Annotated in this window: 50 protein-coding genes and 14 pseudogenes (1 of these 64 only partly in view); 35 read left to right on the forward strand and 29 right to left on the reverse strand. The window is 69.0% G+C overall.

What is annotated here, in order from left to right; translation table 11 throughout:
• Positions 1-147 precede the first annotated feature (147 nt).
• Positions 148-357, reverse strand: a complete 210-nt coding sequence (locus ACH4U7_RS46090) for a hypothetical protein (protein ID WP_398533757.1) — start codon at positions 355-357, stop codon at positions 148-150.
• Between the two features lie 404 nt (positions 358-761).
• Here ACH4U7_RS46090 and ACH4U7_RS46095 point away from each other — a divergent pair, with 404 nt between their 5' ends.
• The gene (locus ACH4U7_RS46095) at positions 762-1,331 is read left to right on the forward strand and encodes a MarR family winged helix-turn-helix transcriptional regulator (RefSeq protein ID WP_398533758.1); all 570 of its coding nucleotides are present in this window, start codon (positions 762-764) and stop codon (positions 1,329-1,331) included.
• A 74-nt stretch (positions 1,332-1,405) separates the two neighbouring features.
• On the opposite strand, the pseudogene ACH4U7_RS46100 reads toward ACH4U7_RS46095, so the two are convergent.
• Positions 1,406-1,621, reverse strand: a pseudogene (locus ACH4U7_RS46100) (ATP-binding protein); the annotation flags it as partial.
• Positions 1,622-2,316: 695 nt separating this feature from the next.
• On the opposite strand from ACH4U7_RS46100, the gene ACH4U7_RS46105 reads away from it, so the two are divergent.
• Genes ACH4U7_RS46105 through ACH4U7_RS46115 form a run of 3 tightly spaced genes read left to right on the forward strand, consistent with a single transcriptional unit; the run spans position 2,317 to position 5,177 of the window.
• Positions 2,317-3,438, forward strand: a complete 1,122-nt coding sequence (locus tag ACH4U7_RS46105) for an aminomethyltransferase family protein (RefSeq protein WP_398533759.1) — start codon at positions 2,317-2,319, stop codon at positions 3,436-3,438.
• Between the two features lie 18 nt (positions 3,439-3,456).
• Entirely contained in the window at positions 3,457-4,302 is an 846-nt protein-coding gene (gene purU / locus ACH4U7_RS46110; protein ID WP_398533760.1) for a formyltetrahydrofolate deformylase, read from the forward strand.
• Between the two features lie 26 nt (positions 4,303-4,328).
• Complete coding sequence (locus ACH4U7_RS46115) at positions 4,329-5,177, forward strand: bifunctional methylenetetrahydrofolate dehydrogenase/methenyltetrahydrofolate cyclohydrolase (RefSeq protein WP_398533761.1); 849 nt, start codon at positions 4,329-4,331, stop codon at positions 5,175-5,177.
• Positions 5,178-5,219: 42 nt separating this feature from the next.
• On the opposite strand, the gene ACH4U7_RS46120 is transcribed toward ACH4U7_RS46115, so the two are convergent.
• The 14 genes and pseudogenes from ACH4U7_RS46120 to ACH4U7_RS46185 form a co-directional block, all read right to left on the reverse strand.
• Positions 5,220-6,125 (reverse strand): hypothetical protein, encoded by a 906-nt coding sequence (locus tag ACH4U7_RS46120; RefSeq protein WP_398533762.1) that lies wholly within the window; start codon positions 6,123-6,125, stop codon positions 5,220-5,222.
• Positions 6,126-6,132: 7 nt separating this feature from the next.
• A complete protein-coding gene (locus ACH4U7_RS46125; RefSeq protein WP_398533763.1) occupies positions 6,133-6,855 on the reverse strand; it encodes a gamma-glutamyl-gamma-aminobutyrate hydrolase family protein in 723 nt (240 codons plus the stop codon).
• Complete coding sequence (locus ACH4U7_RS46130) at positions 6,852-8,342, reverse strand: aldehyde dehydrogenase (protein ID WP_398533764.1); 1,491 nt, start codon at positions 8,340-8,342, stop codon at positions 6,852-6,854. The genes ACH4U7_RS46125 and ACH4U7_RS46130 overlap by 4 nt, the downstream gene beginning before the upstream one ends.
• A gap of 118 nt (positions 8,343-8,460) precedes the next feature.
• Positions 8,461-9,918 carry an APC family permease gene (locus ACH4U7_RS46135; RefSeq protein ID WP_398533765.1) on the reverse strand — a complete coding sequence of 486 codons (1,458 nt, stop codon included), beginning with the start codon at positions 9,916-9,918 and terminating at the stop codon, positions 8,461-8,463.
• Between the two features lie 61 nt (positions 9,919-9,979).
• A pseudogene (locus ACH4U7_RS46140) lies at positions 9,980-12,251 on the reverse strand (FdhF/YdeP family oxidoreductase).
• Positions 12,252-12,273: 22 nt separating this feature from the next.
• Positions 12,274-12,486, reverse strand: coding sequence for a ferredoxin (locus ACH4U7_RS46145; RefSeq protein ID WP_398533766.1), 213 nt, complete (start codon positions 12,484-12,486; stop codon positions 12,274-12,276).
• A gap of 32 nt (positions 12,487-12,518) precedes the next feature.
• The gene (locus ACH4U7_RS46150) at positions 12,519-13,715 is read right to left on the reverse strand and encodes a cytochrome P450 (RefSeq protein ID WP_398533767.1); all 1,197 of its coding nucleotides are present in this window, start codon (positions 13,713-13,715) and stop codon (positions 12,519-12,521) included.
• A gap of 226 nt (positions 13,716-13,941) precedes the next feature.
• Positions 13,942-14,544, reverse strand: coding sequence for a TetR/AcrR family transcriptional regulator (locus ACH4U7_RS46155; RefSeq protein ID WP_398533768.1), 603 nt, complete (start codon positions 14,542-14,544; stop codon positions 13,942-13,944).
• 47 nt (positions 14,545-14,591) lie between these two features.
• Complete coding sequence (locus tag ACH4U7_RS46160; RefSeq protein WP_398533769.1) at positions 14,592-15,437, reverse strand: fumarylacetoacetate hydrolase family protein; 846 nt, start codon at positions 15,435-15,437, stop codon at positions 14,592-14,594.
• Between the two features lie 10 nt (positions 15,438-15,447).
• A complete protein-coding gene (locus ACH4U7_RS46165; RefSeq protein WP_398533770.1) occupies positions 15,448-16,383 on the reverse strand; it encodes a 3,4-dihydroxyphenylacetate 2,3-dioxygenase in 936 nt (311 codons plus the stop codon).
• Positions 16,376-17,839, reverse strand: a complete 1,464-nt coding sequence (locus ACH4U7_RS46170; protein WP_398533771.1) for an aldehyde dehydrogenase — start codon at positions 17,837-17,839, stop codon at positions 16,376-16,378. Before ACH4U7_RS46170 ends, ACH4U7_RS46165 begins: the two co-directional genes overlap by 8 nt.
• A 34-nt stretch (positions 17,840-17,873) precedes the next feature.
• Positions 17,874-18,680 carry an acetoacetate decarboxylase family protein gene (locus ACH4U7_RS46175; RefSeq protein ID WP_398533772.1) on the reverse strand — a complete coding sequence of 269 codons (807 nt, stop codon included), beginning with the start codon at positions 18,678-18,680 and terminating at the stop codon, positions 17,874-17,876.
• Between the two features lie 14 nt (positions 18,681-18,694).
• Positions 18,695-19,903 (reverse strand): NAD(P)/FAD-dependent oxidoreductase, encoded by a 1,209-nt coding sequence (locus ACH4U7_RS46180; RefSeq protein ID WP_398533773.1) that lies wholly within the window; start codon positions 19,901-19,903, stop codon positions 18,695-18,697.
• A 2-nt stretch (positions 19,904-19,905) separates the two neighbouring features.
• Positions 19,906-20,094 (reverse strand): ferredoxin, encoded by a 189-nt coding sequence (locus ACH4U7_RS46185; RefSeq protein WP_398533774.1) that lies wholly within the window; start codon positions 20,092-20,094, stop codon positions 19,906-19,908.
• Positions 20,095-20,456: 362 nt separating this feature from the next.
• Here ACH4U7_RS46185 and ACH4U7_RS46190 point away from each other — a divergent pair, with 362 nt between their 5' ends.
• The 4 genes and pseudogenes from ACH4U7_RS46190 to ACH4U7_RS46205 form a co-directional block, all read left to right on the forward strand.
• Positions 20,457-21,776: a glutamine synthetase family protein gene (locus ACH4U7_RS46190; RefSeq protein WP_398533863.1), complete on the forward strand. Its 1,320-nt coding sequence runs from the start codon at positions 20,457-20,459 to the stop codon at positions 21,774-21,776.
• 17 nt (positions 21,777-21,793) lie between these two features.
• Entirely contained in the window at positions 21,794-23,080 is a 1,287-nt protein-coding gene (locus tag ACH4U7_RS46195) for a cytochrome P450 (RefSeq protein ID WP_398533775.1), read from the forward strand.
• A gap of 107 nt (positions 23,081-23,187) precedes the next feature.
• Positions 23,188-24,126, forward strand: a complete 939-nt coding sequence (locus ACH4U7_RS46200; RefSeq protein ID WP_398533776.1) for a TIGR03619 family F420-dependent LLM class oxidoreductase — start codon at positions 23,188-23,190, stop codon at positions 24,124-24,126.
• Positions 24,127-24,225: 99 nt separating this feature from the next.
• A pseudogene (locus tag ACH4U7_RS46205) lies at positions 24,226-24,672 on the forward strand (NAD(P)-binding domain-containing protein); the annotation flags it as partial.
• Between the two features lie 8 nt (positions 24,673-24,680).
• Here the strand turns inward: ACH4U7_RS46205 and ACH4U7_RS46210 are convergent.
• Entirely contained in the window at positions 24,681-25,253 is a 573-nt protein-coding gene (locus tag ACH4U7_RS46210) for an integrase core domain-containing protein (RefSeq protein WP_398533777.1), read from the reverse strand.
• A gap of 13 nt (positions 25,254-25,266) precedes the next feature.
• Here ACH4U7_RS46210 and ACH4U7_RS46215 point away from each other — a divergent pair.
• The 3 genes and pseudogenes from ACH4U7_RS46215 to ACH4U7_RS46225 form a co-directional block, all read left to right on the forward strand.
• Positions 25,267-25,518, forward strand: a pseudogene (locus ACH4U7_RS46215) (IS701 family transposase); the annotation flags it as partial.
• A gap of 2 nt (positions 25,519-25,520) precedes the next feature.
• Positions 25,521-25,816, forward strand: a pseudogene (locus ACH4U7_RS46220) (transposase); the annotation flags it as partial.
• 491 nt (positions 25,817-26,307) lie between these two features.
• Entirely contained in the window at positions 26,308-27,264 is a 957-nt protein-coding gene (locus ACH4U7_RS46225) for an alpha/beta hydrolase (RefSeq protein ID WP_398533778.1), read from the forward strand.
• Positions 27,265-27,949: 685 nt separating this feature from the next.
• Here ACH4U7_RS46225 and ACH4U7_RS46230 read toward each other — a convergent pair.
• The 4 genes and pseudogenes from ACH4U7_RS46230 to ACH4U7_RS46245 all read right to left on the reverse strand — a co-directional run.
• A pseudogene (locus tag ACH4U7_RS46230) lies at positions 27,950-28,277 on the reverse strand (integrase core domain-containing protein); the annotation flags it as partial.
• A 7-nt stretch (positions 28,278-28,284) separates the two neighbouring features.
• Positions 28,285-28,392, reverse strand: a pseudogene (locus ACH4U7_RS46235) (transposase); the annotation flags it as partial.
• Positions 28,393-28,555: 163 nt separating this feature from the next.
• Positions 28,556-28,765 (reverse strand): annotated as a pseudogene (locus ACH4U7_RS46240) (ISL3 family transposase); the annotation flags it as partial.
• Between the two features lie 167 nt (positions 28,766-28,932).
• Positions 28,933-29,238: a transposase gene (locus ACH4U7_RS46245; protein WP_398533864.1), complete on the reverse strand. Its 306-nt coding sequence runs from the start codon at positions 29,236-29,238 to the stop codon at positions 28,933-28,935.
• Positions 29,239-29,530: 292 nt separating this feature from the next.
• Between ACH4U7_RS46245 and ACH4U7_RS46250 the strand changes: the two genes are divergently transcribed.
• A complete protein-coding gene (locus tag ACH4U7_RS46250; protein WP_398533779.1) occupies positions 29,531-31,141 on the forward strand; it encodes a flavin monoamine oxidase family protein in 1,611 nt (536 codons plus the stop codon).
• On the forward strand, positions 31,138-31,779 hold the full coding sequence (locus tag ACH4U7_RS46255) for a Rid family hydrolase (protein ID WP_398533780.1): 642 nt from the start codon (positions 31,138-31,140) through the stop codon (positions 31,777-31,779). Before ACH4U7_RS46250 ends, ACH4U7_RS46255 begins: the two co-directional genes overlap by 4 nt.
• A gap of 384 nt (positions 31,780-32,163) precedes the next feature.
• Here the strand turns inward: ACH4U7_RS46255 and ACH4U7_RS46260 are convergent, their stop codons facing one another.
• Positions 32,164-33,042 (reverse strand): LysR family transcriptional regulator, encoded by an 879-nt coding sequence (locus ACH4U7_RS46260; RefSeq protein ID WP_398533781.1) that lies wholly within the window; start codon positions 33,040-33,042, stop codon positions 32,164-32,166.
• Positions 33,043-33,099: 57 nt separating this feature from the next.
• Here ACH4U7_RS46260 and ACH4U7_RS46265 point away from each other — a divergent pair, with 57 nt between their 5' ends.
• The 3 genes from ACH4U7_RS46265 (at position 33,100) to ACH4U7_RS46275 (ending at position 35,326) form a co-directional block, all read left to right on the forward strand.
• The gene (locus tag ACH4U7_RS46265; protein WP_398533782.1) at positions 33,100-33,453 is read left to right on the forward strand and encodes a hypothetical protein; all 354 of its coding nucleotides are present in this window, start codon (positions 33,100-33,102) and stop codon (positions 33,451-33,453) included.
• Entirely contained in the window at positions 33,450-34,208 is a 759-nt protein-coding gene (locus tag ACH4U7_RS46270) for an SDR family NAD(P)-dependent oxidoreductase (protein WP_398533783.1), read from the forward strand. Before ACH4U7_RS46265 ends, ACH4U7_RS46270 begins: the two co-directional genes overlap by 4 nt.
• Before the next feature lie 98 nt (positions 34,209-34,306).
• Positions 34,307-35,326 (forward strand): amidohydrolase family protein, encoded by a 1,020-nt coding sequence (locus tag ACH4U7_RS46275; protein ID WP_398533784.1) that lies wholly within the window; start codon positions 34,307-34,309, stop codon positions 35,324-35,326.
• A 135-nt stretch (positions 35,327-35,461) separates the two neighbouring features.
• On the opposite strand, the gene ACH4U7_RS46280 is transcribed toward ACH4U7_RS46275, so the two are convergent.
• Positions 35,462-35,731 (reverse strand): hypothetical protein, encoded by a 270-nt coding sequence (locus ACH4U7_RS46280; RefSeq protein ID WP_398533785.1) that lies wholly within the window; start codon positions 35,729-35,731, stop codon positions 35,462-35,464.
• A gap of 713 nt (positions 35,732-36,444) precedes the next feature.
• Here ACH4U7_RS46280 and ACH4U7_RS46285 point away from each other — a divergent pair.
• The 5 genes and pseudogenes from ACH4U7_RS46285 to ACH4U7_RS46305 all read left to right on the forward strand — a co-directional run.
• Positions 36,445-37,059: pseudogene (locus tag ACH4U7_RS46285) on the forward strand (Tn3 family transposase); the annotation flags it as partial.
• A 37-nt stretch (positions 37,060-37,096) separates the two neighbouring features.
• Positions 37,097-37,630 (forward strand): Tn3 family transposase, encoded by a 534-nt coding sequence (locus ACH4U7_RS46290; RefSeq protein ID WP_398533786.1) that lies wholly within the window; start codon positions 37,097-37,099, stop codon positions 37,628-37,630.
• Between the two features lie 337 nt (positions 37,631-37,967).
• Positions 37,968-38,537: a TetR/AcrR family transcriptional regulator gene (locus tag ACH4U7_RS46295; protein ID WP_398533787.1), complete on the forward strand. Its 570-nt coding sequence runs from the start codon at positions 37,968-37,970 to the stop codon at positions 38,535-38,537.
• Positions 38,534-39,427: an aldo/keto reductase gene (locus ACH4U7_RS46300; RefSeq protein WP_398533788.1), complete on the forward strand. Its 894-nt coding sequence runs from the start codon at positions 38,534-38,536 to the stop codon at positions 39,425-39,427. Before ACH4U7_RS46295 ends, ACH4U7_RS46300 begins: the two co-directional genes overlap by 4 nt.
• Before the next feature lie 107 nt (positions 39,428-39,534).
• The gene (locus tag ACH4U7_RS46305; RefSeq protein ID WP_398533789.1) at positions 39,535-40,554 is read left to right on the forward strand and encodes an NADPH:quinone reductase; all 1,020 of its coding nucleotides are present in this window, start codon (positions 39,535-39,537) and stop codon (positions 40,552-40,554) included.
• Between the two features lie 275 nt (positions 40,555-40,829).
• Here ACH4U7_RS46305 and ACH4U7_RS46310 read toward each other — a convergent pair whose 3' ends face one another.
• The gene (locus tag ACH4U7_RS46310) at positions 40,830-41,471 is read right to left on the reverse strand and encodes a bifunctional 4-hydroxy-2-oxoglutarate aldolase/2-dehydro-3-deoxy-phosphogluconate aldolase (protein ID WP_398533865.1); all 642 of its coding nucleotides are present in this window, start codon (positions 41,469-41,471) and stop codon (positions 40,830-40,832) included.
• 28 nt (positions 41,472-41,499) lie between these two features.
• Here ACH4U7_RS46310 and ACH4U7_RS46315 point away from each other — a divergent pair.
• From ACH4U7_RS46315 to ACH4U7_RS46335, 5 genes and pseudogenes are all read left to right on the forward strand, one after another.
• A pseudogene (locus ACH4U7_RS46315) lies at positions 41,500-42,041 on the forward strand (hypothetical protein).
• Between the two features lie 315 nt (positions 42,042-42,356).
• Positions 42,357-43,163, forward strand: a complete 807-nt coding sequence (locus ACH4U7_RS46320; RefSeq protein WP_398533790.1) for an SDR family oxidoreductase — start codon at positions 42,357-42,359, stop codon at positions 43,161-43,163.
• Between the two features lie 27 nt (positions 43,164-43,190).
• Entirely contained in the window at positions 43,191-44,084 is an 894-nt protein-coding gene (locus ACH4U7_RS46325) for a helix-turn-helix transcriptional regulator (RefSeq protein ID WP_398533791.1), read from the forward strand.
• A 108-nt stretch (positions 44,085-44,192) separates the two neighbouring features.
• Positions 44,193-44,369 (forward strand): annotated as a pseudogene (locus ACH4U7_RS46330) (IS3 family transposase); the annotation flags it as partial.
• Positions 44,370-44,498: 129 nt separating this feature from the next.
• Positions 44,499-45,596 (forward strand): integrase core domain-containing protein, encoded by a 1,098-nt coding sequence (locus ACH4U7_RS46335; RefSeq protein ID WP_398533792.1) that lies wholly within the window; start codon positions 44,499-44,501, stop codon positions 45,594-45,596.
• Between the two features lie 334 nt (positions 45,597-45,930).
• Here the strand turns inward: ACH4U7_RS46335 and ACH4U7_RS46340 are convergent, their stop codons facing one another.
• On the reverse strand, positions 45,931-46,383 hold the full coding sequence (locus tag ACH4U7_RS46340; RefSeq protein ID WP_398533793.1) for a tyrosine-type recombinase/integrase: 453 nt from the start codon (positions 46,381-46,383) through the stop codon (positions 45,931-45,933).
• Between ACH4U7_RS46340 and ACH4U7_RS46345 the strand changes: the two genes are divergently transcribed.
• The 3 genes from ACH4U7_RS46345 (at position 46,294) to ACH4U7_RS46355 (ending at position 47,733) form a co-directional block, all read left to right on the forward strand.
• Entirely contained in the window at positions 46,294-46,818 is a 525-nt protein-coding gene (locus tag ACH4U7_RS46345) for an NUDIX hydrolase (RefSeq protein WP_398533794.1), read from the forward strand. The genes ACH4U7_RS46340 and ACH4U7_RS46345 overlap by 90 nt on opposite strands.
• A gap of 151 nt (positions 46,819-46,969) precedes the next feature.
• Positions 46,970-47,359 carry an ISAs1 family transposase gene (locus ACH4U7_RS46350; protein ID WP_398533795.1) on the forward strand — a complete coding sequence of 130 codons (390 nt, stop codon included), beginning with the start codon at positions 46,970-46,972 and terminating at the stop codon, positions 47,357-47,359.
• Positions 47,356-47,733: a hypothetical protein gene (locus ACH4U7_RS46355; protein WP_398533872.1), complete on the forward strand. Its 378-nt coding sequence runs from the start codon at positions 47,356-47,358 to the stop codon at positions 47,731-47,733. The genes ACH4U7_RS46350 and ACH4U7_RS46355 overlap by 4 nt, the downstream gene beginning before the upstream one ends.
• Before the next feature lie 226 nt (positions 47,734-47,959).
• Here the strand turns inward: ACH4U7_RS46355 and ACH4U7_RS46360 are convergent, their stop codons facing one another.
• Complete coding sequence (locus tag ACH4U7_RS46360; protein ID WP_398533796.1) at positions 47,960-48,802, reverse strand: helix-turn-helix transcriptional regulator; 843 nt, start codon at positions 48,800-48,802, stop codon at positions 47,960-47,962.
• Between the two features lie 102 nt (positions 48,803-48,904).
• On the opposite strand from ACH4U7_RS46360, the gene ACH4U7_RS46365 reads away from it, so the two are divergent.
• The gene (locus ACH4U7_RS46365; protein WP_398533797.1) at positions 48,905-49,789 is read left to right on the forward strand and encodes an oxidoreductase; all 885 of its coding nucleotides are present in this window, start codon (positions 48,905-48,907) and stop codon (positions 49,787-49,789) included.
• A gap of 326 nt (positions 49,790-50,115) precedes the next feature.
• Complete coding sequence (locus ACH4U7_RS46370) at positions 50,116-50,328, forward strand: hypothetical protein (RefSeq protein WP_398533798.1); 213 nt, start codon at positions 50,116-50,118, stop codon at positions 50,326-50,328.
• An 84-nt stretch (positions 50,329-50,412) separates the two neighbouring features.
• Here ACH4U7_RS46370 and ACH4U7_RS46375 read toward each other — a convergent pair whose 3' ends face one another.
• Positions 50,413-50,892 carry an integrase core domain-containing protein gene (locus ACH4U7_RS46375; protein ID WP_398533799.1) on the reverse strand — a complete coding sequence of 160 codons (480 nt, stop codon included), beginning with the start codon at positions 50,890-50,892 and terminating at the stop codon, positions 50,413-50,415.
• Between the two features lie 21 nt (positions 50,893-50,913).
• On the opposite strand from ACH4U7_RS46375, the gene ACH4U7_RS46380 reads away from it, so the two are divergent.
• The 4 genes and pseudogenes from ACH4U7_RS46380 to ACH4U7_RS46395 all read left to right on the forward strand — a co-directional run.
• The gene (locus ACH4U7_RS46380) at positions 50,914-51,315 is read left to right on the forward strand and encodes a helix-turn-helix domain-containing protein (protein WP_398533800.1); all 402 of its coding nucleotides are present in this window, start codon (positions 50,914-50,916) and stop codon (positions 51,313-51,315) included.
• Between the two features lie 59 nt (positions 51,316-51,374).
• A complete protein-coding gene (locus ACH4U7_RS46385) occupies positions 51,375-51,932 on the forward strand; it encodes a GNAT family N-acetyltransferase (RefSeq protein WP_398533866.1) in 558 nt (185 codons plus the stop codon).
• 78 nt (positions 51,933-52,010) lie between these two features.
• A pseudogene (locus tag ACH4U7_RS46390) lies at positions 52,011-53,032 on the forward strand (integrase).
• Between the two features lie 31 nt (positions 53,033-53,063).
• Positions 53,064-53,399, forward strand: a pseudogene (locus tag ACH4U7_RS46395) (formate dehydrogenase accessory sulfurtransferase FdhD); the annotation flags it as partial.
• Here ACH4U7_RS46395 and ACH4U7_RS46400 read toward each other — a convergent pair.
• On the reverse strand, positions 53,396-53,875 hold the full coding sequence (locus tag ACH4U7_RS46400) for a MarR family winged helix-turn-helix transcriptional regulator (protein WP_398533801.1): 480 nt from the start codon (positions 53,873-53,875) through the stop codon (positions 53,396-53,398). The pseudogene ACH4U7_RS46395 and the gene ACH4U7_RS46400 sit on opposite strands and share 4 nt — an antisense overlap.
• 68 nt (positions 53,876-53,943) lie before the next feature.
• Positions 53,944-56,130: pseudogene (locus ACH4U7_RS46405) on the reverse strand (SpoIIE family protein phosphatase) (it continues 294 nt past the right edge of the window).

The raw sequence follows: 56,130 nt of genomic DNA on the forward strand, positions 1-56,130 counted from the left end.
CAGCCGATCGGTGTGCGTGACGCGCACACCGATCGGCTGGAGGTGGGGGTGGCCGACCTGGTCCAGTGATACGGGAGGGCACCACCCGATCGCCGGCCCGGGAAGGCAGCGGCGCCGCGCAGGCCCACCGCCCGCGGCGCCTGTGGCTCAGCGCTCCGCGTCACGCCCCTCGTAGGCGAACCAGTCCACGTCGACGGTTCCCCCCTGCGCGCAGCACTCCCCAAGGGCCTGACCCTGGACGGCCTGCGCCAGGACCGAATCCTCAACGAGGCGTTCGAGAGCGTCGACCCCCTCAAGCTGATGCGGCTGTTCGGCATCACCGAGCAGACGGCCATGCGCTACATCGGCGCCGCCCACCCCGAACGCACCGCCAAGCTTCCCAAGTGAAGCCCCCGGCCCGCCGCGCCAGTCGCGCCCTCGGGGGCGGTGCCAAGAAAGCCCAGCAAGATCGCCTCCCGGTCTTTTAGGCTGCTCGCCGACAGATCGTTGAGGACAGCGTTGACGGTAGCCCAACAAAGGTCGGCGGTACCGATGTCCGCACTGTGTTTGACTCGCTTCTCGGCAAGGGGTGGGCCAGGTTGCGGTAGGTCCGCAGCAGGTCCGAGGCCAGAGGAAGCTGTGCGCGTGGGCTGCGAGCATGCAGCGCCCCGAGCCCGGAGGGGTCGACCCTCATGAGGCCGAGGGCAACGAGGCACCGTATAATTTGGACCCGAACATTCTAATGTCTCATGGCTTCTCAGTCGGCCCGAAGGAGCGTGCTCGTGCCCGGCCAACGATCCATCACCGAAGCCGAGAAGCTGGCAGAGGCCAAGCTCGGCGGCAGCGGCGTCCGGCATGACCAGATGGCCGTCGTCGCCAACATCTACCGCGCCGCCTCTGCGGTGCGGCAGCACCTGGAGAACTCCGTGCTGCGCGGCGTCGACCTGACCTGGACCGCCTTCGTGGTGCTCTGGGTCGTCTGGATCTGGGGCGAGTCGGAGACGCGGCACGTGGCCGAAGAGGCCGGGATTTCCAAGGGCACGCTCACGGGGGTCGCCCGGACGTTGGAAAGACGAGGGCTTGTGCGGCGAGCAGACCATCCCACCGACGGCAGGCTGGTGCTCCTGAGCCTGACCGACGAAGGGGAGGAGCTGATGCAGCGCGTCTTTCCGGCGTTCAACGAGGAGGAAGCCTTCGTCACCGGGCAGCTCAGCGACGCGGACTGCCGGACCGTCGCCGCCGGACTGCGCCGGGTGGTGCTGCAGGTGGAGGAGAAGGGCGAGGAGCGCCGCCGGGATCTGTTGGGCGGTGCCGCCCCCGCTCCACGCCGCAGCGGCCGCCGTAAGGCCTGAGCCGCGGCGGCCCCCGGACGAGGGCGCCCGAATCGCTACAGCTCGAATTGCTCGGCTGCGAAGGCACCAGGCAGCTAGGCCGGCGCCGACGACACCTCGGTCCAGATGGTCTTGCCTGTTGACGTGTACCGGGTCCCCCACCGCTGTGTGAGTTGCGCGACCAGGTACAGGCCACGGCCGCCCTCGTCCTCCATCGCGGCCCGCCGAAGGTGAGGCGAGGCATGGCCGCCGTTGGAGACCTCGACGATGAGGCCACGTTCCCGAATGAGCCGTAGACACACCGGAGCGCCGCCGACTGACCAACTGGACGGGCGCTTCCCGGTCGAGTCCGGCAAGCATGGCCCGGCCGATGGCCTCCCGGTGCACCAGCTCGGATTCCATGGCCGTCAGCAGCCACCCGGTCGCGCCCGCCCCCAGGGCGAGCGGGGTGAGGGAATAGGACACGGACAGCGGGCGGCCGTCACCACGGCGGACCGGCCGAGGCCCGAGCCACCACGCCGTACCACGGTCACCAGCGGCCGAGACGCCGGCGTCCGTCTCGGCATCGGCCAGGACGGCGTCGGGCCAGGACGGCTTCGGCGGAGCGGCCGGGGGCGTCTTCGGACGCCAGACCGAACAGCTCCTCGGCTTGCCGGCTCCATCCCGGTGAACCGCAGGTGCTGGTCCAGCACCGCCGTCGCGCCGACGGGTGCCGGCATGTCCGAGGAGGACGTACCGTGCGGCCGGACTCCCTGGTCATGTCCCTCGAAAGGGTTCGTCATCGCCGCTCCTGAGGTTGGTGCAGGAGAGCTTCGGCTCGTTCAATCTACCGCGCCGGTCGCCCGTGGTGACGCCTGCGCGCGATGGACCGCCGTCCGTCTCCACCTCGGCAGTCACTCGCCCTCTCTCCACCCGTCCCCCGAAGCCCAATCTATCCTATTGACAAGTTATCCATATGGATAGATTCTCGCTGCAGCGCACATCCCCTCTATCCGCTGGAGTCCTCATGGCCATCCCCGAAGGACTGAGCCCCGCCCCGTTCGCTCCCCGTTACGCGGACCGAGTCGAGGAGTGGATCGACATCTACGGCAACGCCGTACCGCTGGCCATCGGTGATCCGGCCGAGGAGTACGCGGCCATCCGCACCGCCGTCGGCGCCTCCGAGTACTCGATGCTCTACAAGTGGCATGTCGAGGGTGAGGACGCCGTCGCCACCGCCGACGCGGTCTTCTCGCGCAGTGTGAAGGGGCTGGGCGCTGGACGCATCGCCTACGGGGTCGTGGTCGACGCCGACGGGATGATGCTGGACGACGTGACCGTGGCCGTCCTCGCGCCCGACCACGTCGTCGTCACCGGCGGCAACCCGGCCACCCAGCAGTCGCTGACCGCCCACGCCCCCGCCGGCACCACGGTCACCGAGCGCCGCGACGAGTCCGCCGTCCTCACCCTGCAGGGCCCGCGCAGCCGCGACGTCCTCCAGCGCCTCACCCACGTCGACGTCTCCAACACCGCGTTCCCCTACTACACCTTCCTGCGCGACACCCTCGTCGCGGGCATACCCGCACAGGTCAGCCGGCTCGGGTTCACCGCCGAGCTCGGCTACGAGATCCAGGTCCCGCGGGAGCGCGCGCTGGAGCTGTGGGACGCGGCCTTCGAGGCCGGCACCGGCCTGGGGATCAAGGCCTTCGGGGCGATCGCCCTGCTGACCTGCCGCACCGAGGCCGGGATGATCATGGGTGAGCTGGAGTACGACCGGACGGTCACACCGTTCGAGTGCCGGATGGGCTGGGCGCTGGACTTCGACAAGGGCCCCTTCCAGGGCCGGGACTCGCTGCTGGCCAAGAAGGACAGCGCGACCGGCCGCGTCGTCAGCGTCGTCGTGGACGCCGCGCCGGAGGCCGCCGAGGGCGCCCGGCTGGAGCTGGACGGACGTGACATCGGCTACGTGACGATGGCGCTGCCCTCCCCCGTCCTCGACGGCGCCACCCTCGGTCTGGCCCGGGTCCACCGCGACGCCGTGAAGTCCGGCACCGCGCTCACCGCCGTCACCTCCGACGGCTCCAAGGCCGACGCCACGGTCCGGCCCACACCCGTGTACGACCCCGAGCGCGCCCGCGTGCGGGCCTGACCCGACGGAGATCCTGACGTGCAACGCTACATTCTCACGCTCCGCTGCCCGGACCAGCCGGGCATCGTCCACGCACTCACCGCGGGCGTCGCGCAGGCCAAGGGCAACATCCTGGAGAGCGCCCAGTTCTCCGATCCCGGCACCGGCATCTTCACCATCCGTATGTGCCTGGAGACACCCGAGGCCGACACCGAGAACCTGCGGGACGAACTCACGCTGCGGCTGGCCCGCTTCGACCCGGTTCTGACCGTCCGGCCCGAGGAGCAGCGCCGCCGGGTGCTGCTGATGGTGTCGAAGTTCGACCACTGCCTGGTCGACCTGCTCTACCGCTGGGACCTGGGCGAACTGCCCGTGGACATCCCGCTGATCGTCTCCAACCACCCCGACCTGGCGCCTCTGGCCGAGCGGTACGGCATTCCCTTCGTCCACCTCCCCGTCACCCGCGACACCAAGCCCGAGGCGGAGGCCGAGCTGTTGCGGCTGGTGGCCGAGCACCAGGTCGACTTCGTGGTGCTCGCCCGCTACATGCAGGTCCTGTCCGACGACCTGTGCGGCAAGCTGTCCGGCCGGATCATCAACATCCACCACTCGTTCCTGCCGGGCTTCAAGGGCGCCAAGCCCTACCACCAGGCCCACGACCGGGGCGTCAAACTCATCGGCGCCACCGCGCACTTCGTCACCGCCGACCTGGACGAGGGCCCGATCATCGAGCAGGACGTCGTCCGCGTCGGTCATCGCCACACCGCGCCAGAACTGGTCGCGATCGGCCGGGACGTCGAGCGGGTCGTGCTGGCCCGGGCGGTCCGGCTGCACGCGGAGGACCGCGTCGTTCTCACCGGCTCCCGCACCGTCGTCTTCTCCTGACGACCGCACCGAGAGGCTCGTACGACATGACCACCGCGACACTGCTCGACGGGAAGGCCGCGGCAGCCGGGATCAAGCGTGAACTCGCCGAGCGGGTGAAGCTGCTCAGAAGCCGGGGCATCGCTCCCGGGCTAGGCACCATCCTCGTCGGCGACGACCCCGCCAGCCACTCCTACGTCGGCGGCAAGCACCGCGACTGCGCCCAGGTCGGCATCGCGTCAATCCGGGTGGAGCTGCCCGGCACGTCGACCCAGGACGATGTCGAGGCCGCCGTGCTCAAGCTCAACGCCGACCCGGCCTGCACCGGTTTCATCGTCCAGCTGCCGCTGCCGCCCCACGTCGACACCCACGCCGTGCTGGAGCTCATCGAACCGGCCAAGGACGCCGACGGGCTCCACCCCGCCAACCTGGGCCGACTCGTGCTGGGCATGCCAGGGCCGCTGCCCTGCACCCCGCGCGGCATCATCGACCTGCTGCGGCGCAACCACGTGGCCATCACCGGACAGCAGTTCTGCGTCATCGGCTGCGGGATCACCGTGGGCCGCCCGCTCGGCCTGATGCTGACCCGCAGCACCGAGCACGCCACCGTGACCCTGTGCCACGAGGCCACCCAGGACACCGCAGCCCACGCTCGCGTCGCCGACGTGGTCGTGGCCGCGGCCGGCGTGGCCCATCTGGTCAAGCCCGACTGGATCAAGCCGGGCGCCACCGTCCTGTCCGTGGGCATCACCCGGACCGTCGAGGGCATCCTCGGAGACGTCCACCCGGACGTCGACCGGGTCGCGGGCTCCCTCGCACCGCCGGTCGGCGGAGTGGGGCCGATGACCCGCGCCATGCTGCTGACCAACATCGTCGAGGCGGCGGAGCGCGGCTGACGGCGACGCACGCGGCGTGGGGCCAAAGAGTCGCACGCACGCCTACCCGCGACCGGAGTAGTCGGTGTAGCACTCCTCCGGGTCGCCCTCGTAGTTCCACGGCCAAGGCGTCACCAGTCCGCCCACCAGGGAGAAGACCGGGCCTGCATCGCCGCTGCGGCCCGCCCGGACCAGAGCGTAGGCGAGCGTTCCCAGGTCCGCGACGGCGGCCGCGTGACGCGGGTGACCGGGTTGCAGCCAGTCGGCCGTGCCCTGGTCCAGCAGCCGTGCGGTGTGCGGCTGCGACCAGTACCGGCTCACCCCCAGCGCCTGGATTCCCCCGCTGCTCCTTTCGCGGTGGTACTGCCGCACAGCCGCCGTCAGTGGCAGGCATGCCGTCGGCGCGTCCCACGGCATGACCGCGACGGCATCGTCGAGGAAGTCCCGCAGCGCGGCCTGGCTGCCCTGCTCCTCCGGGGAGAGGTAGCCCAGGATCTGCAGGTGCGCCTCGCGGTGCCATGGATCACGTGCGCGTATCTCCTGCCAGACGAGAGCAAGCTCAGAGCTCGGCCGCCCCAGAAGCCGCAGCGCCGCCAGCGCACCCACCCACGGGGTCGGATCAGCCGGGCGGGCATCGGCGGCGGCGCGGCAGATCGCCAGGGCACCCCGCGGATCGCTCGCCAGCTCGGACCAGGTGGCCAGCGCCAGGGCATCCGGGTCGCGGGGCCGGCGCCCGTGCCAGCCCCGGGCCAGCGCGGGCGCGGCCTGCGCGAGGACGCTGACCCGGTGACAGCGGCGGTCCCAGTCGTCACCGGTCTCCCGCAGCAGCCGCTCCACCTGGGCGATGGCCAGGTCCTGCGGCCCCGGTCCCCGGGCGGCGGCGATGCTCCTCAGCACCCGGCCCAGCGGAACGTCGTCGAGTTCGGGAGCCAGGCGGGGCGCATATCGCTTGTGGCCGAAGAAGACCATGTCCTTTTCAGTGTCCGTTGTGGGCGGCGCGCACCAGTGCGTCGAACAGGGCCTGCTGGGCCGGGTCCTGGTCCGCGGTGTCTTCGGGGTGCCACTGCACCGCCGTGAACCACCCGGGGTGTCCGGGCAGTTCGAGCCCCTCCACCGTGCCGTCGGCGGCCCGCGCGGTGGGCTCGAGCCCGACACCGACGCGGTCGACTCGCTGATGGTGGTAGCAGGAGGCCTCCGTCTTCTCGGCGCCGGTGGCCTGTTCGAGCAGGGTGCCGCGCTGGATCGCGACCGGGTGCACGATGTGCCGGTGTTCGCGTTCCGTGCCGCCCATGTCCTGTTCCAGGCTGCCGCCGAGGGCGACGTTCACCACCTGCAGCCCCCGGCAGATCGCCAGCAGGGGCAGGCCCGAGTCCAGGGCCCGCCGGGCGACCTCGAGGTCGAACACGTCCTGGAGGTCGTCGACGTCATAGACGCTGTCATGGGTGTCGGTGGCTCCGTAGCGGTGCGGGGCCAGGTCTCCGCCGCCCGGGAGCAGTACGCCGTCGAAGCGGGCGAGCCGCTCGGCCACGTCGGCTCCGGCCGGTTCTGCGGGGTGGATGCTCACCGGCTCGCCGCCGGCCCGCCACACGGCCTCGACCAGCGCGCGGGCGTTCACCTCGGCGGTGTAGCGGAGCGCGGACGTGGTGGCGGCGAACCGGGCCGGAATCGCGATCAGGGGTCGCGGGTGCGTACGGGTCACAGCTGGATCCAGGTGGTCTTCAGTTCGGTGTACTTCTCGATGGCGTGGACGGACTTGTCGCGGCCGTTGCCCGACTGCTTCATGCCGCCGAAGGGGACGGTCAGGTCGCCCTCCTCGTAGCAGTTGACCCAGACCGTCCCGGCCTTGAGCGCGCGGGAGACCTTGTGGGCGGTGGACAGGTCGGACGTCCACAGGCCGGCGGCGAGGCCGTACTCGGTGGCGTTGGCGAGACGTACCGCCTCGTCGAGGTCGTCGAAGGCAAGGACGGACAGGACGGGTCCGAAGATCTCCTCGCGGGCCAGCCGCATGCCGGGGTCGACCCGGTCGAACACGGTGGGCCGCAGGTAGCTGCCGCCGGTCTCGGCCAGGGCCCGGCCCCCGCCCACGCGCAGCCGGGCGCCCTCGTCCAGGCCGGAGGCGACATGCTCCAGGACCCTGCCGAGGTGGCTGTCGCCGACCAGCGCGCCCATCTCGGTGGCCGGATCGAGTGGGTCACCCATCCGCAGTTCGCGCGCCCGTGCCACGACGGCCTCCGTGACCTGTTCGGCGATGGAGGAGTGGACCAGCAGCCGGGAGGGCGCCGTGCACATCTCACCCTGGTTGAAGAAGATGCCCCAGGCCGCGGTCGCCGCGGCCTTCTCCAGATCGGGGGCGTCGGGCAGCACGATGTTCGGTGACTTGCCGCCGAGCTCCAGCCAGACGCGCTTGAGGTTGGAGTCCGCGGCGTAGCGCAGGAAGTGACGACCGATGGCGGTGGATCCGGTGAAGGCCAGGACATCGACGCCGGGGTGGAGGCCGAGCGCCCGGCCGGCCACCGGTCCGTCACCGGTCACGACGTTGAGGACGCCCGGCGGCAGTCCGGCGTCGGTGGCGACGCGACCGAGCAGGAGGGCGGACAGCGGAGAGGACTCCGACGGCTTCAGGACGACCGTGCAGCCTGCGGCGAGGGCGGGAGCGACTTTCCAGCTCGCCAACGTGAGCGGGAAGTTCCAGGGCACGACGGCGCCGACGACGCCTGTCGGCTCCCGGGTGATCAGGGCGAGGGAATCCGGTGCGGTGTGGGGCGACTCGTCCGTGAGTTTGTCGGCGAGCTGCCCGTACCAGCGGAAGGTGTTGATCGCGGCGCGCAGCTCGATGGCGTACGCGTCCGTGATCGGTTTGCCCATTTCCAGGCTCACGGTCAACGCCAGTTCCTCGCGCCGTTCCTCCAACAGATCGGCGATCCGCAGCAGGACCCGGCCGCGTTCGGCGGGCGCCAGATGCGGCCACGGCCCGGTGTCGAAGGCGCGGCGCGCCGCCGCGACGGCGAGATCGACCTCCGCCTCCCCCGCATCGGCGACCTGGACCAGGCGCTGCCCGTCACGCGGGGAGATCACGGCGAACGATCCACCGTCACCGGCTTCGCTCCTGCCGTCGATGTGGTGCTGCGTGGGCAGGTCGAGTGCCTTGGCACGGCGCAGCAGTTCCTCATGGGTGGCGTTCAGCACGCGCTCTCCCTCTCCATTCCATCATTTCATTCGACGCCAAACGACTCACGCCGTTCGACAGAAGGCCCGATACGGCCGGGGCGCAGGCTCCGGCCATATCGGTGAGGCATCACGGTGATCAGTCGGTGGTCTCCGCCCGGGACCGCGTCACCCGGGCGGCGACGACACCGAGGACGAGCACCATCGGAACGGTGAGCTGGAGCCATATGGCCGTCGTCCGGTCACCGCCGATGAGCGTCGTGAAGTTGGCGATGATGAGCCAGATGGCCCCGGCGATGCCGAGCGCGCCCAGTACGGGGGCGATCAGGGTGTTCCAGGGGCGGGTGTCGGCGCGCGAGCGGCGGAAGAACGCGACGACCGAGGCCGAGGTCAGGAAGTACAGCAGCATGACGCCGAGGACGGCGACCCCGCTGAACCAGGAGAAGAGGGTCAGCACCGGGTCCTTGCCGAGGATCGCGAAGGGCATCACCAGCAGCACGGAGAGCACGGTCTGCACCGTGCCCGCGACCCAGGGCGAGTGGCGCCGGTTGATGGCGGTCAGCCCGTGGGGCAGCAGGCCCTCCCGGCCGAGGGAGAACAGGTAGCGGTTGGCGGAGTTGTGGAAGGCCAGGATGCCCGCGAAGAGGGAGGTGGCCAGCAGGATCGGCAGCACGTCGCCCGCCCAGCCGCCGAACAGGGCGGCGATCGGGGCGAAGACGAAGCTTGTCGCGTCGCCGCTCTGCAGCGCCTTGCCGGCATCGCCCGTCACCCGGGACGCGCCGTGCGCCGAGACCAGCATCCACGAGGTGAAGGCGAAGAAGCCCGTGATCACCGCGACCGACAGGTAGGTGGCCCGTGGGACGGTCTTACGGGGTTCGCGGGCTTCCTCGCCGTAGATGGCGGTGGCCTCGAAGCCGAACATCGACGCCACGGCGAACATCAGCGCCACACCGGGAGCACCCTGCAGCGCGGCGGACGGCGAGAAGCTGTCGGTGAAGCCGAGGCCCTCGGGCCCGCCGCCCTTGAACAGGGTCACGAAGGCGAAGACGATCAGGATGCTGAACTCCGCCAGGACGAACACGGCGAGGATCTTGGCGCCCATCTCGACGCCCGAGGCGCCGAGGACCTGCACGATCACCATGGTGACCAGCACCCAGACCCACCACGCCACATGGGCGCCCGAATAGTGCTCGACCAGGCCGCTCACCGTGGCGCCGTACAGCCCGTACATGGCGGCCTGGACGGCGCAGTAGGCGAAGAGGGCGACCCCGGCGCTGCCGGAACCGGTCGGGCGGCCGAGCCCCTTGCCGATGTAGGTGTAGAAGGCTCCGGCCTCCACGACATGGCGCCCCATGGCGACGAAGCCGACGGAGAACAGCAGGATGATGACGCCGGCCGCGAGGTAGGCGGCAGGAGCACCGGCACCATTGCCGATGGCGATGGCGATGGGCACGGCCCCCGCGATGCCCGTCAGCGGCGCCTGGGCGGAGAGAACGAAGAAGAGAATGCCCAGAACACCGAGAGAATCGGGCTTGAGCCTGCCTGCCATGGATTCATCATGACCGGTTTGCGTGGAAACCTCGGTCTGACTGTCCACTCGAATCACCTGCCGGGGAGGGGGAGGGGCGAAGGTTTTGTTTTAGGCCAAACGAGTTTCCTCATGGTGGGCTGGAACTATCCGTTTGGCAAGGGATTTCGGGGAGATCCTTCTGCGGCCTCGGAGGTCTTTGCGGGACCGTGACTCGGGCGGCGGCCCGGCCGGCCGTGCCCCGGCGTACGAGTCGTACGACGACCGACTTCGACGTGGGGGTGTTGCTGTGGTCGGCGGTGCTGTCCAGGGGTACCAGGACGTTTGTCCCGGGGAAGTACGCGGCGCAGCAGCCGCGCGAGGTCGAGTAGGACACGCCCCGGAAGTCGGGTGCCACGCGTTCGGCACCGTCGGGGTACTCGCCGACCAGGTCGACCCGGTCGGCGTCGGCCAGCTGGAGAGTGGCCAGGTCGTCGGGGTGGACGAAGACCACCCGGTGTCCTCCGTGGATGCCGCGGTAGCGGTCGTCGAGACCGTGGAGCGTGGTGTTGTACTGGTCGTGGGAGCGGATCGTCCGCAGGAGGAGCCGTCCCTCGGGCACACGCAGTACGGTCATCGGATTGACGGTGAAGCGGGCCTTGCCGGTGGTGGTCGGGAAGTGCCGGTCGTCCCGTGGCCCGTGCGGCAGGACGAACCCCTTGGGATGGCGTACGCGCCGGTTGACATCCTCGAAGCCGGGGACGACCCGCGCGATGCGGTCGCGGATCAGGTCGTAGTCCTCTGCCATGGCCCGCCAGGGGACGCGTGGCGGCTCACCGCGAGCGGCGAGCACCCGCTCGGCCAGTTCGCAGACGATCGCCGTCTCCGAGCGCAGATCAGGCGAGGCGGGCGCCAGTGTGCCCCGGGAGGCGTGCACCGAGCTCATCGAGTCCTCGACGGTGACGAACTGCGGTCCGCCGCCGCGCATATCGGTCTCGGTGCGGCCGAGCGTGGGAAGGATCAGCGCCCGCCGGCCCGTGACCAGGTGGGAGCGGTTGAGCTTGGTGGAGACCTGCACCGTCAGGGCCGTACGGCGCAGGGCCTGCTCGGTGACGGCGGTGTCCGGGGTGGCCGAGACGAAGTTGCCGCCCATGGCGAAGAAGACCTTCACCCTGCCGTCCCGCATGGCGCGGATGGTGTCGACCACGTCAAGCCCGTGGTGGCGCGGTACGGGCAGGCCGAACTCCTTCTCCAGCGCGTCCAGGAAGTCGTCCGCGGGCTTCTCGTAGATGCCCATGGTGCGGTCGCCCTGGACGTTGGAGTGGCCGCGCACCGGGCAGACCCCGGCGCCGGGGCGTCCGATGTTGCCGCGCAGGAGGAGGAAGTTGACCACCTCGCGGATGGTCGGTACGGAGTGCTTGTGCTGGGTCAGGCCCACCGCCCAGCACACCGCGGTCTTTCGGGCCTTCAGCACCCGCTGGTGGATCCGCTCGATCTGTTCGCGCTCCGGGCCCGTGGCCTCCAGGACGTCCGCCCATGGCGTGGCGCGTACGTCGGCCGTGAACTCCTCGTACCCGTCGGTGTGTTCCTCGGCGAACGCACGGTCCACCACCGTGCCCGGGGCGCGGTCCTCGGCCTCCAGCAGAAGCCGGTTCAGGGCCCGGAACAGGGCCAGGTCACCGCCGAGGCGGATCTGCGCGAACTCGTCCGCCAGCGCGGTGCCCCGGCCGAGCATCCCTGAGGGCCGCTGCGGATTCCTGAAGCGCAGCAGGCCGGCTTCGGGCAGCGGGTTCACCGCCACGACGTGGCCGCCGCCCCGCTTCGTCCGCTCCAGGGCGGAGAGCATGCGGGGATGGTTCGTACCGGGGTTCTGGCCCACGACGAGGACCAGGTCCGCCTGGTGCAGGTCGTCGAGCGAGACGCTGCCCTTGCCGATCCCGATGGTCTCGGACAGAGCCACGCCGCAGGACTCGTGGCACTTGTTCGAGCAGTCCGGCAGGTTGTTGGTGCCCAGGGCGCGGACGAACAGCCGGTAGACGAACGCCGCCTCGTTGCTGGTGCGCCCCGATGTGTAGAAGGACGCCTCGTCCGGCGAGTCCAGCGCGGCAAGCTCCTCGGCCACGATGTGTACGCCTGTTCCCAGCTCACCGGCGTGTAGTGCCGGGCTCCGGGTGCGAGGTACATGTCGCAGAACTCGGCGGCATGCCGGTGATCGCCCTCCGGCCATGCGCAGCCGGGGCAGTCGAACCCGGTCTTCTGGGTTGACGCTCAGCAGGGTCAGCAGGGTCCGCCTGGCGCCCATCTGGCGGCCGCCGTGTCGCAGCGACTGAGACGACGGCCGGGATGCCTGCCGCGTACTCCTTGGGCGGACCCACGGTCAGACCGCTGTCGCCGGGGTCGTTCTCCGGTGGCCCGGACGCCATCGGTGACATGCCGCGTTCCCGTCTACTCGTGCACCGTGATGGCCTGCAGCGGACAGACCTCGGCGGCCTCGTACAGCTCCTCGGCGCTGTCCTCGTCCACGTCGGCCGCGTAGACGTCGGTCGCACGCGACCGCAGGGACAGGCGTCCCTCGTCGTCCAGCGCGAACAGGTCGGGGGCCGCGTACACGCACTGGCCCTGGTCCTGGCACTTGTTGAGGTCGACTTCGACCTTCATGACGGCTCCTGTCTCTCGGAGGGGTCGGGGGATCAAAGAAAACGAACGGGGAGGTGGGTGATGGTGCGCAGGAACTCGGTGTGCGCATAGCCGGGCGCGCCCGCGAGCTCGACACCGGAGTACCGGTCGACGATCGAGCTGAAGACGATGTCGGCCTCGGCGCGGGCCAGGACCTGGCCGGCGCAGCCGTGCATGCCGGAGCCGAAGGCCAGGTGCTGGCTGGCGGCGAGCGGGCGGGTGTGGTCGAAGGTGTCGGGGTCGGCGAAGACCTCGGGGTCGCGGTTGGCGGAGGCGATGAGCAGGGCCAGCGCCTCTCCGGCCGGCACGGTGATGTCGCCGATGACCGTGTCCTGTGTGGTCAGGCGCACCACCATCGACTCGGGCGTGTCGATCCGCAGGATCTCGTTGACGATGCCCGGCTGGGCCTCCGGCTCGTCCCGGTAGGCGGCGAACAGTTCGGGATGTTGCGTCATCAGCCAGATGCCGTGGTTGATCAGGTGCTTGACGTCGAGATGGCCCACGGCGAAGAACAGGAAGATGGTGTAGACGACTTCTTCCTCGGTCATCCTGCCCTCGTCCTGCGCGGCGATGAAGGCGTCGATCAGGCCCTCGCCGGTGCGGGCTCGCTTGTCGGCGACGAGCCGGCGGATGTACTCGGCGAACCAGGCGAACGCCTCCGTGGTGGCGCGGGCCTCCTCGTCGTTGCCGCCGGGGCCGAGGCTCAGCCCGATCTCGTAGGTCCTGCGCTGGATGGTGTCCATCTCGGTCGGCTCGATGCCGAAGATGTGGCAGGTCGTCTCGAAGGTGCACTTCAGGGAGAGGCCGCCGGCCGCGTCCAGGGTGCCGTCGCCCTTCTCGACCTCGTCGAGCACGGCCTCCACGGAGGCGCGCATCACCTTGGCCCACTCCTCGACGGCCTTGGGCGTGAACCAGCGGTTGGTGATCCGCCGCAGCCGCGTGTGGTCGGGGGCGTCCTTGCCGAGCATGGTGTGGTGGATCGGGGCGGCCGGCCCGAAGTCGAGCTGCTGCACGCTCAGGGTGGGGTTGCGGATCAGCCGGGCGACGTCCTCGTAGCGGGAGACGACATACAGGCCGACCGGATGCCTGTAGACAGGGTGCTCCTGCCGCAGCCGCGCGTAGTACGGGTACGGGTCCGCACGGAAGCCGGGGTCACGGAAGGGCAGCAGATCCTCGGCGGCGGACGCAGGTCCGGCGGTGGTGACGGTCATGTCGTGGCACTCCTCGGGCGCGAGGCGGAGGGGGAGCTGGGGAGCAGGAGAGGGAGGGGCGATCAGCTGCCCTACATCGCCGAGAATTATCCACTCGGATAGTTTCGTCAATACTTCGCGCGCATGTAATCAACTCTTTACGCCGCCGGAAACAGATGAGTCCCCGTCGCAGTGCGACGGGGATCCATCCTGACCTGCCGTTATGCAGGGACTACTGCATGGGCGACTACTCTGCGTCTCCACGCTGCCGGGTCAGCAGTGACCGCAGCTCCTTCAGCGCGGCCTCCGTGACGTCCGGCTCGTCGAGGATCAGCTGGTGCAGCACGAGCCCCTCCAGGGCGGCGAAGACGAGCCGGGTCAGGGCAGGGCTGGTGCCTTCGGGCAGGCTGCGGGACAGCTCCCTCTCCGTGGCCTGGAAGTACTCGTCGTAGAGCGCGCGGATCTGCGGCAGCAGCTCGGGCCTGCGGCGGGCTTCGAGCATCAGCTCGTACTGGAACGTCTGCATGGCCGGCTGGCGGGTGACCATCTCCGCCAGTCCCGCCGCGAAGTCCGCGATGTCGCCCGTGCCGGGTTCCAGGGAGCTCGTACTCGCGCTGGTGCGCACCGCGTGTTCGAGGGCTGCCTCGATCAGCGCGTCCCGCGAACCGAAGTGGTGCACCACGAGCCCGTGCGTGACACCCGCCTCCTCGGCGACGGCGCGATAGGTCAGCCTGCGCAGCCCGCCCCGGGCCACCACGCGCACGGCCGCGTTGAGCAGGGCCTCACGGCCGGTCCCGTAGTCCACCCGCTTGCGGGGCCTGGCAGGGGGCTTCTCGGAGGAATCGCTCATGAGCGCGACCCTACCGGTACGCCGGGACCGCACACCGCCGCAGGGTGTCACCGCTTCGGCGGGCGGATGCCGCGGAACTCCCAGTCGCCGCCGAGGGCGGTGGACAGCACCTCCTCCGACTCGGTGGGCTGGGCGCCGACGTCGGTGCGGACGGGGGTGGGGCCGGTGACGATGTGGTTGGTGAGCCGGCCGAGGCCCTGGACCTCGACCTCGACGACGTCACCGGGCTGGACGGGGCGGGAGTTGGCGGGAGTGCCGGACAGCAGGACATCGCCCGGGTAGAGGGTGATGGTGCGGGCGATGTCGGCGACGAGGTAGTGCATGTCCCACTTCATCTCGTCGGTCGAGCCGTCCTGGACGACCTTTCCGTTGACGTAGGTGCGCAGGCTCTTGCCGTGGAAGTCCCAGTCGGTGACCAGGCCGGGGCCGAGGGGGCAGAGGGTGTCGGAGCCCTTGACCCGGAGCATGGAGCCGGCGTCGGTGTCGCGGAAGTCGTGCAGGCCGTAGTCGTTGGCGATCGTGTAGCCGGCGATGTACTCGCCCGCCTCGGCCGGGGAGACGTTGCGCGCGGTCTTCCCGATGACGATGGCCACCTCGCCCTCGTAGTTGAGCCATGTGCAGCCCTCGGGGCGGACGACGGCTCCCTTGTGGGAGTTGAGGGAGGAGGTCGGCTTGTGGAAGTAGGTGGGGGTGTCCGGCAGGTCGATCCGGAACTCGTCGACGCGGCTGCGGTGGTTGAGGTGGACCGCGATCACCTTGGAGGGGACGACCGGGGGCAGGTGCTGCGCGTCCTCGGTCCTGACGCGGCGGCCGTCCCCGGCGACGAGCTCGTCCCCGTCGACGGTGACCTGGACGGCGGCGCCGTCGAGGAGGATACGGCGGTACTCGGGCATGGTGGGACTCCTAGATACGGCTGTGAGGGTGGCGCGGGGCGGGCAGGCCGGTGCCGGTCCAGCCGTCGGCCGGGCGGTCGAACCAGAGGTGCACCTGGCCGGTGCCGATGGAGTTCTCGTACTCGCCGTACTGGCGGGCCTTGGCGACGCAGGCGCGCTCGCCCAGGGCGCCGGCCATCATCAGGTAGTGGAAGAACTTCGCCTCCGGCTTGTACTTCCAGAACTCGTCCATCGTGTCGAGGACCTTGTCGTGACGGCCCTCCTTGAACCAGGCGATGCGCTCGAAGTCCGCCGCGCGGGCCTCGGGCGTGAAGATGTGCACCGGGTCGCTGGCCTCGTGGTCGCGCAGCTCGCGCAACGGCCAGAACGTGTGCGACAGGGCTCCGGAGGCGATCAGCAGCACGCGCCGCCCCGGGGTGGCGGCGATACCGTCCGCCAGGGCGCGGCCGAGCCGGAGGTGGTCCTCCATGTCGCCGGTCTGGCAGACGCCGATGGTCACCCACCGCTTGTCGGGCAGGCCCTCGCCGAGGAACTTCCAGAGGTTGACGGTGGCGTAGTAGATCGGCAGGTAGTCGTCGTCGATCGCGGTGATCCAGGTGCCGTGCTTGTCGGCGAACTTCGCGATGTTCCCGGCCAGTTCGGGATCACCGGGGAAGTCGTACGGCATCCTGCACATCCCGCGCGGCAGCTCCTCCGAGGTGAACAGACCGGCGCGGCGCGCTTGCGCGGTGACGACGAACTCGACGGTGGTGGCCCAGTGGGAGTCCAGGACGACGACCGTGTCGTAGTCGTCGGCGGCATCGCGCGCGAAGACGTCCTCGCGGAGCTGGTTCAGGCCGGTGACGAGGGTGATCTCCTTGCCCCCGTTGAGCTCGAGCCGGTCCTGCTCGGGGAGCACGATGGTGGGGACGTGGGCCAGGAGGCCGGCCCCGACGATCTCACCCATGGTTCCTCCATCCGTTCGGTGCGGTCACGGTGTTCTTGACGTCGCAGTAGAAGTCAAAGCTCCAGGTGCCGCCCTCGCGGCCGACGCCGGAGAGCCGGGAGCCGCCGAAGGGGGCCTGCAGATCGCGGACGAAGAAGCAGTTCACCCACACCGTGCCCGCGACGAGCCGTGCGGTGACGCGTTCGGCGCGCTCGGGGTCGCCGGTGATGACGGTGGCGGCCAGGCCGAAGCGGGTGCCGTTGGCGAGCCGGACGGCCTCCTCCTCGTCCGTGAAGGTCTGCAGCGTCAGGACGGGGCCGAAGACCTCCTCCTGCACGATCTCGGAGTCCTGGGCGACATCGGTGAGCAGGGTCGGCGCGTAGTACTGGCCGTCACCCCGGTGGCCGCCGATGACGGCACGGGCCCCGGCCGCCACGGCCCGCTGCACGAACCCGTCGATCTTCTCCAGCTGGCGGGGGTGGATGTTGGGCCCGATGTCGGTGGCCTCGTCGCGCGGATCACCCTGCTTCAGCGCGCTCGCCTTCTCCACGAACCGGCGCGTGAACTCCTCCGCGACCGGCTCCTCGACCAGCAGCCGGGTGCCCGCCAGGCACACCTGGCCGGCGTTGTCGTACTGCTCCACCGCCAGGCCGACGGCGAGGTCCAGGTCCGCGTCGGCGAACACCAGCAGTGGCGACTTGCCCCCCAGTTCGAGACTCAGGGGCGTGAGGTGCGCGGCAGCCGACGCGGATATCCGCCTGGCCGTGGGCACCGAGCCGGTGAAGCTGATCCGGCGCACGTCGGGATGCGAGGTGAGCGCGTCGCCGATCTCGGAGCCGTAGCCCTGGACGACGTTGAGGACACCTGCCGGGAGCCCGGCCTCGGCGGCGATGTCGGCCAACAGGGAGGCGGTCAGCGGCGACCACTCGGCGGGCTTGAGGACGACCGTGTCGCCGGCGGCGAGGGCCGGTGCGACCTTCCAGGTGGCCAGCATGAGCGGGGCGTTCCACGGGGTGATCAGCACACAGGGGCCGGCCGGGTCCCACGACACGTGGTTCGTGTGCCCCCGCGTCTCGAAGTCCTCGTGGTCCAGGCTCTGCAGCCAGTCGGCGAAGAAGCGGAAGTTGTGTGCCACGCGCGGCATCACTCCGCGGCGGTGGGAGCGCAGAAGGGCCCCGTTGTCGGTGGTCTCGACGATGGCGAGCTCTTCGATCCGCTTCTCGACCCCGTCGGCGATCGCGTGCAGGACACGGGCGCGTTCCGCCCGGGACGTGGCAGCCCAGGCGGGGAAAGCGGCCTTCGCGGCGGCCACGGCGGCGGCCGCCTCGATGGCCGTGCCCCGGGAGATGTCGCCGATCGTGCCGCCGTCGATGGGCGAGACGTCCGGGAACGTCCGGGTCGAGGCGACGCGCTCGCCGCCGATCCAGTGCCGGGTGTCGACGGCGACCCCTGCCACGGTGATGGTGTGTTCGCTCATGTTCTGCTCCTCCGGTCTCAGGGGGTGGCGGGGTCTACTCGGCGCCGGAGGTGCCGGATTCCAGCAGTCGGCCGCCGTCCCAGACGACGCCGACCTGGCGGTAGTAGGCGGCGATCGGCTCGCGGATCTCCAGGCGGGCCAGTTCCTCGGTGGGCGCCTCGAACAGCTCCAGCTCGGCGTCGCCGCGCCAGGCCGGTCCCGCCTCGAAGGACGCGGCGCCCGACTCGATCAGCTCGTCGAGGGCGAGGCCCTTGCCCTTCTCGATGGAGGGCAGCCAGCGGTGGTGGGCCATCGGGTGGGCGTTGACGAAGCCGTTCGTATCCGACGGCTCACGCAGGGTGACCACGGTGTGGGCGAGGCGCCGGTCGGCGGCGGCGAGCGTGGCGCCGAAGCGGGCCCCGGCCTCGATGCGCGGCGCGGGGCCGTACGGGTGCGGGCGGGTCTGGTGGATCGAGCCGAGCTTCTTCGGGTAGCCCTGGTGCAGCCCGCGCGCGATGGCGAAGTCCTTGTCGACCCAGATGTAGACGCATCGCGAGTAGGTCTGTCCCCGGTACTTGCAGCGCACGACCGCGAAGGCCTCCTTGTACTGGGAGAGCACGGGATCGAGCAGTTCCTCGCCGGATGCCGAGCATGACTGCCAGTCGGCCCAGATCAGCGCCACCGCGCCGGGGTCCTCGTCGGCGAGCTCCAGTGGCTCGGGAAGCAGTTCACGCACGCGTGCCGGTTCGGTGCGGTACTCGACGGTGAGCAGGTCACCGGAGTACCGGTAGGGCGGTGGGGGGATCAGCGACGAGGCTCCGCTCGCCGTCTTGGGGAAGAAGAATCCACGGACGGTGGTCATGATCAGCAAAGTCCTTAGGCGGTGAGGGCGGGCTGCTTGAGCAGTTCGGCGCGGTATCGGGAGGCGGCGGCCGCCGCGGCCTGACCGCCGAGGGCGACGACACCGGCCAGCCGGCCACCGGCGTGGTAGCCGACGACGACGTCACCGTCGAGGTCGCCTTCCAGTACGCGCACGTCCTCCTTGCCGAGTACCGGCGCCCCGAAGGACTGCAGGCGGAAGTCGTGCTGATCGCTCCAGAAGGTGGGCAGCGGCGCGAACGGGGACAGGTCGTGGCCGGTGCCGGTCAGCTGGGCGACGAGGGTCTTCGCGGCGTGCTTGGCGGTGTCCGTGGGGATGCACCAGTGCTCCACACGGCGCGGTACGCCGTCATAGCGGGCGTTGGGGAAGCGGGCGACGTCACCGACGGCCACCACGTCGGACCGTCCGCCGACGCGCAGGTGCTCGTCGGTGGGCACGCCGTCGCTCAGGTCGAGGCCGTTGCCGTCCAGCCACTCCGTGTTGGCGACCGATCCGACCGACTCGACCACCACGTCGGCGGGCAGGACGGTGCCGTCGCCGAGGGCGACGCCGGTGACGTGGTCGTCGCCGGTGAATCCGGTCACGCCCATGCCGAGGGCAAAGCGCACACCGCGTTCTTCGTGGCGCTTCAGCAGGGCCTTGGCGAGGAGTTCGCCCAGGGGGCCGACCATCGGCAGGGGCAGCGGGTCGACGACGGTCACCTCCAGGGCCCCCAGAGCGACGGCGGTGGCGGCGACCTCGCAGCCGATGAAGCCGCCTCCGACGACGACCACGCGGGCTCCGGGCCTGGTGAGGGCCTGCCGCAGGCCCTGCGCGTCGTCGATGGTGCGGACCGTGTACCGGCCGGCGAGCGGGCCGGCGCAGCGCAGGCGCCGGGGCCGCATTCCGGTGGCGACGACCAGACCGTCGTACGAGAGCGCCTCGCCGTCGTCGAACTCGACGACGTTCTCCGAGAGCCGCGCGGCGACGACCTTGGTGCCCAGCCGCCACTCCGCGTCGGCCACGCTCGCCCGCGGGCGGAAGGCGAGTGACTCGAAGGGCGCCCTGCCGGCCAGGACCTCCTTGGACAGGGGCGGCCGGTTGTAGGGCATGTGCGGCTCGTCACCGACGAGTGTGATGGCTCCGGTCCAGCCGGCGGCCCGCAGTTGCTCGGCCGCGCGCAGGCCGGCCATGGAGGCGCCGGCCACGACGATGCGTGCGTTCATGGTCAGCCCTCGATACGGATGGCCTGGAGCGGACACACGTCTGCGGCTTCCTCGGCCTCGTCGCGCAGCGCGTCGTCGGGGTCGGAGACGTAGACCAAGTGGCCGCTGTCGTCCAGGGAGAAGACATCGGGGGCGGCGAAGACGCACTGGCCGTGGTCCTGGCACTTGTTCATGTCGACGACGACCTTCATGGCCGGTCCTCCTGAAAGTGGGGGCGTCGGGCGGGGACAAGGGGAGGAAGAGGGGCCCGACCGCTGTCGGCCGGGCCCCGGCCAAGGGCCCGGCAACCGACCGGACCCTTACTCATTTGGCTTCAAACAACATAGGAAGCCACCCACCCCTGGTCAATACCTATCCATGCGGATAATTTTTTTCCCACACCCCTTGCGGGCCACCCGGAGTCCTCATACCGTTTGGCCTCAAACAAGCCGGTCCTGGGCCCCCTCCGCACCGGACCTCTGACTCGGACCTCTGACTCACCTCGCCATCCACACCCCAAGCGCCCGAGGAGACATCGGTGAGCGCAGCCCCAACCCCCAGCCTCCGTCAGCACATGCAGCGGCTCGCCGCCGAGGGCATCGACGTGGTGCGCGTGAGCTATCCCGATCTCATCGGCACCGACCGCGCACGCGACATCCTGCTGGACCACCTGCCGTCGGCCTGCGACCACGGCCTGGCCTTCTGCCGGGCCGTCTACCACACCAGCCCCCAGGGCGACGTGATCCCCGTCTCCGGCGGTCTCGACGCCGGCCTGCCCGACATCACCGTGCGCCCGGACCTGGACACCGTGATCCCCCTCCCCTGGGAACCCGGCGTCGCCTCCTGCCTCGCCGACGTCACCGACCCGGCCACCGGCCTGCCCGCATCCGAGTCACCCCGTGACCTGCTGCGCACCGTCCTCGACCGGTGTACCGAACACGGCCTGCGTCCGGTGGTCGGCCCCGAACTCGAGTACTTCCTCTGCGACGAGGACCCTGCCGCCCCGAGCGGCTGGAAGCGTTACTCGGGCACCACCGGCGTCGTCTACACCGCCGGTCTGCGCGCCGACGGCGACAACCACCTGCTGCGCACACTGCGCCTGCTGCGGGACATGAACATCGGCGTGACCAGCGGAAACCACGAGTTCGACGGCGGGCAGTTCGAGATCAACCTCACCCACTCCGACGCCCTGTCCGCCGCGGACCGCGCCTTCCGCTTCAAGTCCGCGATCAAGGAGCTGGCCCGGAAGGAGGGGAAACTCGCCACCTTCATGGCCAAGCCGTTCAACGACGCCGGAGGCTCCGGCTTCCACCTCCACCTGTCCTGCGGCAACGACGACGGCGGCAACGCCTTCGACGATCCCGCCGGGCCGTACGGGCTGTCCGCCACCGCCCGCCACGCCGTCGCCGGCATCCTCGCCCACGGCCCGGCCCTGACCGCGCTGGCCAACCCGACCGTGAACTCCTACAAGCGTTTCGGCCCGGACACCCTCGCCCCCTGGCTGATCGACTGGGGCCTGGACAACCGCAGTGCCATGGTCCGCATCCCCCCCGAGCGCGGCTCCGGCGCACGGTTCGAACTGCGCCTCGGTGACGCCAGCGCCAACCCGCACCTGCTGATCGCGGGCACGCTCGCCGCCGCGCTGCTCGGGGTACTGGCCGGCGAGGAGCCCCCCGCCCCGCTGGAGGGGTACGGCTACGACACCGCGAGGGCAGCCGTGCTGCCCATGAGTCTGCCGGCCGCGCTGGACGCCCTGGAAGCGGACACGGAACTGACCGACGTCCTCGGCAAGGGCTTCACCGCCTCCTTCCTCTCCTACAAGCGCAACGAAATCGATCGCTTCCAACGGCACGTCACCGACTGGGAGTTCACCGAGTACGCCTACCACCTGTGACGACTGGGAGCCATGCGATGACAACCAAGACCCCGACCGCCGCCGTGAACGAACCGATGCCGCTGGCGGACGTCAACCTCGCCGACCTGGACAACTTCACCGACGGGATCACCCCGTGGCGTATGTTCCACACCCTGCGCCACCAGGACCCGGTGCACTGGCAGCCCGAGGAGGCCCCCAACTCCGGCTTCTGGGCGGTGACCCGGCATGCGGACATCGCCCGTGTCGACCGCGACGCCGAGACCTTCACCTCGATGAAGTTCGTGAACCTCGAAGAGGTCGACGAGGACCAGATCAAGACGCGTGCCTCCATCCTGGAGCTGGACGGAGTACGCCACCGCGCCATGCGCAGCCTGCTCCAGCGCCAGTTCGGCGCGAGCGTCATCAACAGCTACACCGACTTCCTGCGCGGCCTGACCGCCACCACGCTGGACGCGGCCCTGGCCAAGGGGACCTTCGACTTCGTCAAGGAGGTCTCCGCCGACTTCCCCATCAACGTCCTCGCCCGCCTCCTCGGCGTTCCGCCGGAGGACAACCAGCAGCTCATCGACTGGGGCAACCGCATCATCGGCAACACCGACCCCGACTACGCCGACGTCCTGCTGAACAGCGCGGAGAGCGAGCAGTACCGGCACCTGCCCTTCCGCTCGCCCGCCTCGCTGGAGGTCTTCGAATACGGCCGCGAGCTGGCCCGGCAGCGGCGCGGCGGCGACGGCACCGACCTGGTGTCGAAGCTGGTGAACACCACCCCGAAGGACGGTGTGCCCCTCTCGCCGCAGGACTTCGACAACTACTTCCTGCTCCTCGTCGTGGCCGGCAACGAGACCACCCGCCACACCATCACCCACTCCATGCTGGCCCTCCTCCAGCACCCCGACCAGCTGGCCCGCCTCCAGGACGACCCGTCCCTGATTCCCGTCGCGGTGGAGGAGTTCCTGCGCTGGGCGTCCCCCGTCTACCACTTCCGCCGCACCGCGACCCGGGACGTCGAACTGGGCGGCAAGCAGGTCAGGGAGGGCGACAAGGTCGTCATGTGGTACGCCTCCGGCAACCGCGACGAGGCGGCCTTCGGCAACCCGTACGACTTCGACGTCACCCGCGCCGACAACGACCACGTCACCTTCGGCAAGGGCAGCCCCCACCTGTGCCTGGGCAACCTGCTCGCCCGCACCGAGATCCGCATCATGTTCGAGGAGCTCGTCCCGAGGATCGCGGACATCCGTCTGACCGACGAAGTCCCCCGCGTACGCTCCAACTTCGTCAATGGCATCAAGAAGCTGCCGGTCGAGGTCACCCTCGCCTGACCGCCTGCCCCGGCCGCCCAGGCAAGTGCGGCCGGGGCGCCCCGGCCCGAACGAGCGGCCGCGCCTCACGTCCGACCTCCACCGCACTCGTCCTGAGGACGGCCCCGATGACCACTCCCCGCATGCAGCTCGTCCTGAGCGAGAACTGGACCATGACCGGAGGCCGCGCGGATCTGCCGACCCTGATCCGCTGGGCCCGCGAGGCCGAGGACGCCGGATTCGACTCCGTCATGATCAGCGAACACATCGTGCTCGGCCCCGACGCCGGAGCCGACGGCGTGATGGGCAACCCGCGTGACTACGCCCTGCCCGGCAACCAGGACCCCCACACCCCATGGCCCAACTCGCTCATGCTGCTCAGCGCGATCGCCGCTGTCACCGATCGCCTGCGTCTCGCCGCGTCGGCGGTCATCGCTCCCCTGCGGCATCCCCTGCTCCTGGCCCGCGAGCTCGGCACCCTCGACCTTCTCTCCGAGGGCCGGCTGATCGTGCTGCCCAACGTCAGCTGGAGCCGGGACGAGTACGCGGCACTCGGCGTCCCGTTCTCCCGGCGTGGCAAGCTCCTCGACGAACACCTGGAGATCTGGGCGAAGTTGTGGGGCCCCTCTCCCGTGTCTCACGAGAGCGAGTACTACACCTTCCAGGACGTCTACTTCGAGCCCAAGGCATACCGCCCGGACGGCCCCCGACTGTGCTTCGGCGGCGCGGGCATGCACGACGCGATGGTCCGCAGGATCGTCCGGTACGGCCACGCCTTCAACCCGCTGGGCAGGGTGAAGCTCGAGCACATGCAGACGCTGAAGACCGCGATGGCCGCCGCAGGCCGCGACATCGCCGACCTGGAGATGATCGGCAGCACCCGCGCCGTGTTCCCCGACGACAACTCCTGCGCCGACCTCGCACAGGCTCTCGAGCCCATCCCCGAGCAGATGGCCCAGGGATTCACCACCTTCTGCGTCAAGCCCTCGCAGTTCACCGACGACCCGAACGCAGTAGGCGCGTTCTGCCGCGAGGTGATGCGCCGCGTGGAGTCCCTGACCGCCTGACGGCGCCGCCCGATGTGCCGCATCGCGGCCCGAGCAGCCCGCTGAAACGAACGGCACCGGGCCACGGAAGAACGAACCGAACGAGCCAAGGACCACAGCATGACGACTCTCGACGAAGCCGTCGGCGCCCGTGCCTCCACTCCCGCTGAAGCAACTCGAAACGATCCCCATCGCCTCCCCGATGTGTCCGGCCTGGTCGTCGGCATCCTCGGCGGAACCGGCCCACAGGGACGCGGCCTCGCCTACCGGCTCGCCGGCGCGGGCCAACAGGTCATCATCGGCTCACGGAACGCCGCCCGGGCCGCCTCCACCCCAGCAGCCATCGGCGGAGACGTCCGCGGCGCTGACAACGCCACGCCCGCGCGGGAGAGCGATCTGGTGATCGTCGCCACTCCCTGGGAGGGACATGCCGAGCTACTGACCATGCTCCGCGATGAACTCGCCGGCAAGATCGTGGTCGACTGCGTCAACCCGCTCGGCTTCGACAAGAAGGGAGTCTACGCACTCAGGCCCGAGGAGGACAGCGCCGCCCAGCAGGCTGCCGCGCATTCCGATCAGGCTGCTGAGCTGGGCGTTTCCTGTGGATGGTGAGGCGGTCGGGGTGGCGTGGTGTGGTACTCGTTGAGCAGTCCACCGAGTACCTGCTTGCGCCTGACCGTGGCGGCGGGCAGGGGGATGATGTCCGGGTCGTCGTCCGGAGCACGTAGGTCGAGGCTGCGGTGAGCTCGTCCGGCGTTGTAGTGCTCGGCGTACCTGGTCAGGACCGTACACAGGTGTCGTTCGCCGGTGATGAGGAGTCGGTCGGTGCACTCGGCGCGGGCTGTGCGTATCCATCGTTCGGCGAACGCGTTTGACCGGGGGCTCTGCGGCGGCGTCGGGATGACGGCTGTTCCGTTGCCGGCGAAGACGGCGTCGAACGCGGCGGTGAACTTGCTGTCCCGGTCACGGATGAGGAATCCGAAGCACCCCGCCCTCTCTTCGAGGTCCATGAACAGGTTGCGGGCGAGCTGGGTGACCCATGCGCCGGTCGGGTGGGCGATGACACCCAGGACATGGACGCGCCGGGTGGCGATCTCCATGACGAAGAAGACGTAGAGACGTCTGAGGAAGACGGTCGCCACGTGCATGAAATCGCAAGTCGAACTCGAGCAGGCCGACGTCTTCCACGTCATGGCAACCACCCGGCACGACACCGTCGTCACCCGCTGGTCCATCGACCACCCCGTCCATGACCTGTTCTCCGGTCTCCCACGCCAGAAGTGGAAGCGCCGCTCGTGCGGCGAGGGAGCACATGGCCGGAGGATCTATGACTGGGCCCGCGTCGAGGTCCGCCCCTGGCACCGCGAGGACCGTCGGCACTGGGTCCTCGCCCGCCGCAGCGTCAGCAGACCCGCGCATTCCCCACCGCCGCCCACCTGGCCTCTTACGCGGGACTGCCCCCTCTCTGGGACCTCCATCCGGGGTGAAGGACCGCCCCTCGGCGGCAACAAGACGCTCAAGCGGGCCTTTCCTGGCCTCCTTCGCCTCGCTGAGCAGCCCCGAATCGCGGGCCTACTACGACAGGAAGCGCGCCGAGCACAAGCGCCGCAACGCAGCCCTCATCTGTCTCACCCGCCGCCGCGTCGACGTCCTGCACGCCAGGCTCAAGCACCGCACCCGCTACCAACCCAGGCACGAACAAACAGCCTAGCCAAGCCCACAGACCTTGACGGAACAGATAGAAGCACTGCCCTCGAACGAGTCGAAGCGGCAGGCGAAGCCTGGGACCGTGCGGCAGTCGGCTCGTCTGCTCCGCACAGCCCGTCCTCGTCGGGCGGGTGCTTCTCCTCCTCCATCCCGGCCGCGTACGACGCCCGCCAGGGCTCGGTGCACAAACGCCGTGGCGAGCGCGCACCGCAACTGGTTCACTCTCTTCGTGCAGATGATCGACGAGGCCGAGAAGGCAGGGGGAAGAGGATCCGCACGGACGCCGACACCGCCCAGCTCGCCTTCGAACCGTCGCCCCGCCGGAGACGGCGAACGCCGAAGCCGTCCCGCACGGCAACCACACCTGCCATGGCAAGGCGGCCGACGGCATCGCCGGTCGGCCGCGCGGCACCGGCGGCGGACCCGTCGCTCCTGCCCGACGCCCTGTGAACCGCCCGCGAGCGCGTGGCCCGCGGGCCCTGGACCGGAGGCACCATGCCACTTGACCCGCAGCTACAGACCCTCTACGACCGGCGCGCGGCGGAGGGCGGCCGCCCGCTGTACACGATGACGATCGAGGAGGCGAGGGCGGCCGACCTCGCGGCCATCCAGGCGGCGGCCGGCACTCCCGAGCCCGTGGACCAGGTCCACGACCTCACATTTCCCGGCCCCGACGGGCCCCTGCCGGTCCGCGTCTACCGGCCGGCGGGCGAGGGTCCGCTGCCGGTACTCGTCTACTTCTTCGGCGGCGGCTGGACGCTGGGCTCCCTGGACACGAGTGACGCGCTCTGCCGGACTCTGGCCAACTCCGTCGGCTGCCTCACCGTCGCCGTCGGCTACCGGCTGGCCCCCGAGCACAAATTCCCCGCCGCCCCGCAGGACTGCTTCGCGGGGGTGCGGTGGGTGGCCGAGAACGCCGCGCGGTTCGGCGGGGACGCGAGCCGGTTGGCCGTCGCCGGCGACAGCGCTGGCGGAAACCTCGCCGCGGCCGTCACGCTCATGGCCCGGGACGCGGGCGGCCCGGACATCCTGACCCAAGTGCTCGTCTACCCGAACACGGACTACCTGGCGGACACCCCGTCCCGCCGGGAGAACACCGACCCGCTGCTCTTCAACGACAAGTCGGTGCACTGGTACTGGGACAACTATCTTGCCGACTCCGAGGACGGGAGGCACACCCTCGCGTCCCCGTTGCGCGCCGCCGACCACTCGGGCCTGCCGCCCGCGCTGGTGATCACCGCCGAGTACGACCCGCTGCGCGACGAGGGCGAGCGCTATGCCCAGCGGCTGCGGAAGAGCGGGGTGCCCGCCGAGACGACCCGGTACACGGGGATGGCCCACGGCTTCTTCACGATGTCCGGCACACTCGACGCGGCCCGCCGGGCCGTGGCACAGGCTGCCGGCCATCTGCGCACCGCCTTCACCGACGCCACCGACGAAGGTCGACCATGATGGACACCACCGCCGACCCCGGCGCTCGCCCTCGACGCTGAGCAGCGCGTTCGTCCCGGTGCGGGACGTCACCGGCATCGAGGCGCGACCCCACGCGGAGCGGCACCACGCGTCTGCCCCGGGGTCTTGGTGGCCCCTCGCGCCGCAGCGGGACACAAGGAGCCGTCATGAATTTCGCATGTGCCCACTCGGGAATCACGGGGAGACATGATCATGATGCGCAGCCGAGACGCGTGAGGGGCCAAGTGGCGGACAGTCGGGGCAGCGAGACCGAGGCATGACGACGCGGGAGAGGGAACGGCGCGGCAGGAGTCACCGGGGACACGCCCGGTGCGGAAGTCCCGCGCTGATCCTGGCACACGTGGTGGCGTGCCTGGCGGCGGCACCGTGGCCTCGGCCGGGATCTTCGGGCCGGACGCCGCGAGCACCGGGGCGAGCGCACCGCCCATCCCGCTCACTGGCCCTTCCGGGCGCTGCACGGCGTCCCACGCACCGTCCGTGGCGCCCCTGTGCGTCTCCCGGATGGTCCCAACTGTCCCCGCTGTCTCCACAGATCGGAGCGGTGGCCGACAGCGGCGACCTGAGCGGATCGCATCACTGCACGGCGAGCGTGGTGAACAGCCCCGGCGAGGATCTGATCCTTACCGCCGCGCACTTGCGGGTTCCGATACATCATCCGCGCAGCTCAGGCGGCGTGCTGGTACTGGTGGAGGGTTCCGCCGAGTCGGTCTCGTCGGCTGACTTCCAGATGGGTGAGTTGGGCTTGTTGGGTGATGGGTGCGGGTAGTGGGCGGCTTGTGCGAGGGCTCTGTGCGGGCGGTGTTCGTTGTAGAAGGCCTCGTACTCGCGCAGGGTGTGCAGGAGGTGGCTCTGGTGCCAGATCAAGGTCCGGTCCAGCAGTTCCGCGCGGCAGGTCTGTATCCAGCGCTCCATGAGCGAGTCCATCCGCGGGACTGAATGCCGGTGGTGACAACCTTCACGCCGACATCGGCCATCAGGGCGTCAAAGGCGGCACCCGCAGAGCCAGCCGGCGCCGTCCTCGGCGGTGGCCACGTCCAGGCCGAGGATCTCGCGGTGCCCGTCGGCGTTGACGCCGACCACGATCAGCGCGTGGACGTTGATGATCCGGTGCCAGCCCCACCGCCTGGAGCAGCGCCAGCAGCAGCGGCGTATAGCGCCCGTACCGCACGGACAGCCCGTCCACCTGCTCCACGAACGTCCGCCGCGGGCAGCACGGCTCGTCACAGAACAGGCGCCGCACACGGAGATGGATCACGACGGGGCGACCACCGACCGCCACATCGGCCAGACGGCGCCGATAGCGACTGTGCACCCGCGTCGACAACACCCCGCAGTCCGGACACGGCAACGCGACACCCTCCCGGGTACGCGCCCAAACCTCTACCTTCTCACCCTCAAGGCTCACCCGCTCCACCAGCACCTTCTCCAGGTGCGGGAACACGATGCCCAGCAGCTCGTCACACACTCCGCACAATGACACCAAGATGACGCACTGTCACCCCATCACGAAAATCTTGCAAGAGCCTAGTAATCGGCACCCACAGGGCCACGGCGGATCCATCCGCCCCCCACGCTCGAAGCCCTCGAGAACGCGATCATCGACTACGAAGGCAACATCAACTCACGCAGTAGTTGATTGACGGCTCCTCACCAGCTGATCGCGCCCGCAAAATACTTCGCGGCCCTCCGCAGGATCTCCCGCTCGAGCTCGAGTTCCTTCACCCGCGCCCGCAGCTGCCGATTCTCCTTCTCCATCGCGCCGGCCTCACCTGCCCCAGGCCGAGCAGCCTGCTCGGCATCCCGCACCCATGTGCGCAGCGTCTCGTGGTTGACACCCAGTTCCTTGGCTACCGACGCGTACGTCTCGCCCGGGGTGGCCCGGTACAACGCGACGGCATCGGCCCGGAACTCAGGCGAATACTTCGACGTCCCCCACGGGAACTCCTGTCCTATGGATCATCACGATCCAATGATCAGGGTGTCCACGATCAAGGGCTAATCCCCCTTACCCAGCGGGGAGGGCTGCCCCCGACCCAAGACGGGACCGCACCCGCTCCTTCCTCCTGGTTCGTAGCACACGGCTCGAAACCGGTTACGTCAGTGGTATGGCGTTGTAACAGTCTCGGCGGAGGCTCATGGCGCACCTCCGGTCTCCTCAGTAACTCGCACCCCCCACGTGACCGGGTTGACCGAACGACCGCTCCCCGGCCGGCGCGCGCCCCGGGGTGCGGATGAGGAGGAATTGATGGCTGCAGAGCAGTCCCCGGCATCCCGCCGTAACTTCCTGAGATCCGTCGGCGTCGCGGGTGGCGCCGGAGTGCTGTACTCGGCGATGGGCGCACTCGGGCTCGCCCCGGTGCCAGACGTGCGGGCGGATGAGTACCGGGCGCCCCAGCGAAGCGACTTCGCGCTCACCGGGCGCGGCGGTAAGAAGGTGCTCGTGCTCGGCGGCGGCATAGCCGGCCTGGCGACGGCGTACGAGCTGGGCAAAGCCGGTTACGACTGCCGGATCCTGGAGGCGAAGGACCGCCCCGGGGGCCGCAACTGGACCGTCCGCGGCGGCACGATGCTGACCGACCTCGACGGGCGTACGCAGACGGCGTCGTTCACCAAGGGCCAGTACATGAACGCGGGCCCGGCCCGGCTGCCGCAGTCCCACGTCACTCTCGAGTACTGCCGCGAACTCGGCGTCGAACTCCAGGTGTTCACCAACCAGAACGCCAACGCGTACATCTACCACGAGAGCAGTGCCGCCCTCGCGGGCAAGCCCATGCGCTGGCGCACGGCGAAGGCCGACGTCTACGGCTACATCTCCGAGCTGCTCGCCAAGGCCACCGACCAGGGCGCCCTGGACGCCCAGCTCACCGCGCAGGACAAGGAACGACTGATCGCGTTTCTGCAGAGCTTCGGCGCTATCAAGGGCAAAGCCGACGGCTACGCCTACACCGGCACCGACCGGCGAGGCTACTCCGTCGAGCCGGGCGCGGCCTTCGAGGACGGCACGGTCCTTGGCCCGGTGCCGACGCTGTCGGACGTCATCGCCAGCGGCGTGGGGCAGCGCTTCGCCTTCGAACTCGGCTACGACCAGGCCATGCTGATGTTCCAGCCGGTGGGCGGCATGGACGCGATCCCGTACGCCCTGGCCAAGGCGATCGGCCAGAACCGCATCACCTATGGCGCCAAGGTGCTGGAGGTCAAGGACCTGCCGGACGGTGCCGAGGTCACGTACAAGGACGTCGGCGGCCGTACCCGCACCCAGCGCGCCGACTTCGTTGTCGCGGCCATGCCTCCCATGGTCATGGCCCGCCTCAAGCACAACCTGGGGACCGACATCACCGCGGCGCTGAAGGACGCCGTCCCGACCCCCGTCGGCAAGATCGGGCTCGAGTACCGCAGCCGATGGTGGGAGACGGACGAGCACATCTACGGTGGCATCACGCCGACCGACACCGACCTGGCCACCATCTGGTACCCCTCCTACGGCTACCAGGGCCGCCGCGGCACGCTCATCGGCTACTACAACTTCGGTGCCGCCGCCGTCGCGTACGGCGATCTGCCGCACGCCCAGCGCCTTGCGCGGGCGGTGAGCCGGGGCGTGAAGATCCACGGCGACAAGTACCGCACCGAACTCGATCACTCCTTCAGCGTGGCCTGGCACCGCACGCCTCATATCGAGGCCGGCTGGGTGAGCTGGCCCTCGCAGACCGGTCCCGAGTACAAGCTGCTCAACCAGCCCGCCGGGCACGTCTACTTCGCTGGCGACTGGCTCAGCCATGTCATCGCCTGGCAGCACGGCGCGTTCACCTCGGCCCGCAAGGTCGTGACCGACATCCACGAAAGGGTGATGGCCGCATGAAGCGACGTACGAAGGTTGTGATCGGTACGGCCCTGACCGCCTCGCTCCTCACCGGCGGCACCGCGCTCGCCGAGGGCAAAGGCTGGTGGCCCGGGCCCAAAGAGGTCCGCGTCATGCTGCCCGAGAGCCAGTCCAACCCGGCCATCGCCACCGGAGTGGCGACCGGCGGTGAGGTGGCGATCTACCAGAGCAGCGGCCTCGGCCCGACCGCGCTCAACCCGTCCGCGCCAGCCGGCTCACCCGAGCTCTACACCGACCCGGCCCTCACTCAGGGCGCCACGGGAGTCACGGTCACCGAGGCCCAGGCACTGGTCGTCCTGCGCAACATCAAGACCAACCTCGAAGCGGCGGGCCTGACCCTGGCCGACGTCATCACCATGAAGTGCTACCTGATGAAACCGCCCGGCGTCGAGACCGCCGACTACGCGGGATGGAACCGCGCGTACCGCCAGTACTTCGCCAACATCGACCTCACCTCGAAGGAGGTCGTCCCGGTCCCGATGGGCACCTCCGCCCCCAAGGCACCGCTGGTCGCCAACAAGGCCCGTCCCGCGCGCGCCACGATGGAGGTCGCGTCGCTGGCCGTCAAGGGCTGGATGGTGGAGGTCGAGGTCACCGCCGCGTACAAGGCGCGCTGACAGGCACAGACCCGCGGGGCAACTGCCAGCGAGGGGCCGGGCCCGTAACCGGGCCCGGCCCCGAAGCGACGCTGCCCCTGCCGGGCGGCGCCCCCGGTCAGTCGTCCCTACCTTGTTGATCGGGATGAGCGAGCCATTCGTAGGGTCCTACCTTCTTGATCGGGTTGATCAAGGCCACTTGTAGGGTCTGGAGGCCCAGAGACGCCGGGTATGGCTTTCGTAGGGTTGCCCGCGATGGTTCAGCCAACCTGGCCGCCCGGTGTCTCACAACGGCCTGACTGCTGATTAGGAGACGCGAGTACCTCGTCGTACATCGCTGAGCAGGACCACGCCGGCAAGGTCGTCCGGAACCGCATCTGCGTCCGTGCCTGCTCCGGCACCGGTTCACGCCTCGGCTGCCGCGTCCAGCGGCGCGCCACTCGCCTCGAGGGCCGCCTGGATGAAGGCGGCGACGAGGGGCCGCCGGTCGGTCTGCGACCAGGCGACGACGAGCCGACTGCTCGGTGCGTCGACCACCGGGATGTACACCAGGGCCGGGTGCACGGGCTGGGCGAGCGAGTATGGCAGTACAGCGATGGTGCGCCCCAGTTGGATCAGCTGGACCATCTGCGTGACATCGGTGATCTCCGGCCCGTCGGCCCCCTCAGGGGTACCCGTCCAGTCGACCCCTTTCCAGCGCGGCAGTGTCTCGTGCCTCAGGTCCGCCACGGTCAGCTCCGACCGCGACGCAAGGCGGTGGTTGCGCGGGAGGATCGCCACGCGTCCCTCCACGGAGAGCGTCTCGTGATCCAGCCCGGACAGATCATCGAACGGCGCGTACAGCAGCGCCACGTCAGCGCGCCCGTCGCGTACGTAGTCGGCGCGATCGGTAGCACCACCGAAGACGATGTCCACCTGCCGCGCGTCAGGCCGACGGGAGTAGGCGGCCAGAATGCCCAACAGAAGGTCGGCTTCCCCGCTGGGCTTGACCACCAGCCGAAGACGGGCGTGCCGATCGCCGGCCCGGCGCGTTTTCTCCACCGCGGCACTGACCGCGTTCAAGGCGTTCCGACCGTGATGCAGCAGCGCCTTTCCGGCCGGCGTCAGAGTTACATGACGACTGGAGCGCTCCAGCAACTGGACCCCCAGCCCCGACTCGAGCCGCCGGATCGCTTTCGACAGCGTCGGCTGGGCGATCGCCAGACGTGACGCGGCCCGGCCGAAGTGTAGTTCTTCGGCCACAGTCACGAAGTACTCAAGCTCCCGCGTTTCCAGATCGGCCATGCCTCAGGCTATCACTCCATTCATTCCTTTCAGCTATCAAACGAGAGCCGCGCCGCCTTGGACGCAGCGGAGAATCACCTGTTCAATGTAGTGATGATTCACCACACGATGATCGTTTCGTTCGAAGATTCGATTGCTGACAGCGATCTAAACGAGTACCTCAAGGACGTCGAGAACCTCATGATGGGGTCCGGTCACGTCCAGACGTTCTCGGCCAAGCGCCACATCCGCGTCCCCGGCGACGACCACGCCCCGGTGTTCATCTCCACCGCCGTCGTACAACTCGGCCTCACCGACATCGACGCCCTCAACGCGACCTTCGCCATGCCCGAGGCGGTCGAGCTCATCCGCCGCTGGCAGTCCCGCTACCCGTACAAGGTTGTATGGGTCAACCACGAGCCGCTGACATGAGCAGCCTCACAGGCAAGGCCGGCCTGGTCACCGGCGCCGGCAGCGGAATCGGGCGTGCCGGCGCGCTCGCGTTCGCCCGGCGCGGGGCCGCCGTCGGCGTCCTCGACCTCGACGCGCGCAGCGCCGAGGAAACCGCGACGCTGATCGCCAAGGAGGGCGGCACCGCCGAGCCGATCGATCTCGACATCAGTGACGAGCAGTCCGTGCAGCGGGCAGTCGCACACCTCGAGGAGACGTTCGGCGGGCTCGACTTCGCGCTCAACAACGCCGGCATCCCTTCCACGAACCGAGAACTCACCGAGATGTCGGCCGAGGACTGGGACCGCGTCCTGCGGGTCAACCTGACCGGCACGTTCCTGTGCATGAAGTACGAGCTGCCCGCGCTCAAGCGGCGCAGCGGCGGAGCGGTCGTCAACACCGCCTCCAACGGCGGTCTGTACTCGATTCCGCACGCCCCGGCCTACGTCGCGAGCAAGCACGGCGTCGTCGGTCTGTCCAAGGCCGCCGCTGTCGACTACGCGCCGGACAATATCCGTGTCAACGCCCTGTGCCCGGGGCTGACCCGCACCGCCACGTTCGACACCGTCGCCGCCCTGGCGGGCGCCGACATGGCGGGCCAGCAGGCGGCCGCCACACCACTGGGGCGGCTGGCCACCCCGGAGGAAATAGCGGCTGCGGCCGTGTGGCTGTGCTCCCCCGAGGCGTCCTACGTCACCGGCATCGCCCTGTCGGTCGACGGCGGCCGACGCGCCTGACACCTGCCGCAAGGGGAGGGCTGGGCAACCGCCAGCTGCCAAACCCTCCCCTACCACTCCCGACTGCCGGCGAACCAGCATTGCTTGAGGAGCCACGAATGGCCACCGAGAACCGCATCATCGCCGTCGAAGAACACTTCATCACCGACGCGTACGTGCAAACGGCCCACAGCCTCGACCACTTTCCCAGTGACCGGACCGAGGTGGAGCTCACCCGCACGGCCGAACGCAACGAGCCGACCCGCTCCCAGCTCCTCGACCTCGACGCACGCCTGGCCGGCATGGATGCGGCCGGGCAGGACATGGCGGTCCTGAGCCTGAACCCGCCCGGTGTCCAGCCCTATGAGCCGACCGGCGCGATCGACCTCGCCCGCCGGTTCAACGACTCCCTGGCCGGCATCGTGCGGCAGCACCCCACCCGGTTCGCCGGCCTCGGCGCCGTCCCCACGCAGGCCCCCGAACAGGCCGCAGAGGAGATCGAGCGCATCATGGGACCGCTCGGCCTCAATGGCATCATGATCAACTCGCACACCGAGGGGCGATACCTCGACGACGACCGGTTCGCTCCGCTGCTGGCCGCCGCAGAAGCACACCGGGCCACCATCTACCTCCACCCCCGCGTGCCCAGCATGCTCACCCAGTACTCCGACTACGGCCTCTCCGGCGCCATCTGGGGTTACGCCGCCGAAGCCGGACTGCACGCCATGCGCCTCATCCTCAGCGGCACCCTGGACCGCTACCCCCGCCTGACCTTCGTTCTGGGCCACCTCGGCGAAGGCATCCCGTACTACCTCATGCGCATCGACAACCGGCACGCATACGCGTCCAAGATCGCAGGCGCCGCCACTCCGATGCGCACTCTGGAACACACTCCCAGCGAATACTTCCAGCGCAACTTCGTCATCACCACCAGCGGTATCGATGATCCCAACGCCTTGGAATTCGCTCTGGGCGCAGTCGGCGACGACAACATCATGTTCGCCGTCGACAGCCCTTACGAGGACACCGCGGCCGCCGTCAAGTTCCTCAAGACAGCCCCCATCACCGACAGCCAGCGCGCCGACATCAGCCACGGCACCGCCGAACGTGTCTTCGGACTGACGTCCTGTTCCGCTTGATCGGTAAAGGGCGCGCGGTGGCTCGGCGACGCGACGGCTGTCGGCCCACGGCCACAGCATCGACCTTCAACTCGGGCGAGTACACCTTCATGACCATAAGTGGTCCCTCCTCTTCGGCTCCGACCGGGGCCGGGATCAGAGGTGTCCACCGCTCAGGGGGTAGGGCCAACTGCTCGCCAGGGCCGAGCGGATGGGCAACGACGCCAAGCTCAAGGCCCTGCCCCAGTTGCGCAAGGCGGCGAAGAAGGTCGCTGCGGCGGTCGACGTGCTGATGACGACGCCACCCGCGACCGACACCGGCGAACTCGTCTCCGTGGTCGACGCCTGGTCGGCGATCGAGCAGGTCGTGCCGCGCGAGCAGCTGGCCGAGGCGCTCGCCACCATCGCCGCGGTGGTCCCGGACACCGACGGGGACGACGACGCGGAACGGCGGGCCGAACTGGTCGCCCGCTACGGCACCGTGCGCGGCTTCATCCGCCTCCTGGTCGAGGTCATCGACTTCGGCGCGGTCGAGGCCGGCGCCCCGGTCGTGAAGGCGCTCAAGGGGCTGCCGGACCTGATCGGCCGGAAGAAGGTCGGCGCGGAGGAGGTTGCCTCCGACCTGGTGACCGGCTCCTGGCGGCGGCTGGTGTTCGCCAACCCCAGCCTGCCGCACGGCGTGGTCGACAAGGCCGCGTACTCGTTCTGCGTCCTGGAGCACCTGCACCGTTCCTTGCGCCGGCGGGACGTGTTCGCCAAGGACGGCGACCGCTGGGGCAACCCCCGTGCCAAGTTGCTGGCCGGGGAGAAGTGGACGGCCGGCCGGCCGACGGTGCTCACCGCGCTCGGGCTGGAGAGTGAACCGGCCGGGCACCTCGCCGAACTCGTCTCTGCCCTGCACGCCGCCTACGTCCAGCTCGCCGCCGGGCTGCCGGGCAACAGCGCGCTGGAGGTCGTGGGCGGGAAGCTGAAGCTGGCCAAGCTCGGCAAGGCCGAGGAACCCAAGCTGATGCCGCCGTTCCGGCAGCTGGTCAACGGCATGCTGCCCAGGGTCGACTTCCCCGAACTGCTGCGGGAGGTCGCCGAACTGACCGCATGGCGGACGCGTTCACGCGCACATCTCCGGCGCCGGCTCCGGTATGGAGGGCTTCACCACCAGCCTGTGCGCCGTGCTGCTGAGCGAGGCGTGCAACGTCGGGATGACCCCGGTCATCAAGCCGGATGTCCCGGCGCTGAACCGGGGCCGCCTGGTCCAGGTCGATCAGGGCTACTTCCGGGCGGAGAACATCTCGGCGGCGAACAGCCTGTTCATCGAGGCTCAGGCGAAGATCGATGTCGTACGGGCGTGGGGCGGCGGCCTGGTCGCCTCCGCCGACGGAGTGCGCTTCACCGTTCCCGTGCGGAGCCTGTACGCGGATTCGAATCCCGGGTACTTCGGGCTGCGACACAAGGGCGCCACTTGGTTGAACGTGGTGAACGACCAGGTGATGGGGCTGGACAGGGTGGTCGTGCCGGGCACGCTGCGCGACTCGCTGTTCATCCTGGACGCCATCCACGCCCGCGACGGCGGCCCGAAGCCGGAGACCGTCATCACGGACACCGCGTCGTACTCCGACATCGTCTTCGGCCTGTTCGCGATCTGCGGCTACCAGTTCTCACCGAGGATCGCCGACCTCTCTGACGCCCGGCTGTGGCGGACGAACACCGCGGCCGACTACGGTCCGCTCCAGCCGGTCTCGAACCACACCACCCGCCTGGACCCGATACGCGCCCACTGGGGCGACATGCTCCGTGTGGCCGGGTCGCTCACCCTGGGGGGAAGTCCGCGGCCACGACCTGATCCGCATGCTCTCCCCGGACGGCAAGCCCACAGGGCTGGGCGACGCGTTCGCCCACTACGGGCGGATCTTCAAGACCCTGCACCTGCTCCAGTTCGTCTCCGATGAGGGATACCGGCGCATGATCGGCGCCCAGCTCAACGTCACCGAGGCCCGCCACCGCCTCGCCCGGAAGATCTGCTTCGGGCAGCGCGGCGAACTGCGCCAGCACTACCGCGAGGGCATGGAGGACCAGCTCGGCGCCCTCGGTCCGGCGCTCAACGCCGTGGTGCTGTCCAACAGCCTCTACATCGACGCCGCCGTCAAGCAGCTGGCCGCCGACGGCTTCCCCGTCACCGGCGAGCTGCTTGCCCGGCTCTCCCCGCTCCAGTACGACCACATCAACTTCCTGGGCCGGTACGCCTTCACCCGGCCGCCGGCGCCGGGCTTGCGGCAACTGGGGCACCCGCACAGCGACGACGAGACGGACGACGGCGAGGACAGGTAGCCGCGGGCCCGTACCGGCGAACAGCGGTCCGGCCCGGAGCCCCCACCTACGCCTCCGGGCCGGACCATTTTGTGTGAGCGAGGCTCAGTCGGTGGGCAGGATGCGCAGGTGCGGACTGTCCTGAGTCAACGCCGGTGGGCAGGCAAGGGGCGGAGCGGGATCAGAAGAGTTCGACGGCCGAGCCGACATGCACCGACCGCCTGCCGTCCGTCTGGCGAACCACCATCACGAGCAGGCCCGGTCGTGACGACCATGCCTGCTCCTACGAGATGCACCTACCGCATACAGAACGGCCATTCTGCTAATGTCCTCCGCAAGAAGAGTACAGATTCTTTTTGTGGGGGGTGTGGTGCCTCGGCTCACCGACGCGCGCAAGGAACTCCGGCGTACTCAGATCGCCGAGGCCGCCGTCCGTTGTTTCAGCCGCAACGGGCTGGAGCGGACCTCGATCGCCGACATCACCGCCGAGTCCGGCCTCTCGGCCGGCTCGATCTATGCGCACTACCGCAACAAAGCCGACCTGGTCCGGGCCGCCGCCCGCGAGGTGCTCGCCAAGCGCGCCGACGTCCTCGGCGAGTACGCCGCGGCCGACGCCCCACCCGGCCCCGACGAACTGCTCTCCCGTCTGATCGCCGCGATCGACCCCGCCGAGGCCCGGGTCGGCGTGCAGACCTGGGGTGAGGCGACCACCGACCCGGCCATCCACGGCATCGTCGTCGACATGACCGACCGGATGCGCGCGATGCTGCGCGACTGCGTCACGGCGTGGCTGGTCAAGGTCGAGCACCACGAGCCGGCCGAGGCCCGGGAGCGCGCCGTCCCGATTGCCCACCGGGTCATGGCGCTCTACCAGGCCGAACTGCTGTACACCGCCTTGCGAACACCGACCGAGGAGACAGCGTCATGACCACCGCGACCGCTTCATTCGCCGCCCGCACCGTTTTCAGGATCGGCTACGGCGCGTTGCAGCTCGAGCGTCTGCCCGACCGCCGCGGCGAGGCCGTCGCGTTGCTGCGCCGCGCGATCGAGCTGGGCGTCGACCACGTGGACACCGCCGAGTTCTACGGCTTCGGTTTCGCCAACGACGTGATCCGCGAGGTGCTGCGCTCCGAGGACGGCGTCCTGGTCGTCACGAAGGTCGGCGCCGACCCCAACCCGGGCGGGGATCTGCCGTTGCGTCTGGCGCAGCGGCCCGAGCAGCTGCGCGCCAGCGTCGAGGACAACCTGCGCAGCCTCGGTCTCGACCAGCTCCCGGTGGTCAACCTGCGGCGTCTCGACTCCGGCCCCGGGCTGCGTCCCGAGGGCGACCAGGTCGTCGACCTCGACGACCAGCTCGCGGTGATGACCGCCCTGCGCGACGAGGGCAAGATCGGCGCGATCGGTCTGAGCAGCGTCACCCTCGACGTCCTGCGCCGCGCCCTGTCGGCGGGCATCGTCTGCGTGCAGAACGCGTACAGTCTCGTCTCCCGCGATGACGAGGACATGCTGCAGCTGTGCGCGTCCGAGGGCATCGCCTGGGTGCCGTTCTTCCCGCTCGGCGGAGCCATCCCCGGCCTGCCCAAGGTCACCGACGAGCCGGCGGTGCTCGCCGTGGCCGAGTCCCTGGGCGTCACGCCCTCCCAAATCGGCCTCGCCTGGCTGCTGCACCACGCCCCCAACGTCCTGCTCATCCCCGGTACCGCCAACGCCGCCCACTTGGAGGCCAACATGGCGGTCGGCGAGATCACCTTCGACGCCGTGACCCTCGCCACCCTCGATGCCGTCGAGTTCCGCTCCAACGAAGTCCCTATCGGCTGACCGGAACCAACGCGGCCCGGGCCGCGACCACACCCCACACCGGACACCCTGACGAACCGCCAGGCCACGCCGGGAAACCCCGCTCTACCAGGCTCCAAGGACGCATCATGAAGGCCATCATCTACCGCGACAACGGCGCCCCCGACGTTCTCCAGTTCGTCGACCGTGACCTGCCGACGCCCGGCCCGGGCGAGGTTCGCGTCCGGGTCGCCGTGTCCGGGGTCAACCCGACCGACTGGCAGGCGCGCTCCGGCGCCGGCCATCCCAAGCACTTCTCCGAGATCACCCCGCACCTCGACGGCGCCGGCACGATCGACGCTGTCGGTGAGGGTGTCGACCAGAGCCGGGTCGGTCAGCGGGTCTGGCTGTTCATGGCGGCCGCCGGGCGGCCCACCGGCACCGCCGCCGAGTTCACCGTCGTGCCTGCCGAACAGGCCGTGCCGCTGCCCGATGAGGCTGGCTTCGACGTCGGCGCCGCACTCGGAGTCCCCGCGTTGACCGCGCACCGCGCGCTCACCGTCGCCGAGGACGGGCCGCGTCGGCTGCGGCCCGGGGCACTCGACGGGAAGGTGGTGCTCGCCGCGGGCGGGGCCGGAGCGGTCGGGCACGCGGTGATCCAGCTCGCCCGATGGGCCGGCGCTACCGTGATCAGCACGATCAGCAGCCCGGAGAAAGCCAGGCTGGCCACCGCCACCGGAGCCCACCACGTGATCAACTACCGCGAGGGCGAGCCGGCCGCCGAGATCCGCAATATCGCCCCGGATGGCGTCGACATCGTCGCAGAGGTGGCGCTGGGCACGAACCTCGCACTGGACCTGGCCGTGCTGCGAACCCGCGGCACGATCTCGACCTACGCCAACGACGGTGGCAAGCCGGTCGAACTGAACGTGTTGCAGAACATGGTGCTGAACACACGCCTCCAGTTCCTGGTGCTCTACACGGCCGGTCCGGAGGCACGCGCCGCGGCCGCCCAGGACGTCGCCGCCGCAGTGCGCGACGGCGCGCTGCCGGTCGGCGAGGAGCACGGCCTGCCGCTGATCCGTTTTCCCCTCGACCGCACCGCCGACGCGCACCGAGCGGTCGAGAGCCGCGCGGTCGGCAAAGTCCTGGTGGACGTCACGTCCTGACGTCCAGTCGGCCACCGCGCACCCACCCGGCCGCCCCGGGGAACCCGGCATAGGGCGGCCGGGTGGGCGGCGTCACCTCGACCTCTGTCGGGCCCGCGGCCATCCCACACCTCAAGGGTTCTCATAAACGACCCTTTGCCGGAGCAAGATCAAAAACGTGCCGCCGGACACCTGCTGATCTCCGATCGGCCCTCAGAACCCGTTCTCACTCAAAAGTGGTCCGGACCCCCTTCTGAGACTTGCATTATGCGAAAATCCGGGGGCATCACGGATTCTCACGACCCCTCGGCGGCCGACGCGGACGACATCGAGCGCCACCCCTGCCCACGCTGCGGCGTCCAGCCTGTGCCGCTCGAAAGGTCGTTGTCACAGTCACTGGGGCGCCCGCAGCCGCCAGGCACTGGCTGACTGACTCTCCAACATCCCCGTCCTCCCCGGCGATGAACCTGTAGCCGCGACCTGGCGCCCCCGCCGAAGGGCACGTCCGGGAACGGGTCGCGCAGCGCCCGCAGGTAGCTGGGTCCGCCGAGCGAGCCTGGAAAGAGCTTGATGGCGCCGGCGCCCCGGGCGAGGGCGAGTTCGATCTCGCCCGGCGTCAGGGCGCCCATCAGCACGGGTACGTGGACGCCGCTTGACCGCAGGTCGTCGACGAGTGCCGGGGTGACCAGGTACGACGCGCCGGCGTCCACGGCGCGTGCAGCGTCGGCGACCGTGCGCACGGTTCCGGCCCCGACAGTTGCGTCGGGGCCCAGCTCGGCGCGGGCCTGTTTGATCACTGCCAGTGCGTCGGTGGTGGTTAGTGAGACCTCGATGGGTCGGCCCGCTCGGTGTCCCGCAGCCGACCGCCCGAGGCGGCGGGCGCGGGCCGTGAAGGATGTCTTTATTGCCGTACGGTGGTTGACCTGGGACTTTGTGATCGCCTAGGTGTGGGCGTGATCAATGATTGTGGGTCTGCGACTGCTCTACCTGATCTTCTGTCGACTACTGGGCTGCTTGCTCTTGCTGGGCCGATCGACCGCCGCGCACAACGCCGAGATCCTCGTGCTTCGTCATGAGGTCGCTGTGGGTCGACGGCAGATCGAGCGGCCGCGGCTCTCATGGGCTGATCGTGCCGTGCTCTCAACTCTCGCACGGCACCTGCCATCCGCCTTACGCCGCCATCGGCTGGTCACCCCGGGCACGCTGCTGAACTGGCACCGCCGTCTGGTGCGCTGGAAATGGCGCCAGACGGCGGTCGGACCCGGTCGACCACCGTTGCCGGAAGAGACGGTCGCGCTCATCCAGCGACTGGCGAGAGAAAACCCAACACCGGACGGGCCCACCGCAGCCTCGGCCTACGAGCACCCGACGACGACCCGAACGTCATCCCCCTGCCCGCCGCCCGCCTCAGGCGTCGACAGGTACTTGGCGGACTGCTCAACGAGTACCACACCCTGTCACCCCGGTTGCCTCATCATCCACAGGAAACGCCCAGCTCAGCAGCCTGATCGGAATATTGACACCCTTCAGCCCGAATCCGCAACTCAGCCCCAACACGGCCTGCACGACCCCGAAACGATCAACCGGGAATCAAGCCGGTGGATCCGGGGTGAGTCAGCGCACCAGGCAAGGGGGGCTCTCACAGTACCTGTATCACCAGGATCTCCCAGACGTCCAAAACGCCTGTCAACCTGGTTGAGTCGAAAGCGCCGACAACACTCCATGGACACGCACTGCAGCTTTACCCCCATCAGTTCAATTCAGCTGCCCCGAATGCGCGACCGTGTCGGCGCATTCTTCCACGACAGAAGGGACGGAGACCAATGGCGGACAACCAATTCACCACTCACACAGAACTTTTCGATCTGAGTGGGAAGTACGCCCTTGTCACTGGCGGCACCAGGGGCATTGGGATGATGATAGCGCGCGGCCTTCTCCAGGCGGGCGCCCGCGTCGTCATCAGCTCACGCAAGGCAGACACGTGCGCGGAGGCACAGCATCTACTGTCCGAATTCGGCGACGTTCAAGCAATCCCCGCCGACCTGTCCAGGCACGACGAGTGTCAGCGCCTCGCTGATCTTGTCAAGGTCGACTCGGAACGCCTGGACATCCTTGTCAACAACGCGGGAGCGATGTGGCGCGAGCCGCTAGCGACGTTCCCGGACGAGGCCTGGGACGCAGTGATCGACCTCAACCTCAAGTCGCCGTTCTGGCTGGTGCAGGCGCTGCTCCCCGCACTTCGCAGGGCGGGCACCGCCGATGATCCCGCGCGGATCATCAACATCGGCAGTATCGCCGCCATCCACGTCGCCCAGTCGCCCAACTACTCGTACGCCAGCAGCAAAGCGGCACTCCATCAACTCACCAGAGTGCTTGCCAGAGAGCTGGGCCCACAGCACGTCACGGTGAACGCGGTAGCACCGGGAGTGTTCCCGTCGCAGATGATGGCGTCCACGCTCGATGCCATCGGCGACACGATCGCGGGGGCGGCCCCTCTGCGCCGGCTCGGCCGCGACGACGACATGGCGGGAATCGCCGTGTTTCTCGCCAGCCGGGCTGGGTCCTACCTCACGGGCACCATCATCCCGGTAGACGGCGGCATCGCGACGACCGCATCGGGTACCCCTTAGACTGCGGGACGGGCTTACGGTGAGGGGATGGCCACGATGGATCTACGCACCGAGATCCGGGAGTTTCTCAGCTCGCGTCGCGCCCGCATCGCACCCGAGCAGGCGGGCCTGCCCGCTTACGGCGGCAACCGTCGGGTCAAAGGTCTGCGCCGCGAGGAGGTAGCGCTACTGGCGGGGGTATCGGTCGACTACTACGTGCGCATGGAGCGCGGCAGCCTCGCCGGTGCCTCCGATGGCGTGCTCGACGCGTTGGCCTCTGCCTTGCAACTCGACGAGGCCGAGCGCGACCACCTGTTCCACCTCGCGCGCCGATCCAGGGCGCCCAGCGGCCCACGCCGGCGTAGGCCTGCCGTGACGGTGCGCTCGACGCTGCAGCAGGTGCTCGACGCGATCTCCGATGCGCCGGCCTGGATCGGTAACGGCCGTTATGACGTGCTCGCCATGAATCAACTCGCTCGCGCGCTGTATTCACCGGTGCTGGCCGACCCGCGACGGCCCGCGAACACAGCGCGGTTCGTCTATCTAAACCCCGAGGCGGCCAGAGATTTCTTTGTCGACTACGACCAAATTGTCGGTGCCGCGGCCGCGAAGCTACGCATGGAAGCCGGCCGCAATCCGCACGACGAGGAGCTGATCGCCCTAGTCGGCGAACTGTCAACGTTCAGTGAGCTATTTCGGCAGCGGTGGGCATCTCAGGACGTGCGGCTGCACCGGTCCGGCCGCAAGCGTGTGCGCCATCCGATCGTGGGCCAGCTCGACTTGGACGTCGAGTCCCTGGAACTGCCCGCCGAACCCGGCCTGCACCTCAACGTCTACACCGCACCCGCGGGCACACCGACCGCTGACAATTTAGCGCTCCTGGCGTCGTGGGCGGCCACCCAACAGACGCTGGCGACCGAGCTCGAAGCACACAACGGATAGTCCAACCCCTTCAGCCGTACTAGTCAGCGGGACCATGACGTGGGGCAACAATCTGCCGGAAAGTAAACACGGGAGTGAGACAAAAATCAGTGTGGACACGCGCGTGAACCGTTGAAGATGGCGCTGTGGCGGCGCGATGACGCCCGACGCCGTGTCGGTGACGGGCTGATCCATCACAGCGATGCCGGGCCAATACACCTCGAATGCGATTGCGGAAACTGCTGCGCTGGATGGAATTGCATCATCGATTAGCAGTAGGGGGATGCCTACGACAACGCGCTAGTGTGCGCTTGCCGAAAATATCATCCGCCCTGGTGGGATGCGGTGCGCGCCGTGTGCGGGAGGTCGACCGGAGAAGTCGCCTGAACGGGCGCTCTCGCGAGGCTGGTGCTCGCCGCGGCAACATGATCGACCATGTTGCTGCGACTGGCCTACTTGGGCGTGATGAATGCGTTCGCCATGCCGCGCCTGCTACCGATGGGCGATCGGGACAAGACTGTCGAGATACTCGCCTTGCGGCACCAGATCATGGTGCTGGAGCGCCAACTCGGCAAGGAGCGGGTGCGGTTCGCCCCGAGCGATCGGGCATTTCTGGCGGCGCTGCTGCACCGGCTCCCCAAGGACGTGCTCCGCGGAGTGCGGCTAGTGGTGCGTCCGGACACGGTGCTCCGTTGGCACCGCGACCTTCTCGCACGCCGCCATGCTGCCGCCTCCCGGCCCAGGCGCTCGGGACGGCCTCGGACCGTGCACTCCGTGCGGGCCCTGGTATTGCGCCTGGCGCGGGAGAATCCCGGCTGGGGATATCGCCGCCTGCACGGTGAACTGCTCGTCCTGGGCGTGAAGGTGGCCGCTTCCACCGTCTGGGAGATCCTGCAAGAGGCCGGCATCGATCCAGCACCCGAGCGGTCCTCCAGCACGTGGGCGGACTTTCTGCGCTCCCAGGCCGATGCCCTGCTGGCCTGCGACTTCTTCGAAACGGTCACCCTGTCCGGGGCTCGGATGTACGTGCTTGCCGTCATCGAGCATGCCAGCCGACGGATCCGGGTCCTGGGTGCCACCGCGCACCCAACCTCTTCATGGGTGGCGCAGGCTGCGAAGAACCTCGCCATGGATCTTGAGGACCTCGACTGCCGGGCACGATTCATGATCAGGGACCGGGACGGAAAGTTCTCCGACCTGTTCGATGCCATCCTGGCGGATGCGGGGATCGAGGTCGTCCTCAGCGGCGTTCAGACGCCGAGAATGAACTCGATCATGGAAAGGTGGGTACAGACCTGCAGACGGGAACTCCTGGACCGCACCCTGATCTGGAACCACCGGCACCTGCTCCACGCCCTACGAGAGTTCGAGCAGTTCTACAACGCACACCGGCCGCACCAGGGCATCGCGAACGCCAGACCGCTGCACGCCTTACCCACGCCGATCGACGATCCTGAGCAGATCAGCCGTCTCGACATACGACGACGCGATCGACTCGGCGGGATCCTTCACGAGTACCGACATGCCGCGTGACCTGCATTCTCCGAACTACCAGGGGTGTCAGGCAGCCGGGGACGGTGCAGTGCGTGAGCTCGCCCAGGCCCCGGAGCGGAGGGCCGGGGTCGGCGAGGAACACCGCGAGGTCAGGGCGTCCGTCCCGGAGCCAGCGCTGGGCATGGCCGGTGCACAGGCCCTGCTCGTGCGCGGCGCGGTTGCAGCCCGGGACCGGGCAGCGCTTCCAGCCCAGCACCGGGTCGTCGGCGTCGGGGACCAAGACGTCGACGCGGAACTCCGGGCGGATGGCAGCCAGCAGTTTCTCCAACAGCCCGGGCCGGCTGAGCGGGCCCGTGGGGCAGGGGTGTGACGGTCACAGACGCACCTCCCGGCCGGTGAACCAGCCCGCCGCTTCCAGCGTCCGGCGGGCGTCTTCGACGGTGAGGTGCCCGTACGTGTCCATCGTGGTGGTGATCGAGGCGTGTCCGAGGAGTTCCTTCACGCTCTCCATGCCGGCGCCTTTGCGTAGCAGCCAGGTCGCATAGGAATGTCTTGTGTCCGCAGAGGCCGTGTGCGGATGACCTCGTGTCGCGATTGAGCAGGCCAAGCGTCGAGGCCGTATTCGCGACGCAGATCGTCGGTCGTGTTGCTTTCCACGGGGCTTCCTGTGATGCGGATCACTCGCTGCTGGTGCTCGTGGGGCCGTGTTGTCAGTGGGGGCTGAGATCGTGCCTCCGTGAGCGAACTGGTTGAGCATGTCGATGAGCATGACCGCGTGTTGGGGATAGTCGAGCGAGACGAGGCGGTGCGCGAGAACTGGCCGCATCGCATTGCAACAACGATCTGCCGTGACCGCGAGGGGCGGATCTTGGTGCTGCGACGGGCCGAGACGCTGTCCCGGTTCCCGGGCTACTACGACGTGATGGTCGGCGGCGCCGTGGACGTGGGCGAGCCGTATGAGGAGGCGGCGGTCCGCGAGCTGGCTGAAGAGCTCGGCGTTCGCGTGCCGGTGCGCTTCCTGTTCAAGTTCCTCTGCAGGGAAGGGATTAGCCCCATATGGTTCGGGGTGCATGAGGCCCTCTTGTCGTCGGAGCCCCTGGTCCCGGACCCGGGTGAGATCGACTGGCTGGACTGGCTGACGGTTGCCGAACTGCGCGAAGTCGTTGATCAATGGTGCTTCGTTCCGGGAGGGCGGGAAGCTCTCCGCCGATATCTGGGTTCCGGGTCCGACAGCGGTGCGGGCGAAGTGGCAGCCGGGTGATCGGCGATGCGGGTTGCCTCGGTTCAGGTCGGGCATTTCAGCTGCATGACCCGATCACTGTGGTTCGTGGTGCTGGAAGGCGCCTGACCTGGGTGGTTTCGGCGGAGGGTTCGACCGATGCCCGCAGCCGGCCGGGCTGCGCGGGCTCGCGGTGGACGGCAAAAGCCTGCGGGGCGCGGCCCGGGCGAACGGCCGGAAGATCCACCTGCTTGCCGCTCTCGACCACATTACCGGCCTGGTCCTGGCCCAGTTGGACGTCCAGGAGAAGACCAACGAGATCATCTGCTTCCAGCCCCTGTTGGACGCCGTCGCCGACCTGGCCGAAACCGTGGTGACCAGCGACGCAATGCACACACAGCACAAGCACGCCGCATACCTCCTCGGCCGCCAGGCCCACTACATCGTGATCGTCAAGGGCAACCAGAAGAAGCTGCGCAGGCAGCTCAAGTCCCTTCCCTGGAAGGACATCCCGCTTCAGGGCCGCACCCGGGGCGTCGGCCACGGCCGCTCGGAGATCCGCGGATCAAGGTCGCCACCGTGAACAGCCTTCTCTTCCCCGGAGCCCGCCAGGCCGTCCAGATCAAGCGCCGGCGCACTGACCGCAAGACCGGCAGAACCACCGTCAAGACGGTCTATGCCGTCACCAGCCTGACCGCCGAGCAGGCCACCCCGGTCCCGCTCGCCCAACTCGTCCGGGATCACTGGAAGATCGAGGCCCTGCACCACGTCCGCGACACCACCTTTGCTGAGGACGCCTCCCAGCTGCGGACCGGTAACGCGCCCCGCGCGATGGCCACCTGGCGCAACCTCGCCATCGGAGCCCTGCGCACAGCCGGAGCGAAGAACATCGCGGCCAGCCTCCGCCGCAACGCCCGTGACCCCCATCGCCCCCTCGCACTCCTCGGCCTCGGGTGATCACGAACCGGGCGTCACGCGAACGCCGAAGCCCTGCTCCTCGGGCAGGTTCTGAAAGACGCTGAAGCCGATCGAGGGCATCGTGACGCCGTTGTTGAGAGTCAGGGTGTTCATGCATCAAGGCTCGGCCCTCGTACGGCGTTGAACCAGTGCCCTTCGCGACGGTAGGAATCGCGTTACCAGGCGCGACGCCGCTCACGCGGACGGCACCGACGAGTGACGGACGTCATGGGGTAACCGTGTGGACGGCGCTGACCCGCAGGAACTCCAGGCGTTCGGCGTCGGGGCTGCCTGCCGCGGCGGTATACACGGTGATCTTCAAGTCGGAGCCGGGAACGGTCAGGACGTCGCAGTCCAGGGTGAGTTCACCGGCGAGCCGGTGGTGCATCACCTTGCGAGAGGTGACGTGCCGCCCTGCTACTCCTGAGTTCCACAGGTCACGAAACCGCGAACTGGCGTCGCCGACTTCGGCGATGAGGGAGCGAAGGTTCTCATCCTCCGGATAGGCGGTCACGGCCTGGCGCAGGTCGGCGACGAGGGCGCGCTCGTTGCCCTCGTCGGGTCCATGCATGTTCGCCCATGCCGGTGCCTGGCAGAAGGCGGCCCGGACCACGTTGAGGTCGGTCGCCGGCCGTCCGGCCGGGTCGCCGTTCAGGGCGCTCCAGAGCGCGTTCCACGTGATGAGGGTCCAGTCCGCTGCGAAGACGGCCACCGGGTAGTCGGCCATGCGGGTGACGAGGCGCTGGACACCAGGGGGGACATGCACCGGTACGGCGCGGCCGGACGGCACGGGGAGCCCGGCAGCCTGGTAGAGGACGGCGGTTTCCTGCTCATCGAGTTGCAGGGCCCTGGCCAGCGCGGCCGCGACCGGCGGACTGGGACGCCGGGACCGGCCCTGCTCCAGGCGCACGAGATAGTCGACGCTGACCCCGGCCAGGCCCGCCAGTTCCTCACGACGCAGTCCACGGGCACGGCGCCTGCCGTGTGCGGTCAGGCCGACGTCGGTGGGTGAGCATCGGTCACGCCAGGCGCGCAGCAGGCCACCCAGATCATTCTCCGCAGACGACATGCCCCCATGATGGGCGCGGCACCGCCGGTTTACCTGGTAACGCCGTTCCTACCGTAGCGGCGGGCACTGGCTACCCGGTTCCGGCCGCACGAGCCTTGACGTATGACGAACCCTCTTACCGGTCGCACCGCCATCATCACCGGATCCAACAGTGGAATCGGCCGTGCCAGCGCCCGTTCCCTCGCCGAACAGGGCGTCCGCATCATCCTCGCGGTCCGCGACCTCGACAAGGGCCGCGCCGCCGCAGCGCGGATGCACGGTCCGACCGAGGTGCGCCGGCTCGACCTTGCCGACCTGTCCTCGGTGCGAGACTTCGCCGAAACGTGCACCGCTCCTGTCGATCTGCTGATCAACAACGCGGGCGTCATGATGCAGCCGCTGGGGCGTACGGCCGACGGCTTCGAACTCCATTTCGGCATCAACCACCTGGGGCACTTCGCACTCACCAACCTGCTCCTGCCACAGATCAGGGGGCGAGTCGTCACCGTCGCAGCCGGCGGCCACCGGGTCGGAACGCTGGACTTGGACGACCCCAACTGGGAGCGCCGGCCGTACAAGCCGTTCGCCGGCTATGCGCAGTCCAAGCTCGCCAACATGCTCTTCACCGCCGAACTCCAGCGCCGCCTCACCGCGGCCCACTCTGATGTCATCGCCACCGTCGCCAACCCGGGCCTGGCCGACACGAACCTGATCAGCCACGCCGGCAACGCACGTATCCGCATCATGAACGCCCTTCTGCGTCCCCTGTCACAGGACGAGGACGGTGGCGCACAGACCACGCTCTACGCGGCCACCGCCGACATCCCGGGCAACAGTTACATCTCCCCGAGCGGCTTCCTGGAGGCCCGCGGCCTGCCCGAGATCGCCGGCCGCTCCAAGGCTGCCCAGGATCCCGAACTCGCCCGCCGCCTCTGGACCCTCTCCGAAGAACTGACAGGCACCACGTTTCCCCTGACCATGCCGGAATACCCCCGCGGACAGAGGTGATCACACGACAACGCATCAACCTCGGGACTCGGCAAGTGCTGTGTGTGCATTGCATCGCTGGTCACCACGGTTCCGGCCAGGTCGGCGACGGCGCCCAACAGGCCTGGGACCTCCTGCGATGCGACCTCGGGATGCTCCCGGAGCTGGTCATGGGCAGGCGGAATCAGCGAAGATGCGTCGGCAGGCACGGTCTTCCACTCGGATCACGGGGGCGTAGAGAACTCCATGATCTTGGAAGCCCGTGCCTGCACTGCTTCCAGCCCCCATCAAGCCGACAGGCCACCACGAACCGGGCGTCACGCGACTACGCCGAAGTCCTGGGCGTCGTGGCAGAGGTCGAACGGCTGGCGACCGAACTCGCCGCGCTGGGAATCGACGCGGCAAAGGTGGGTCGACCCTTCGATCGAGAAGGCGGACTCCGAGAATTCGACATTCTCGGCGGACGTGGCTTCATCAGCTTCCTCTCAGTACCACGCCACCACTGCATCTATATCTGCAACATCGCCTGGTACGGATGCTTTGCGGCGGCGTTGGGATGACGGCTGTGCCGTTGCTGGCGAAGACGGCGTCGAATGCGGCGCTGAACTTGCTGCCTTTGCCGCTCGAAAAGTCATCGCTGCGTTTCATGCCGCATATTTGTACTCGTTGATGAGGCCGCCGAGGATCCGGGTGCGCAGGACTTTGCCGGTGCTGAGGCGATGCGCAGCGGCGGGTTGTTTGTGAGCGTCGGGTGGTAGCTGGTTGCGGGCCTGGTGCGGTCGGTGTTCGTTGTAGTGCCGCTCGTAGGCCGCGAGGAAGTGGCGGGCGTGGGCCTCGTTCATGATGAGGACGTGGTCGGGGGATTCGCGTCGGATGCTGCCGATGATGCGTTCGCAGTGCGCGCTCATACGGGGAGCCTGTGGCGCACTTTTGAGGATCTCCATCTCCTCGGCCCGAAGGACGGCGTCGAAGGACTCGCCGTACTTGCCATCGCGGTCGCGCAGCAACAAGCGCAGGGACTCGATGCGTATGCCCAGGTCGACGGTGCGATTCCGCGCCTGCTGCACCTGAAGGGTGTCTTTATTGGCGTACGGTGGTTGACTTGGTGCTTTGCGATCCTCCAAGTATGGGCATGATCAGTGATTGTGGGTCTGCGACTGCTCTACTTGATCTTCTGCCGACTGCTGGGCTGCCTCCTCCTGCTGGGCCGATCGACCGCCGCGAACAGCGCCGAGATCCTCGCGCTTCGCCATGAGGTCGCCGTGCTTCGACGGCAGATCAAGCGGCCAAGGCTCTCATGGGCCGATCGTGCCGTGCCCTCCGCCCTCGCCCGCCAGCTGCCACCCGCCTTGCGTCGTCATCGGCTGGTCACCCGGGGCGCGCTGCTGACCTGGCACCGTCGTATGGTGCGCTGGAAATGGCACCAGACCCCAACCGGCCCCGGCCGGCCACCGCTGTCAGAGGAGATCGCGGCGCTCATCCAGCGCTTGGCACGAGACAACCCCACCTGGGGGTACGTCAGGATCCATGACATCTCAGGGGGATAAGAAGTCAAGAGGGTTCGCGAGTCTTGATCGCTGCTGAGCCTACTGATTGGCTGGCCGACATGATGGATCTCGGACCCGTTGCCTGGCCGCCTGCACCGATCAGGACCGAGAGGCTTGTGTTGCGTGAGCCCGAGGCCCGGGACCGTGCGACGTTCATCGAGCTGCACGCCTCGCCGGAGGTGCACACCTATCTCGGCGGCGCCCGGCCGCGTGACGAGCTTGAGCGCGAGATGCCTGAGGTGCCCGGGCGGCGGCCCGGGAGTTTCGTCGTTGATCTCAACGGGGTGATGATCGGCCAGATCCTGCTCAGGAGAGCAACGGAGCACCGTCGCCCGGCTGCCGTGGGGAAGGTCGATCTCGGCTACCTGTTCCTGCCGCGGGCGTGGGGATTCGGGTATGCCGCCGAGGCGTGCGCGGCGGCACTGGACTGGCTCGAAGGCGTCCTTCCCGGCGAGCCGGTGGTGCTCGCCACCCAGACCGCCAACGTCGGCTCGATGCGCCTCGCGGCAAAGCTGGGGTTCATTGAAGTGGAGCGGTTCCGGGCCTGGGACGCCGATCAGTGGCTCGGCCTGCGGTCTGCGGGTGCCGGTAAATCATCCACGCAGGTGAGAGCTTGATCAAAGATCTTCAACTCTGGCCGACGCTCGCCCGGAGATCTTCACCAGCACAAGGCCCCGACGGCATCATGATCTCTCGTGCTGCTACGCCTGGCCTACCTCGCCGCTACCAACATCCGGGCCCTCCTACGCCTCCTGCCGATGAGCGACAGAGACAAGGACATCGAGATCCTGGTGCTCCGGCACCAACTGCTGGTCCTGCAGCCAGGTCGGCAAGCCCGCCTTCCATGACAGTGATCGCGCTGTCCTCGCCGGCCTTCTGCACCACCTGCCCAAAGACAGACTGCGGCACCTTCTACTGCCTGTCCGCCCCAAGACGGTCTTGCGCTGGCATAGTGAGCTCCTCAGGCGGCGCCATGCCGCGACCTGCATGCCCAAGCGGCGTGGACGCCCCCGCACCATCCGCTCGGTCCGTGCCCTCGTCCTGCGTCTGGCCAAGGAAAATGCCGCGTGGGGATAACGCCGGATCCACGGCGAATTCGCCGCACCGGGGATCAAGGTCGCCGCGTCCACTGTCTGGGTGATCCTCCGCGATCATGGCATCCCACCCGCACCCGAACGGCAGAGCACCACCTGGGCCGACTTCCTCCGCGGCCAGGCCGAGGCCCTTCTCGCCTGCGATCTCTTCGAAGTCCGCACGCTGACAGGGGCGAGCCTGTACGTCTTCGCCGTCATCGAGCACATCACCCGTCGCATCCGGATTCTGGGCGCCAGTGCACATCCGACCGGGGACTGGATCGTGCAGCTCGGACGCAACCTCCTCATGGACCTCGAAGACGCGGGCAGCAGGGCACGGTTCCTGATCCGCGACCGCGCCTCGAAGTTCACAGCCGCCTTCGACACCCTGATGACCGATGCCGGTCTCAAGGTCATCACCACCGGAATCCCGATACCCCGGATGAACTCTCTCATCGAGCGCTGGATACAGACCTGCCGAGGCCTACTACAACGAACACCGCCCACGCAGAGCCCTGGAACAAGTCGCCCCATGCCGCCCACTACCCACACCCATCACCCAACAAGCCCAACTCGCCCACCTGGACGTCCACAGACGAGACCGACTCGGCGGAACCCTCAACCAGTACCAGCACGCCGCCTGAACTGCGCGGATGATTTATCGGCACCCGCAGTGTCGGCCGGCACAACGCCGTCGACAAGGTCGTCGGACACGCGCTGCGCTCCGGCCTGCTGCCGCTGCGCGAAAGGGTTCTCATGGTGAGCGGCCGTGCCTCGTTCGAGCTGGTGCAGAAGGCAGTGATGGCCGGCATCCCATTCCTGGCCGCCGTATCCGCTCCGTCCTCGCTCGCCGTCGACCTTGCCGCCGAGAGCGGGCTGACGCTCGTCAGATTCCTGCGCGGCACCTCCATGAACATGTACACCGGCCCTGAACGCCTTCAGCCTCACCCCGACGCAGGAGAATCCATGAACGAGTCGTCCGGCACCGTTACTGCCCGACCGTCTGGCTAGGAATCCTCCGCCAGCCCTTCCCAGTGGTCGGCGAGCTTCTGCAGCGCGGCGACGAAGGGTTCACGCTCCGCCTCGTCGAAGGACTCCAGGAGGATCTTGTCGAGCATCCGGGCCCGGTCGTGGGCCTTACGGAGAGCCTCATGGCCCGCGTCGGTGAGGTAGAGCAGTTTGCGGCGGGCGTCGGTGGGCGACGTGCGGCGGGCGAGCAGGCCTCGGTTGGCCAGCCTGCGGGCCACGTCGGCCATGGTGGAGGTGTCCAGGGACACGGCGGCGGCCATGGAGCGCTGGTCGCGGCCCGGATTGGCCTCCACCGTCTGCAGCACCGCGAACTGCGGGCCCGTCAGCACCGGGTCGACCTCACGCGCCCACGCCACGAGGTACGCCTGGTAGAGCCGACGCACCTGGTAGCCGGGGGCGGCCGTCAGGCTGGCGGGGATCACCGGGTCGGTCTCGGCGGGCGGAGTCTGGTCGGACATGAGGCCTACTTAAGCACGCATCGCCGATCCCGAGCGAGAACGGGGTCACAGCATCCTGCACAGCGCTGTCACACCGCGGACTCCGTGAGCGGCTGCTCGGCCCAGATGACCTTTCCCTCCGGCAGATAGCGGGTGCCCCAGCGCTGGGTGAACTGGGAGATCAGCAACAGGCCGCGCCCGCCCTCGTCCGTCGTCTTCGGGTGCCGCAGATGCGGAGCGGTGGCGCCGCCGTCGAACACCTCGCAGATCAGGGACTGTACGAGGATCAGCCGCACCCGGACGGGACCGATGGCGTGCCGGATCGCGTTGGTGACGAGCTCGCTCACCACGAGTTCGGTCGTGAAGGCCAGCTCGTCGAGCCCCCAGGCGGCGAGCTGCCGTGTGCTCGATCTGCGAGCCTCGGCGACGAGGGCCGGGTCGGTCGGCACATCCCAGGTGGCGACATGTTCGGCGTCCAGGCGCTTGGTGCGTGCCATCAGCAAGGCCGCGTCGTCACGCGGTCGTGGGGACACCAGTTCGTCCACGACAGCGCGACACCGTTGGTCCAGTGACGGATCGAGGCTCTCCAGGTTCCTGCGCAGACGCTCTCTGGGCGCATCAACGTCCGTCAGCCCGCCATCACCCGCGCCCTCCGTGCCGTCACCCCTGAGGAGGCCGTCCGTGTGCAGCGCGAGCGTGGTGCCTACCTCCAGATCGAGCTCGACCGCCTCGAAGGGTAGGCCGCCGACGCCGAGGGCCGGACCGCGGGCATGTCGGCAAAGGTGACGGTGCCGTCGGGGGCGATGACCGCCGGCACCGGATGACCCGCGCTGGCCATAGCACACCGCCCCGTGACCGGGTCGTAGACCACGTACAGGCAGCCAGCGCCCACGCTGCGGCGGGCACCGTCCGCCGCAGCTCCGGATCCGGAGTTCTGGTCCCGGGCGGCTTGGGCGACCAGGTCGTCGAGGTGGGCGAGCACCTCCTCGGGAGACAGATCCAGGTCGGCAAGGGTGCGTACGGCGGTGCGCAACTGTCCCATCGCGGCGGCCGCGTCGATGCCGTGCCCCGGCACCTCTCCCACCACGAGAGCGACCCGCGCTCCGGACACCGGGATGACGTCATACCAGTCGCCGCCGAGGCCGGTAAGCTCGTCAGCCGGCCGGTAGCAGGCGGCGACGTCCACCGCATCCTGTTCCGGAAGCCCGTGCGGGAGCAGATTGCGCTGGAGGACGAGGGCCGCGTCGCTCCCGTGTGTACCGGCGAGCGTTGTCGACACACACCGCCGCGCGAGCCACGAAGTCTTCTGCCAGGCCGAGATCTTCCTCGTAGAACGCTTCCCGGTGCTCGCGCCTGAAGAACGTGGCGACGCCCAGAGTGATGCCGCGTGTGCGGATCGGCACGGCCATCGCGCTGTGCAGCCCGAGATCAAGGAATGTGGCCCTCCGGTCGGGCGGAAGGTTGCCGATCCAAAGTTTCGCGAGCGGGTCGAGGCGCTCCTCGCGCCAGGAGCTGCCACTGGTCAGGCACCGGACCGGAGGGGATCCGGCCAGGTAGGAGGTCGCGACACCGATGTCGACCAGCGCTTCCGGGACACCGTCCCTGGTCGACTGGTGCCCCGCTCGGCACAGTGATGCAACGTCGTGGTCGTTCAACGTCCCGGACGGCGGCTCCATGCCACGGAGCACCGGTTCCAGCAGGTCCACGCTCACGAAGTCGGCGAGGCCGGGTACAGCCACGTCGGCCAGTTCCTGAGCGGTGCGCGTCACGTCCAGTGAGCGCCCCATGCGCTGGCCCGCCTGGTCGAGCAGGGCCGGGCGCTGCCGGGCGCGGTGGCGTTCGGTGATGTCCTCGACGGTGTAGAACACTCCGACGGGGTGTACGGCGTCATCCTCCAGTCGGGTGAAGGACATCGAGTACGCCGTCTCCCGGTCCGGGGTCGACCGCACCCGGCCCACCGTCTCGTAGGCGGTGACGGGCCGACCGGTCTTGAGGACCAGTCGCATCTGGGCTTCGTACTTTGCGGCGTCGAGGCCGGGCCGGACGTCGGCGAGTCTCTTTCCCAGCCGTTCGTGCGGAGTGCCTCCGCCGAACCGGGACAGGGCGGGGTTCGACCACACGTATTGCAAGTCCGTGTCCACGATCGCTATGCCCACCGCGGACTGGGACACCATGCGTTCGAGGATTCCGCGGCTCATGCCCCATCCCGCAGCGTGGCCCAGATCCTCAAGGAGCACCAGCCATCGCTCCGGGCCACGCATCTCCGCGGCCAGGAC

Origin of the sequence: Streptomyces sp. NPDC020845 (genome assembly GCF_044334165.1) — a bacterium.
Taxonomy (GTDB): Bacteria; Actinomycetota; Actinomycetes; order Streptomycetales; family Streptomycetaceae; genus Streptomyces.

Excerpts from the sequence above, each read along its gene's own strand:
- ACH4U7_RS46155 (WP_398533768.1), bottom strand. The coding sequence starts at position 14,544 with ATGAGCGATTCCTCCGAGAAGCCCCCTGCCAGGCCCCGCAAGCGGGTG.
- ACH4U7_RS46165 (WP_398533770.1), bottom strand. The coding sequence starts at position 16,383 with ATGGGTGAGATCGTCGGGGCCGGCCTCCTGGCCCACGTCCCCACCATC.
- ACH4U7_RS46255 (WP_398533780.1), top strand. The coding sequence starts at position 31,138 with ATGAAGCGACGTACGAAGGTTGTGATCGGTACGGCCCTGACCGCCTCG.
- ACH4U7_RS46170 (WP_398533771.1), bottom strand. The coding sequence starts at position 17,839 with ATGAGCGAACACACCATCACCGTGGCAGGGGTCGCCGTCGACACCCGG.
- ACH4U7_RS46320 (WP_398533790.1), top strand. The coding sequence starts at position 42,357 with ATGGCGGACAACCAATTCACCACTCACACAGAACTTTTCGATCTGAGT.
- ACH4U7_RS46360 (WP_398533796.1), bottom strand. The coding sequence starts at position 48,802 with ATGTCGTCTGCGGAGAATGATCTGGGTGGCCTGCTGCGCGCCTGGCGT.
- ACH4U7_RS46225 (WP_398533778.1), top strand. The coding sequence starts at position 26,308 with ATGCCACTTGACCCGCAGCTACAGACCCTCTACGACCGGCGCGCGGCG.
- ACH4U7_RS46325 (WP_398533791.1), top strand. The coding sequence starts at position 43,191 with ATGGCCACGATGGATCTACGCACCGAGATCCGGGAGTTTCTCAGCTCG.
- ACH4U7_RS46200 (WP_398533776.1), top strand. The coding sequence starts at position 23,188 with ATGACCACTCCCCGCATGCAGCTCGTCCTGAGCGAGAACTGGACCATG.
- ACH4U7_RS46270 (WP_398533783.1), top strand. The coding sequence starts at position 33,450 with ATGAGCAGCCTCACAGGCAAGGCCGGCCTGGTCACCGGCGCCGGCAGC.
- ACH4U7_RS46250 (WP_398533779.1), top strand. The coding sequence starts at position 29,531 with ATGGCTGCAGAGCAGTCCCCGGCATCCCGCCGTAACTTCCTGAGATCC.
- ACH4U7_RS46160 (WP_398533769.1), bottom strand. The coding sequence starts at position 15,437 with ATGCCCGAGTACCGCCGTATCCTCCTCGACGGCGCCGCCGTCCAGGTC.
- ACH4U7_RS46120 (WP_398533762.1), bottom strand. The coding sequence starts at position 6,125 with ATGGTCTTCTTCGGCCACAAGCGATATGCGCCCCGCCTGGCTCCCGAA.
- ACH4U7_RS46335 (WP_398533792.1), top strand. The coding sequence starts at position 44,499 with ATGTTGCTGCGACTGGCCTACTTGGGCGTGATGAATGCGTTCGCCATG.
- ACH4U7_RS46180 (WP_398533773.1), bottom strand. The coding sequence starts at position 19,903 with ATGAACGCACGCATCGTCGTGGCCGGCGCCTCCATGGCCGGCCTGCGC.
- ACH4U7_RS46195 (WP_398533775.1), top strand. The coding sequence starts at position 21,794 with ATGACAACCAAGACCCCGACCGCCGCCGTGAACGAACCGATGCCGCTG.
- ACH4U7_RS46185 (WP_398533774.1), bottom strand. The coding sequence starts at position 20,094 with ATGAAGGTCGTCGTCGACATGAACAAGTGCCAGGACCACGGCCAGTGC.
- ACH4U7_RS46365 (WP_398533797.1), top strand. The coding sequence starts at position 48,905 with ATGACGAACCCTCTTACCGGTCGCACCGCCATCATCACCGGATCCAAC.
- ACH4U7_RS46150 (WP_398533767.1), bottom strand. The coding sequence starts at position 13,715 with ATGACCGTCACCACCGCCGGACCTGCGTCCGCCGCCGAGGATCTGCTG.
- ACH4U7_RS46115 (WP_398533761.1), top strand. The coding sequence starts at position 4,329 with ATGACCACCGCGACACTGCTCGACGGGAAGGCCGCGGCAGCCGGGATC.
- ACH4U7_RS46105 (WP_398533759.1), top strand. The coding sequence starts at position 2,317 with ATGGCCATCCCCGAAGGACTGAGCCCCGCCCCGTTCGCTCCCCGTTAC.
- ACH4U7_RS46340 (WP_398533793.1), bottom strand. The coding sequence starts at position 46,383 with ATGCGGCCAGTTCTCGCGCACCGCCTCGTCTCGCTCGACTATCCCCAA.
- ACH4U7_RS46145 (WP_398533766.1), bottom strand. The coding sequence starts at position 12,486 with ATGAAGGTCGAAGTCGACCTCAACAAGTGCCAGGACCAGGGCCAGTGC.
- ACH4U7_RS46305 (WP_398533789.1), top strand. The coding sequence starts at position 39,535 with ATGAAGGCCATCATCTACCGCGACAACGGCGCCCCCGACGTTCTCCAG.
- ACH4U7_RS46175 (WP_398533772.1), bottom strand. The coding sequence starts at position 18,680 with ATGACCACCGTCCGTGGATTCTTCTTCCCCAAGACGGCGAGCGGAGCC.
- ACH4U7_RS46210 (WP_398533777.1), bottom strand. The coding sequence starts at position 25,253 with ATGCACGTGGCGACCGTCTTCCTCAGACGTCTCTACGTCTTCTTCGTC.
- ACH4U7_RS46300 (WP_398533788.1), top strand. The coding sequence starts at position 38,534 with ATGACCACCGCGACCGCTTCATTCGCCGCCCGCACCGTTTTCAGGATC.
- ACH4U7_RS46400 (WP_398533801.1), bottom strand. The coding sequence starts at position 53,875 with ATGTCCGACCAGACTCCGCCCGCCGAGACCGACCCGGTGATCCCCGCC.
- ACH4U7_RS46260 (WP_398533781.1), bottom strand. The coding sequence starts at position 33,042 with ATGGCCGATCTGGAAACGCGGGAGCTTGAGTACTTCGTGACTGTGGCC.
- ACH4U7_RS46275 (WP_398533784.1), top strand. The coding sequence starts at position 34,307 with ATGGCCACCGAGAACCGCATCATCGCCGTCGAAGAACACTTCATCACC.
- ACH4U7_RS46190 (WP_398533863.1), top strand. The coding sequence starts at position 20,457 with ATGCAGCGGCTCGCCGCCGAGGGCATCGACGTGGTGCGCGTGAGCTAT.
- ACH4U7_RS46385 (WP_398533866.1), top strand. The coding sequence starts at position 51,375 with ATGATGGATCTCGGACCCGTTGCCTGGCCGCCTGCACCGATCAGGACC.